This is a genomic window from Cohnella rhizosphaerae, from assembly GCF_029525575.1.
In the GTDB taxonomy this organism is placed as follows: Bacteria; Bacillota; Bacilli; order Paenibacillales; family Paenibacillaceae; genus Cohnella; species Cohnella rhizosphaerae.
The window spans coordinates 1,901,376-1,959,046 of record NZ_JAPDIA010000008.1 but is presented as its reverse complement, the minus strand read 5'-3'; the positions used below and the strand labels follow the sequence as shown (position 1 = coordinate 1,959,046).

The window sequence follows — 57,671 nt, the reverse complement described above, 5'->3', positions numbered from 1 at the left end:
CGATGCTGCGCAACCGGGAGGCTTATCCGGGAACGCAATACCCGTTCGAGCTGTCTCCTGATATCGCCTACGGAGAAGGACTATGTCCGGTGGCGGAAGAGGTGTTGCGGACGTCCGTCCGTCTGACGATCAGCGAGTTCTACGCGGAGGATGACATCGAAGCCATGATCAAAGCGATCCGCAAAGTCGCAGCAAGCCTTATCGGGTGATATAACCTGCGAGACGTCAATCCGGCCATAGCGGAGGTCGTTCGTTTTATAGATAAGGGATCAAGACGGGCATGCCGTTTAGCCTGCGCCTGGTCGAGAGGTGCATAAGTCCGACGGAAAAAGGTACAGTCACTCCGCAAACGGAGGAGACTGTACCTTTTTTATCTGATGCAGCAAGTGCGACTGTCCAAATGAGCAGGGGTGTCGACTTGTCTAAGCGGGCGGTTCAGGATTCGTCCAAATAGCGGGCATACGCCAGGGTGCGCAGGAGGAGCGCCGCCGCCTCGGCGCGGCTTGCCGAATCGGACAGTCTGAGCCGGCTGCGGTCGTCGCCCTTGAGGATGCCCGATGCCGTGAGCGCAGCGACGCTGGGGGATGCCCAGTGCGATGCGTCGTAATCGGTGAAGCGGCCCATGTCGACGAGCGTCTCCGGCAGCTTGGAATCGGTCAGCGTCAAGGCTCGCACCAGCATGGCCGCGAGTTCTTGCCGGGTGACGATATCATCCGGACGGAAGCTGCCCGCATCGTCGCCTTCGATGACGCCGGCGCGCGCTGCGGCTGCGACACTCGCGGCATACGGCGAATCGGCAGGAACATCGCTGAAAGTTTTATCCGCTGCTGCAGAACCTAACAAATCCAGGGGGAAGCTTCGGGCGAGCAAGGCGGCGAATTCGCCGCGACTGACAGAAGCTTCAGGGTCGAAGGTCCGGGCGCTTCTTCCGTTGACCAGTCCTTTGGCCGCAAGCCGCTCTACGGCAGATTGGGCCCAGTGCTGCTTCATATCGGCAAAATGTGTATCGATGTCAGATACAAGCGCGTAGTAGCCTTCGGCAACGAACGGCGCCGGGATCTGTGTCGTGCCGTCCTCCCGGACGACAGACGGGATAAAGCGAAGCTGGCCGGAAGCATCCGGCAGCATAACCGCATGATGTGCCGCCTCCGGATTGCCGCTCTTCAGGATCAGCTTCAGATCAAACCGCTGGGGCGAGAGCGGCTTGTCCTGATCGTCGCGGATATCGACGCCGACGGGCGTCGTCAGCAAGCGCGCGCCGCCAGACGTTGCGAGCCGGCGAGCCGAATCCGCGAGGGAAGCGGGGGCTTCCTGCAGGCGAAGCGTGATGCGCTGGCCGTCGGCACGTTCTTCGACGAGCTGTGCGACCGGTATTTCCAGCGATGCCTCTTCGGATTGCAGGACGAGGATCAACTGGTCGTTGCGTTCCGCAAGCTTCAGCAGTTCATTGATTCGCAGCGCCGCCTCGGACCCGGGCAGGATGAGCTTGCCGCGCTTGATCTGCTCCTCGGTAATGGTGTAAGCGACTGTCCCGGCAGTCAGCGTCAGCGGTGCAGGGATCGTCGACGGCACAGGCGTTGGTGTCGGTGTCGTCGAAGGTGCAGGCGTTGGCGTCGGCTCGTCATCGGCACTGACCACGATCTCGACCGTGGCCGTCTTGCCGCCGTAGCTGGCGCTGACGAGGCTGCGGCCCGCGCCCAGGGCGCTGACTGCACCGGACGCTCCGACGGCGGCGACAGCCTCCGAGCTGCTGGCGTATTTGGCTTGAACCGTCACATCAACCTTGGTACCCAGGTCGGTCCGCGCATAGACCTTTGCCTGGCCCTGCTCTCCCTGCGACCAGGTTCCGTTGAGGACGAGCTCGACGGACGCCACCGCGGACGGCAGCGCGACGTCTTTGAGCGCCATACGGTACATATTGGCGCCTTTGGCGTAATAAAGCGTACCGTCATCAGCGCGGTCCATCAGCGATATCGTGCCTGAATCGAGTACTTTCCACGCCAGAGTTGACGGCTGAATGGCCACAAGCTGACGATTCAGCGTCGTATACAGCGTGCCGTCGTCTCCCCAGCGTATGTAGTACGGTCTCCAGGTGCTGTTGCTGACATAGTTGCTGGGGAATATCACTTTGCTCTTGACGACTTCCAGCGTATTCGGGTCGAGTGCAAAAACGGTGCCGGATGCGATCGTCCACAGCAGGCCGTCGGGACCGAAGGACAGGTCGCCGATCATTTTGGGGGCGACATCGATCCCCGGAATGACGGGCGCGGCTTCCTTTACCACCCGCTCGGACTGAACATCCCAGACGAATATTTTGGCTTTTTCCTCCGTCGGGGTTGAACCTCCGCCGCCCCAGACCGAAGTGCCTCCGTATATTTTTCCGTCCTTGTAGGCCATGCCGATGATGCTTTGATTATGGATGACATCGTTGAATTCCTTCCATTCGCCGGTCGTGTCATCGTAGACGGTCAGCGATCCGCCCAGATAGCCATAGGTAGGGATCGTGCCGACAAACAGCTTGTCGCCGCCGCTCTCCAGCGCGAAAGGGCGGTCCTGCGCGTTGCCGATGTCGTAGGCAAGTCCGGGGTTGGAATCGGAAGTATAGCCGAACTGGAACGGCTGCGCGGGATCGTACCGGTACATGACGGCTCCGCCGTACGTTCCGAAATACGTTTTGCCGTTCAGAAACCCGATGCCCTCCGGCTGCGGGAAGTTGGCGGCATTGTGCTCCACTGCGCCCGTGACCGGGTTATAAATGCTCATCGCGGTCACGTAGCCGCCGGTATAAACCCGGCCGTCGTCGCCGATTTCAATCGACTGGATCTCAATGCCGGTCGTATCGATATCCATCGCAATCGACTGCGTCCATCCGTCATCCGGATCGATCAGGATGTATTCGGTATATTCCAGCAGCATCGCCAGTACCGGCTTGCCGGCCTTCGGCCCGCTGTCCGGCGTCACCCATCCGATCTGGGAAGGAACGGACATCGGCAGCGTCGGAATGCCGTCGACTTTTTCCGTTTGCTTGCCGGAGAGACTGTAGCGGTACAAGCTGCCGTCATTTTTGTAATAGATGAAGTCCGGGTTCGTCGGGGAAGGGGGAGATACTTTTTGCTTGAAGACGAGGTTGGCCTCCACTTCCAGACTTTGTTCGTCGATCACGATCAGCGAAGAGCGCTCATCGCGGATCAGCACCTTCCCGCCGTAGACCCAGACGTCTGCGCCCATACGCGCCTGGCCGCTGTACGGGGTGACGATTTCCTGCTGCGCGCCGCTCTCCCGGTCGACCCTGACGACGGCGTCGGGGAGGCCCAGCGCAACATACACATAGCGGTCGGTAACGGCGATGCCGCGCGCATAGGTTTGCGCGTCATTCACCCGGATCGGGCCCAGGTCCGTGAACGCGCCGCTTGCGATATCGTATTCGAATACTTTGGCGCTGCCGGTCGTGGCGCCATATATTTTGCCATCGGCGGATGCGGCCAAATCCCAGACCCATTTGTCGGATGGATTGGCGCCCAGATTCGTCATTTTTTTCTCCTGCGGGTCATAGCGGTACAGGATGCCGTCGTTCGTGCCGGAGAAATAAATGCGACCGTCCGAGCCCTGTACGATCGCGTACAGGTGCGTAATTCCCGGCACTTTTTGCGTAAACAAAATGTCGCCGTTCGTGGCATTGACCGCATAGAAGGAGGCCGGGTTGTCGGTGGAGCCGGATACGGCGAAGTACAGCTCTCCGCCTTGGCTGGCATAGGCCTTGAATTCGCCGCCTACCGTAGGCGAAGCTTGGACGACCGGACCGAGAAGCTCCGGTGCCTTGAATTCCGAACCGAAGCCGGCCGCCTGTTCAAGAGCGATATCGTCATAGTAGGCTTCGCCGACGCTGCCGTAGCCGGTGTAGATAAAAACGGCGGCAGCGCTCGATCCTTGCGGCGCCACGGAAGCATGCTCGACAAGCTGCCATTCCGCACCGGAAGCCGGCGCGATCGTTTCTCCGCTATAGGAAATGACGGCTCCTTCGGCATCGAAATAGGCGATATTTAACGTAACGGAACCGCTCAAGGCGTGGACGTAGCCGGACAGCGCGTAGCTTTTTCCGGGTTCAGCCGTTATTTTCGAGCTGTACAGCCAATAGGACAGATCCGTTCGCGTATCTATGACATGCAGGCTCTGGCTTCCGCTGCGCTTGACATCGGCGGATAGATTGAAGCCTTCCGTACCGTAAACTTGCGTCCATCCGGGAATGCCGGCTTCGGCTGCTGCTTCGAAGCCCGGATTCAGCAGAGAGGGGGGAAGCGGTTCTCCAGGTTCTTCATAAGCCGATACATCGTCAAGCCAGGCGCTTCCGGTCTGGCTGCCAGCGAGGTAGATCAGCGCCGAAGCGGCATTGGGGGGAGCGACATCGGTCGAGGAGATGTGTTGCCACGCTCCCTCGCTTCCGGAGACGGCAACCGTCTTGTGTCCGTCGATCGGGTCGCCGTTGTAGTCGATAAAGCGGAGGTTAAACTCAAACTGCGCGTTGTCTTGCAAGTAGGCGTAGCCTTCAATCGTGTAGGATTTTCCGGGGGTCACAGGGAAATGGCTGCCTGTACATTTTGATGCCGGAATCGTTCAGCAACAGGCTGTAGTCGCCCGAGTGCGCCGATGATGATGAGACGCTTGCAGGGTTTCCTTCGAATTGCCACCAGTTGCCGTCCGGAACCCCGTTTGCGTCGCTTGTCTCGAAACCGGGGTTATCGATGGATAGCGGTATTCGCGTATCGGGCGTGTCCGCACTGTAAACCGCCGGTGCCAGCAGAGAGATCAGCAAAGCGCTTACAAGTACGATGGAAAGCGGCAGACGGATTGTGTATCCCACGGACGATTCCCCTCCTATTATTGAAGAGCGATTTGGCGGTCCTTTCTTTGATGCCTGACAACAACGACATCCTTTACAGTCATTAAGCCTCACCCCCTCTCCATCTTCAGCAGTCAATGGACCGCAATCGGCTCCATCAAGTCGGATATGCGTTCCAGCATGGCTTCGGCCGTTTCCATGCCGGACCAGTAATGCTTCATTCGGCCGTACAGCTCATGAACCGCTTCCGGATCGGGCAGCAGATCGTGAATGTACAAGCTTTGATCGAGCGTGCGGTCATCGGCCCCGATCGCTTCCATCCGTTCTTCGCCCCGAATCGATTGATTGACGCCGGACAGCGGCGAGAGCAATCCCGACGTTTCCGACACTCGCAGCTGAACCTCGCGATCCAGCAGCAGTTCCAGGAATAGCTTGGCTTCTTTCTTTTTGCGGCTGGCCCGTGTCACCAGCATCCCGTTGGCAATCAGAAGGCCGGAGTTGCTTCCGGGTATTGAAGTGAGCGGATAGTCCCAGGCATCGTCAAATCCAAGCAAGGTCGTCATGTTCATCCCGACTTTGCCTTCCACGAACAGCTCCAGCGCCAGCATCTCATCGTTTAGAGCAAATACCGGAGCGAGACGATCACGGTAGATCCAGGCTCGAATTTCGTCAAATCTGCGGATCAGGCTGAGGCGGTCTTCGGGGCTGCGCGTCTGACGGAACTGCCGCCACTCCGGCAGCACAAGCGCAGGCCAGCGCGTAATCAAGGAATGGATGGCCGCGCCATACAGATCAATGATTCCGTCCTGATCCAGATCGCGGGTCAGCGCTATGGCGGACCGGGCAAATTGCTCGCGGGACCAGTCACGTGCCGGGGGGGTCAACCCGTAGCGTTCGAACAGCTCCGGATTGTGCATCATCACCACGGGGGAGAAGGTCAGCGGCACGCCCAATTGACGCCCGTCGACCTGGAAGCAGCGCAGAAGCGTCGGATGAATGGCGGGGAGCTCGATTCCCATGTCTATCACATTTTCAAAATCGTCCAATTGCTTCAGATGCTGAAAATCGCGGTCTTGGACGACGATCAGATCGGGATGAACGCCGACGGAAACAAACTGCCGGCTGTAGACATCTTTGTTCATGTCGCTTGGAATCGAAATAACCTTGACCCGAATATCGGGATGCCTCTCATGAAAGGAACGGATCAGAAGAGGCAGGCTGCGTCTCGTAAAGCTAGAAGGGTACGGAGATGCGATGATCAACGTGCTGGAGTCGTCCTCCAGATCAAGCGCAGTCGATACCATCGTGCCTCGGCCCTGGATTTTCGTAATCAATCCTTCCAGCGCGAGCTGCTTCAACGCGTTGCGCACGGGCGTTCTGCTCATCATATACTTGTTGCACATGTCATGCTCGGACATCAGGAACTCGCCCGGCTTGATGACCCCCGATAAGATCTGGGTTCGAATCATAGCGGCCAATTCCATATACATAAATTCCGAATCTCTCTTACTCATAACGAAATCCCTCGCTTCTACAAAAACTTTTTTTTATCTCTCATTATATACGGGTATTGACTGAATTTTCTTTTCCCTGCATACTTATCATCAACTTGTACTTATCATTAACTTATTATTGTAACTAACTTGTTATCATTCTAGTACAGGGCCGTTTGGATTGTCAAACCCATTAGGCCACCAGCTTTTTTTGACAAGCCTGTTATTGCTGCGCAACGTTCAGCCCGACTCTTGTTCCATTCAGGCAGAGCGAAAAAATAGAAACGGCTAAACCGGACTGCGCACACGATGTTGATCGGAAGGGGGACGAGCGACAATAGCAAAATGAGTCGGGTAACCAGAGCGTTTGCAGACACGTAATTGGCATGAACGCGGGTGCCGATGACAAATCGACAGCCAGTCGCGTATTAAAACGAAAGGCTCGTCCGGGACTGAGCTTCGGCCGATCACAGGCTGGGCTCGGGTGACGGATGGGGAGAAACCGCACGGAGAAAAGATCATATAGAAAAGATCGGGAGGGTTCAGCTTGAATCTGAAAATCCGTAGAACTTTCAAATGCGTGTCAACAGTGGTAATGGCGGCAATGGTACCTGCGTTTTTGCTTAGCGCATGTTCCGGCTCGTCCGGCAATGCAATCGGTACATCGTCGACATCGCCAGCATCTGCAGACGCCAGCGTTTCCAAGCCAACCGAGCTTTCTTTATGGATCCCGCTTACCGCCGATTTTAAAGGCAAGAACTACAATGAAAAACCATCCTTTCAAAAAATGGAAAAAGAAACGAATGTTCATATCAACTTCGAACATGTAAGCGATGCGGATGTTGAAAATCTGTTCAACCTGCTGATGGCCTCCGGCGACCTGCCGGATATGATCTACTACTACAATTGGGATGCGCAGGCTACCAAATACGGCAATAGCGGCGCACTGCTGCCTCTAGAAGATCTCATTCGCGAGAAAGCGCCCAATCTCGAACGGGTATTAAATGAAAATCCGGAAATCCGGGGTCAAATTACATCGCCTGAAGGCCATATTTATTACATCCCCAATATGGCTCTCGATTCCACGCTGCTCGTTCAAATGTTCCCGCAAGTGAGACAGGACTGGTTGGACAAGCTAGGTCTTGAAGCCCCGAAGACGACAGACGACTGGTACACGGTGCTTAAAGCATTTCGCGAAAGGGATGCGAACGGAAACGGAAAAGCGGACGAGTCTCCTTTTGTTTCCATCGGTCTTGACAGCGGCATGAACGGCGCCAGCGGAGCCGCCGGTCTGTTCGCCCCGGCATTCGGCATCGAGTTTGGCTTTTTTTGTGGAAGACGGAAAAGTCAAGTACGGTCCGTACGATCCGCGATTCAAGGATTTGATGGCCTTCATGCACAAGCTGGATGCCGAAAATCTGCTGGATACGTCACCTAAAGATTTTGCCGCGCTGCGCGAGAAAGTGCTATCCGGTCAAGCCGGCGCCTGGTTCGGCTGGGCCGGCTCGTATATGGGCACCTTTACCGCGTTGATGAAAGAAAAGGACGCCGCGACTTCTTTTGAAGTCACTCCGGTGCTGCCGCCAGTCGGTCCGAACGGGGATCAGCGGCATACTTCCCATCGCTGGCCCGCGTCCTCCTTCGGCATTGCGGTCTCTTCCAAAACGGATAAGCCGGAGGAGATCATCAAGTGGCTGGACTATCAGTTCTCCGAAGAAGGCGTTATTTTGAACAATTTCGGCGTTGAAGGGGAAGGGTACACCATGCAGGACGGCAAACCGGTGTACACGGATAAAATTGTCAAGCCGGCGGACGGAACGCCGCCTTCGGTCGCGATTCTTAGCCAAACGATCGGCGGAGGCGCGTGGCCGACCATCACGAATGTAGACGGAGCGCTGCAAATGAACGCGGCGAATGGACAGGCGACAAGTCCGACGGCGCAGTTCGCCCCTTACATCGATCTCAAGAAAAAACTGCCGCCTCTGCAGTTTACAAAGGACGAAACGGATATCATAGCGCCGATCATGGCGGATTTGAGCTCCTTTATCAAAGAAGCGAGCACCAACTTCGTCAATGGCCAGCTCCCGCTGGACAACTTCGATAAATACTTGAAAAACGTAGAAAAAATGAAGTTGCCGGTAGTTCTGGAGCAGTACCAAAAGGCGTATGACCGTTTTATTCAACAGTAAACATCTGGTTTGACCAGCGATTGCAAAAAGCTGCCGCAACGCATTGCGGCAGCCGGCAATCGCAGGAGAAACAGCGCAGAGTCGCGATTTTTCTGACAAGAAGGTGGAACGGTGAACAATGTTGCCGGCGAAAAACAGGCGGACCGGAGTTTTTTCCGGATTTGGAAGCAAGCTCGCGCCAATCGATATTTGTATCTCATGCTCATTCCAGTCGTCGGTTATTTTCTTATCTTTTCCTATAAGCCGATGTACGGGGCGATTATTGCCTTCAAAGATTTTAATCCGTATGCGGGCATTAACGGAAGCGATTGGGTAGGGCTCAAGCATTTCCGGCAGTTTTTCGAAAGCTTTTATTTCGGAAGGCTGTTGCGCAACACCATTTTGCTCAGCGTCTACTCCCTGGCCGTCATCTTTCCGGCCTCGATTATTCTTGCGCTTCTGTTAAATGAAGTTCGGAACAAGTGGTTTAAGTCGGTCGTACAGACGTTATCCTATTTGCCGTATTTTATTTCACTGATTGTTATTTGCGGAATGATCGTCAACTTCAGCGGTCCCGACGGCATTCTCAGCAAGCTGTTAGTATCGTTGGGCATCATTGACGCGCCTGTCGATTTCCTCTCTCTGTCGAGCTGGTACCGCACGATCCATGTCGGTTCTTCCTTGTGGCAGTACGTCGGATGGAATTCGATCATCTATCTGGCCGCTCTATCCGGCATCAGTCCGTCGCTCTACGAAGCGGCTGTCATGGATGGCGCCAATCGCAGGCATCAACTGATCCATATTACGCTGCCGGGTATTAAAAATACGATTGTCATTCTCTTGATTTTGAATATCGGATCGCTGATGGACAGCAACTGGGAAAAAATATTGCTTCTGTATTCGCCGTCGACGTATGAGACCGCGGATGTCATCTCGACCTATGTCTACCGACGCGGTGTTCAGGAAGCCAACTACAGCTTCTCGGCGGCGATCGGGTTGTTCAATTCGATCATCAATTTCAGCTTGCTTGTGGCCGCCAATTTCTGGAGCCGGCGCTTGACGTCCAACAGCTTGTGGTAGAAGGGAAGGCGAGAGCATGGTAGGCAAACGATCGGTTGGAGATCACGCATTCGATATCGTAAATGTCCTGTTTTTGACAGCAGCATCTTTTCTGTTTCTGTTCCCCGTTTGGTTTGTGGCCGTATCCTCCTTGAGCTCGCCTGCGGCTGTAGCCTCCGGAGACGTTGCGCTCTGGCCGAAAGGGTTCACCTGGCAAGCCTACGAACTCGTTCTGAAAGACAGCCGAATCTGGGAGGCGTACGCCAATACCCTGTTTTATGTCGGCGCGGGAACATTATTGAATCTGATCATGACGACGCTGGGCGCCTATCCGTTGTCACGCCGGCAATTGTTCGGAGGCAGCGCGATTATGGCGATGATCGTGTTCACGATGTTTTTCAGCGGAGGGCTTATTCCGTCGTATCTCAACATCAGGGACCTGGGGCTTTACAACACCAGATGGGTTCTGATTGTGCCGGCCGCCGTCAGCGCATTCAATTTGATTGTGCTCAGAACCTTTTTCCAGACGATTCCCGAGAGTCTGATCGAGTCGGCCAAAATAGACGGCGCACAAGATATAAGGGTGCTTTGGTCGGTCGTGTTGCCGCTTTCCAAGCCGGGACTGGCGGTCATGCTGCTGTTTTACGCCGTTGCCCACTGGAATTCCTGGTTTTCCGCGATGGTATATTTGCAGGACCGTTCCTTGTACCCGCTGCAGCTGGTGCTCAGAGAAATCTTGATTCATGCCCAGACGAGCGAGTTGACGGCCAACGTTCCGCAGCAGGATGTGACGCAGGTCAGCGCAACGATCCGTTATGCCACGATTATGATCGCCACGCTTCCGATCTTGCTGCTTTATCCGTTTTTACAAAAGCATTTTGTCAAAGGTGTCATGATCGGCGCGCTCAAAGAATAATGAAGGACGTGTTGAATGGTGTATAGATTGGCCAGGCTAGGCGTGCTCTTCGAGCAAACGACAGCTGCAAGAAGATGGGCAAACGGCATTCAGGTGTTCGAAGGTTATGTAAGGGAGCTGCTGGAGCAGCGTTCGATCCCCTACAGCTGGCTGGAGCGTGTAGAGGAGGCCGTGTCGGGCCAGTATGATCTGGTGCTGGCGGTTCTGGTCGATGACATGCCTCGACGCACGCAGGAGGCGCTGCTCGACTATATGGACCGGGGCGGCATCGTGGTCAGCTACGGTTCTTTGAACAGTCTTGCCCGCGACCTGGGCTTCCGTCCGGTGCGGCATGCGCAGACCGGATACGCCTTCGTGGATGGAGGAGAGCCGGCCCAATCCGGCCTTCGGTTCACGCAGGGGCGCGCATGGATCAAAGCTTCCGGCGAAGGATACCGTTCGCAAATCGAATATGCCGCAGCAGGGCGTCTGGAGCCGGAAGCCGATTCGGGAGCCGGCGAGCTGCCGGCTCTCGTCTCGATCCGGGTGGGCAAAGGGAAGCTCGAACGCTGGGCGGTCGACATCCCGAATACGATCGTTCGGCTGCAGCAGGGGGACGGCCCCGTCTTGTCGGATGGCATTCCGGCTGCGGACGGCACGGCCGAGGTGAATGACGGCTTGCTGAAAGCCGACGACGGCTGCGTGATGGACTGGGACAAGGATCGCCTGCAGACGCCGAACGGAACGCCGTACATGGCGTATCCTTACGCGGACTACTGGCGCGAGCGGTGGCTGTCTCATCTCGTTTCCGTTTGCGCCGGCATCGGCCTGACGCTTCCCTTTGCCGATTTGCTGCCGGACGGCGTGGAAGGGATCGCGGCCATTTCCTTCGATAGCGATATGAATGACAATGACAGCGCGGAGACGGCTCTGCGGATATTGTCGGAGCATCAGGTCCGCTCCAGCTGGTGCATCCTTGAGCCGGGATATCGTCCTTCCATATACGATGCGGCGCGGAAGGACGGGCATGAGATCGGACTGCACTTCAATGCGATGGAGTCCCAGGGAGGCCGGTGGAGCCGGGAGGCGTTCGCCGAACAATGCCGCTGGTTCAAGAGCGCGGCGGGCGAGCAGCGGATCGGTTTCAACAAAAACCATTACACGAGATTTGAAGGCTGGGACGATTTGTTTTTGTGGTGCGAACAAAACGGCATTCAGCTGGATCAGTCTCGCGGTCCAAGCAAGCGGGGGAATGTCGGGTTTCTTTTCGGAACCGCGCAGCCCTACCGGCCTATCGCCTCGCTTCGCGAATCGAACCGGTTGTTCCAGGTGTTGGAGGTCGGGTTTCTATCCCAGGATATGGGGCTTGACGGATGGGGAGATCGCTCCGCCATCGGGCTTTTTCTGGACACCGTTCAATCCGTCCGGGGCGTCGCTCACTTTTTGTTCCATCAAATCTATCTGCTGACAGACCCGGCGGTTCGAGAGGGATTCCGCGACGTAGTGGAGCAAGCGAAAGCAAAAGGCTTCGAGTTCTGGACAAGCGGACAGCTGGCAGCTTGGGAGAATACGAGAAGAAGCTTGAAGTGGTCGCAGCCCGGACCCGGCCGCTTGTCCGTTGAGCGCGCTGCGGACGGTCCAGGCGTCGTGGTGTACATTCCGGTTCCGGACGGGGCTCAGGCGGATGGGCCGGTTGAATACCGCTACGGTCATCCTTGCCGACGCACGGTCGTCCATTCGGAGCAAAAGCTCGGCACGGCTCAACCGAATCCGGAGGAGGAGAAAAGCGATTGCGCCAACTCATTGATCTGACGGGCACGATCAGCAATGGGATGTGGGGCTACGGCCATCCCTTCCCGGAGCCCCTTGTTCAGCCTTTGGCAACCGTAGAGCAGAATGGATTCGCGGCTCATCGGATGCACCTGCACTCGCTGACGGGGACGTATCTGGAGACGGCCGGTCATTTGTATCCCGATCGGGAGCTTCTGGGCGATGTGCCGCTTGAGCGCTGCGTGCTGCGCGCCTGGGTAGCCCAACTGCCGGAAAAGCAGGAGCTGGAAACGATCCTTCCGGAAGAGCTGGAGGCAGCCGTCGGCGGCTGTCTGCAGCCCGGCGATGCGCTGCTGATCGCGACGGGATGGGACCGGAACTGGAATCGGGCAGGGTATGCGGATCGCTGCCCTTACTTCGGAGAGGGAACGATCGAATGGATCATCGACCGGGGCGTCGCGATGCTCGGAGTGGATGTGCCGTCGGTGCAGGACCCGCGCTCCGAGGGCGAGCTGAGCGTATTGAACGCTTATTACAAGGAAAACCGACTGCTGCTCGCTCCTCTCGTTAATCTGCGGGCGGCCGAAGGCGCCGTTCCCTGGCAACTTGTCGTGCTGCCCTTGGCTATCCCGGAGCTCTGCGCATCTCCTTGTCGCGCGATTGTTATGCGCGAGTAACCTGTGAACCTGCGGCAGCAAGCCATAAAAGGATCGTCCGCCGCCCACCCAAGGCCTCTCTGGGCCGGGTGGAGGACGATCCTTTTTTGTTTTTCTTGTAATATGATGTGCCAGGAGGAAATCAAGCGCAACTGGGCTTAATCTTGACACGGATAAGCCGGGAGCTGGGAGTTGGGGGCGACCGGGTCAAAACGCTCGAAAGTGGGAATTTAATTGCGCTTCAACACTTATTTGCCCCAATAATATCGTGGTCAAAAGAAATAAATGCGTTTCAACAGCTATTGCTAGTCGGTGAGCGTAAGCCCGCCAAGCCCGCAGATCTTGCGTTGTTCAAGGTTAAATATGTCGGCATAACGGCCCCTCTCGCATCGTCGCGCAATGCGAGAGGGGGGGATAAAAAATCACATTCGCACCGGCTTTTCTGTCGATTGGACAAGCTGAAGAGGAAGTTGCTGCAAATCAGCATCCATTTTGCTGAGGTGTTAGCATGACTCAAAGAAATCCTAATCCTTCACGTATTCTGATCGCGCACAGACGCCATTCAATCGAACCTCGCTGGCGGCGGCTGTGGAGGCGTTGGAGCGGTTGGTTGTGCGTTCAGGAGGTTGCGGGCTGCCCGCCGATCGTGCACGCGCTTGATGCTAGGACCGTCAGGGCGACCTTCTCTGACGGTTTCTTATTGTACGACCCGGCATGGGTTTGTACGTACATCGTTTTTTTCCGGCAGAAGATATTCCGCTTCCCATGTAATGCGTTAACAAAGTTAACAAATGATGTTGACGGAATAACAAAAAATGTTCAATAATGGTATTGGTACTAAACCTATACCTAAAATTGAAAGGAGGAGAGAAGAAAGAGCAATTAAGAAAGCGTTCTCGTAAAAAAGCCACTTGATCAAATCTGACTATTGATGTGAAGGAGATGACAACGTCAAAATGAATAAAAGAAGCGCTAACTACTTGTGTAGGGCTCTCGTATTTTATTTAATGCTCTCTCTTTTCGCGCCTGCAGGGCGGTTTGAAGCGGCAGCGGCCGGGACCGGGGATACCGGCACTTCGGTTGCAGGCAGCGTTTATTACTTAGCTGCGAACGGCAATGACCAAAACGCCGGTACGCAAAGCGAGCCGTTCGGCACCATTACGTATGCCAGCGGCAAGCTTCGGCCCGGCGATACGCTCATCGTCGGACCGGGTACGTATCCGGGGTACTTGCTGATTAATGGACAAGGCAAAGCCGATCCGTCAAGCCCGGCTATCGAGGTGCGCGGAGACGGCACCGGGGAGGCGATCATTCAGGGAGGCGAGCGTTCGTATGCCGCCTACATTTTGTCCAGCCGCAACATTCATCTTAGCGATTTGACATTTACATATGCCAACAGCGGCACGACAGGCGTAGCGCTGTATATGCACGATTCGATCGACGTCGGCGTGAACGACAGCGTGTTCAGCGACGCTTCAGTCGGCGTCTACGTCCGGGAGGGAACGGACCGATTCACGATATCGAACTCCAGCTTCTCCAACATCCGTTCGGATAATGGCGCGATTACGCTGTACAATGCCAAGAACGGCCAAGTCTACAACAATACGATGACGGGCAATTACTACGGTATTCAGCTCATCGCGCAGACGACTGCCGGCAATACGCTCTACAACAATTCACTCTACAACAACGATTACGATATGTATGTGCGGGGCGACCTTAACGGTACGCCGACGTCGAACCGGTTCGTCAACAACATCTTCGGCGCGGCGATCAAGGAGCCCGGCACCTTCCTCGATCAGAATACACTCGATTACAACCTCTACAATACACAATCCCCGACGCTGACCCGCATATTGGCGGATTCGCCGACGCTGAGCCTGGCCCCTCTGCAGGCCAAAAACCAGGAGCGTCACGGCATCATCGGCGAGGCGCAGCTTGCAAATCCCGGAGCGGGCGACTTCCGCATTCAGGAGGGGGAGCGCAGCGATCGGAGCGGGCACCGATTCCTATTATTCCATCGCCGATAAAGACGGGACAACCCGCTCGCTGCCAATCGATATCGGCGCTTACAAGTACGATGCCGGTCAGGGCGGCGGAACGCAGGGCAAGCAATATTTCCTTGCGCCGAACGGCAGCGATGACAATCCCGGCACGCTCGACCGGCCGTTCGGGACGATCGCCTATGCCAGCGGCAAGCTGCAGCCCGGCGATTCGCTGTACATCCGGGGCGGCACGTATCCGGGCTACATGCTGATCGAAGGCAAAGGCAAGGGCGATCCGTCAAGCCCGGCCATTTACGTCAGCAATTATATGGGCGAGAAGGCCGTCATTCAGGGCGGCGAACGCAGCTACGCCGGCTACGTGCTGTCGAGCAGCAACGTGAAGATCAAGGGACTGTCGTTCACGTTCGAGAATAGCGGCACGAGCGGCGTCGGGCTGTATGTGCACGACTCCTTGAACGTCAAGGTCCAGCGCAGCGAATTCCACGATGCGACGGTCGGCGTCTATGTGCGCGAAGGCTCGGCCGGCTTCGAATTATCGGGGTCCAGGCTGTACAACATCAGCTCCGACAACGGGGCGCTGACGCTGTACAACGCTTCGGGCGGCCATGTGTTCAACAACCTGATCTATAACAGCTATTACGGAATACAGCTCATCGATCAGCGGACACAGGGCAATACGCTTGCGAACAACACGATGCACGGCAATTCCTACGATCTGTATGTCCGCAGCGACCTGAACGGCGTCCCGAAGGACAACCGGCTCGTCAACCATATTTTCGGCGCGAAGCTGAAGGGTGTCGATGTATCGGCTGCAGAGCCGGCGGGAACATTTCTGACGCTGAACGTGCTGGACTACAACGTCTACAATACGCAATCGCCGAATCTGGACAGCATCGTCGAAGGGCAAGGCCTGACCCTCGACCCGCTGCGCGCCGCCGGTCAGGAACGGCACGGCGTCATCGGCAACGCGCGTCTGCAATCGCCGGACAGCGCTGATTTTCACCTGCTGGAACGAAGCGTCGCCATCGGCAGCGGGACGCCGGACGGCGCGCCGTCAGAGGACCTGGACGCTGTCGCGAGGCAGGAACCGATCGACGTCGGCGCTTATGCGTATGTGAAATCGGCGACTGGCGGAATCACTTATTATTTGGCGCCGAACGGCGACGACAACAATCCCGGCACGATCGACAAGCCGCTGGGCACGATCGTGTATGCGAGCGGCAAGCTGCAGCCGGGCGACACGCTTATTATCCGCGGCGGCACCTACAACGGATACTTGCTCATTAATACGAAGGGGCAAAACAAGCCGGACAGCCCGCTCATCCATGTGCGCAACTATGCCGGCGAGAAGGTGGTCATCAAAAACGACCTGGCCCAAACCGCTTATGTCGGGTATGTCTTGTTCAGCAGCAACGTGCTGATCGAGGGGGCTCGGATTCACCTATCGCGGCACGAGCAAGAGCGGCACGGCCATGATCGTGCACGATTCGCAAAACGTCACGCTGCGTAACAACGAAATGTATGACGCGGAGTGCGGCATCATGATCCGTCAGGGTTCCAAAAATGTGACGGCGTACAACAATGTCATTCACGGCAACAACGGCTATTACGGCGGCTTGTTTTTGTACGATGGCGCTCACGACAACCGCATCTTCAACAATGTTGTGTACGACAACGTATACGGTCTCGGCATGGCGGCTTCCGCCACGGCTAACAACCAAATCGACAACAACACGTTCTACGGCAATAAATTCGATGTATGGGCAAGGAATCTGTCCGGTATTCCGCAAGACAATTCATTCATGAACAACGCATTCAGCTCGGTGCTGCAAAATCCCGAGTCGTTCCTGTCCTTGAATGCGTTCGACTACAACAGCTACAATCTGGACGCTCCCGGCCTGACGAAGGAAATCATCGAAGGAGACGGACGGTTGACGCTGGAAGGCATGCTTTCACTCGGACTGGAGGAGCACGGGACGATCGGAGGGGCTGCGTTCCGCGATCCGGCTGCGCTGGACTTCCATCTGACGGCTGCCAGCGCGACCTTGATCGGCAAAGCGAACCCGGAGCGGCTGCCCGCCGAGGACAAGGACGGAAAGAGCAGAGCGGACAGCAGCGACATCGGCGCGTTTGCCTATGACGGCAGCGCTGTCCGGTATGTGTCGCCGAATGGCTCGGACGACAATCCGGGGACGAGGGAGCTGCCGTTCCGTACGATTGAAGCCGCGCTCTCGCACGCGGGAGACGGCGATACGATCGAGCTGGCGGACGGCGTCTATCCGGAGGCGCTGTCGATAGACGGCAAGGACAAGCTTACGATCCGCGGGGCTTCGTCAGGCGCTGTCCTGAACGGCGCGACGACGGTGACGGACAGCCGTCAGATCGTATTGAATCACGTACAGCTCGGGGATGTGACGATACAGGACACATCCGAAGCGACAGTGCGCGGCTCGGTCATCGACGGCCGCCTCGTGCTGTCGGGCAGCGCCGGCTTCGTGCTGGACGCGAATACGTTCAGCTACGACGAAGACGGCGCAGCCGTGACGCTCGAAGGCGCTTCGGGCGGCCAGGCGACGAACAACTTGTTCCTCGGCAACGATACGGCGCTTGCGCTTGCCGGCGCGGGTGCCGACGGGAACACCATCTCCAACAACGACTTCTATGGCGGGAAGCGTGCGTCGGTGCGCTTCGGGCATGCGGGCGGGTCGCCCGCGAACAACGTCGTGCAGAACAATATATTCGCGACACGATGGATCGCGGAGCAGGCCGACAGCTTGACGGCCAACACCTTCGACTTCAATCTGTACGACAGTCGCAGCCTGACATCGGGAGTCGCTGCCGTCGAGTCTCCCGCGCAGGCGCGGACGCTGTCGCAGTTGCAGCAAAGCGGCCTGGAAGCATCCGGCTTGCTCGACGAGCCCGGATATTTGAATGAAGCGGGGGAGCGACTTCCGCCTGTATCGCTACAGCGCGGCACGAGGAACCGGGACGGATCGTGGCGCACCGAGCGCCGATCGCAACGGGACGCCCCGCACGCTGCCTTACGATATCGGGGCGTTCGCGTATACCGGCGATGTGAATACGTATTATGTGTCGACGTCGGGAGACGATACCAATCCCGGTTCGGCGCAGGCGCCCTTCCGCTCGATCCGGCAGGCTATCGCGCTGGTGAAGCCGGGCGAGACGATTGAGGTGGCCGGCGGCGTCTATGAGGAGCCGATCGTCATTCACAACAAGGAAGGACGCAAGGGAGATCCTTATCAATTAAAGGCGGCGCCGGGGGCCGATGTACTCATCCGGGACGAGGACGGGCTGACGGTGGACGGCTCGACGAGCTATTGGACGATCGCCGGTTTTTCCTTTGAAGGATTCGCCGGTCGGGCGGTGCGCGTCGCTGCGGGGGCCGAGCATGTGTCGCTGGTCGATCTGACGATTCGCGGCAGCGGCGACAGCGGCGTCGAGTTGGACGGCACGCTGGATGTTATATTAAACGGGCTGGAGATCGCTGGCGAGGGCTCGCTGGGGATCGGGGTCAAGGTCGACAACGCTAGGCAGACGACGCTGGACCGCCTGCTTGTCAGCGGGGCGGAGCAGGCAGCCGTATCGATCGGCGGGAGCCGGACGTCGAAGGTTAGAAGCTCGCTGCTGCTGCACAGCGGCATCGGTCTGCGGCTCGGCGCGTCGGCAGACGGCGTCGCCGTTTACAACAACGATTTTTACGGCAACGCTTCGACGGACGTGCAGGTCGCTTCGACAGCGAGCGGCATCAAGCTTAAAAACAATATATTCGCCTCGGCGGGCAAGACGGCGGTCGTCGCGGATCGCGCGGCGGACGTGCTGGCGCTGGACATGGATTATAATGCCTATGCCTCCGGCACGACGCCGGTGGTCCGGCAGGGCGCCGCTGGCAGCGCGTCAGACCTGACGCTTGACGATCTGCGGCAGCAGGGCAAAGAAGCGCACGGCTTGGCAGGGGACCCGCTGTTCGCCGATCCGGCGCAAAACCAGTTCGGCCTGATGTCCGGCAGCCCGTTGCAAGGAGCGGGGATCAAGGAGCTGGATACGCCGACGATGGGCTATGACGGCGTCGCGTTTTTGAATCCGGTCGACATCGGCGCGCTGTTCTCGCCTTACAGCAACAAAACGTATTACGTAGCGACGACTGGCAGCGACAGCAACGATGGCTCGCTCGAATCGCCGTGGCGCACGATCGGCAAAGGCATGAAGTCGCTGCGGCCGACCGATACGCTGCTCATTCGCGGCGGCACGTACAACGAACGGGTCGATATTATAGGAGCCGGCGGCAGTCCGGAGCTGTGGTACACCGTTCGAAACTACCCCGGCGAAGAAGTCATCATGGATACGAAATTCCGCGAGGACGTCGGGATCAAGTTCGTCGAATCGTCTTACTGGCGGATCGAAGGGCTGAAGATGACCGGGTACACCGGAGCGGCAATATGGGTAACGGCCAACAGCCGGCATATCGATATGAACAAGCTCGAGATATGGGGAATTTCCAATAAGGAGTTCGTCCTGTATGGTACCGAGGGCATCTTGGGAGACGGCAGCTTCTCTTCCATCCGCAATTCTTACATTCACGACATCGCCCAAGATCGGATGTCCCAGGCGGATCACGGCATCTATATCGGCTACGGGGCTTACAACTGGACGATCGCGAACAATGTGATCGACAACACGCCTGGCGGCGGACTCCAGATGTACGGGCTCCCGGTAGGCAGCAACGATTCAGTCATCGCGAACAATGTATTCAGCCGCAACAAATACGGCATCATTGCCACGATGGGTGCGCGCAATACAATTACGAACAATACGTTCTACAACAACTGGTACAATGACATTTACTTCGACTACAACTTCACCGACGGATTCATTCAAAATAATGTGTTCTACAACGATATTCCGGTAGGCACGAAGGTTCGCGTAGAGGATGCGGCGAATCAGACGACAAAGGAAGCAACGGTCGATCCGACCGTCTTCGGAATGTATCATTCGGAGGAAGACAAGGAAATCGAAGGCAATGTATTCCGCAACAATACAATCGTGTACAAGACGTATGCGCCGCAAATAAAGAACGCGTCCTACGTCAAGCAAGCGGCTGCCGACTACATGAAGGCGGATCGCGCCAATACGTATGCGGACATCCGCATCGAAGCGGACGCCGGCTTTGTCGATGCGGACAATCGCGACTTCCGATTAAAGAAAGGCAGCATTCTGATCGATGCAGGCGTCGCCGATCGGGCGCCGGCGACCGATCTGACCGGGGCGTCCCGGGTGAATGTGCCGGATATCGGCGCCTATGAAGGCGAATCGCCCGAGACGGAAAACCCTGGCGAGAATCCCGGGAACGAACAGGGGAATCCGCCCGGAAGCGTGCAAGGGAACGGGTCCGGAACGGGAGGCGGTCGTTCGCTCGAGCTCGGTAAGGACGACATGCAAGCGAACGTTCGTCCGGACGGGACGACGTACTGGACCGTTAAGCCGGAGGTTCGGCAGCAAGTGCTGTCCGCGCTGCAGCAGGACGGGAAAGGTGTCGTAACCTTGCATGCGGAGGCCGATGCGGACGGGTCGCCCGCCGACATCGTACTGCCCGGTGAATGGCTCGTTCAGGGGCTGTCGGCGAACAAGACGTTCGCGGTTGATATTCAAACCGGCCCGGGCAGCGTCGAATTGCCCGCGAAGACGCTTGACCAATGGGCGAGCCGGACGAAGCGCGAGCTCGCTGCCGGAGACGTCCGCATTCGAATCGGCACGGCGGACGACGGGCGGCAAGCGGACATTGGGCGGCTGACGGCGGCACTCGGAGCCGAAGCGGCCGGCGAGGCCGTCCAGTTCCAGGTGTCGTATGCGACGGCTGACGGAGATACGATGATGAACGGCTTCGGCCCCGGCAAGCTGATCAAGGAATTGAAGGCGCCGAAAGCCGGCTCAACTGTCGGTCTGACGCTGGCAAAGTACGATGAGGCTGCGGGAAGACTGATCTTCGTGCCGCATACGCTTCGCGACGATGCCGACGGTACGGTTGTCGCTTCGATCGTAGACGGCGCGAACGGCACCTACGTCTTGCTGCGAATCCAGCGGACGTTCCCGGATATACAGGGCCACTGGGCGCAGGCGAGCGTTGAATCGCTGACATCCAAACTGCTGCTGCAGGGAGTGGCCCCGACCCGGTTCGATCCCGATGCTCCGGTGACGCGTGCGGCCTTCGCCGCCATGCTCGTCCGCGCGCTCGGATTGACCGGGGACGGACCGACGTCGTCCGGCATGTTCGGCGATGTCGGCGAGGGAGCTTGGTATGCAGACGCTGTTCATCTGGCATCGCAATGGGGGCTTGTGCAAGGGACTGGCGGGGCGGCCTTCCATCCGGACGCGGCCATCACCCGCGAGCAGATGAGCCAGCTGCTGACCAGGGCGCTGGTCCTGGCCGACGCGCAGGCTGCCGGCGGGGCGGCGACCGCTTCTCTGACTTCCTACAAGGACGCCTCCGACGTTAGCGGATGGGCACAGGATGCCGTGCGTCGGGCGGTGAGCCTTGGGCTCATCAAAGGTATGGCCGACGGCACGCTGGCGCCTCAAAAACAGGCGACCCGCGCAGAGGCGGCCACCGTGCTCATGCGGTTTCTGCAACGGATAAACGGATTGAATTCGTGACCTGAATCCAATTCAATAACGGCAATGATCCTTTAAAAAAAGGCGCCCCCGACCGCAGCAATCGGTCAGGGGCGCCTTCATTCGTCTTCGGGCAAAGATATTCGTATTGAATCGATTGCGCTTAATTGCGTTTGAACATATTCCAGCCGCCCATCGTCGCGGGGTTGCCCTCGTCGCCAACGAGCAGCTCTTTGTAATTCATCGCCGCCTTGCGGAAGGCCAACGCATACCGCTCGATCGCTTGCGGCCGGTAATGCTTGAACCAGGGAATCGCGTATACGAGGGAGGCGATGCCCGCGCTTACCGGCAAGTCCCGATCCATCGTCCGGACGTCGCGCGCGGCGTTCGCGATTCGCGTCGGCCGGCCATGCCCGTATACGTCCGCGCTTTGGAACAGCGGGTGGGTGTGGAGGGGCAGATTGCAGCCCGGCACACAATCCTCGACGCCTTCGGCGCGTACCGCCTCGCAGAAGCGCGAGACGGACAGGCCGCCCAGCTCCTCGGGAACGTAGTGGCCGTGCGCGGCGTACCAGCCGCCCATCAGGCTGTCGGATCCCGGCGCCGTGCGGTGCGCCCGCAGACCGGGCACGTCCTCGAGCAGGTCCCAGAAGTAGTTCATGGCCAGGCGAATCTCCGCCTGTCTCGCTTCGTAATGACGAAGCTGCACGCGTCCGACCGCCGAGCTCAGTTGATGCATCCGGTGTTTGGCTCCGCCAAGCGGAAGTCCGATGTAAGGCTTCAGCGCTTCGGTTTGAATTTCCTGGTTGTAGCGCTCGTAGTGGCCGAAGGAGAGCGCCCGCTCGTAGATCTCCCGGTCGTTCGTGACGAGCATGCCGGCTTCTCCGACCGCGAGCGACTTGCCGGCCATGAGCGACATCGCGCCGACGTGGCCGATCGTTCCAAGCTTGCGTCCCTTGTATACGCCGCCTTGGGCATGGGATACGTCTTCGATGACCTTGAGCTTGTGCTTTTCGGCGATCGCCATGATCGGGTCCATATCGGCAGGATGGCCGAAATAGTGGACGACGACGATCGCCTTCGTCCGCTCCCCGATCAGGCGTTCGAGATCGTTCGGATCGAGGCACAGGTTGACCGGATCGATGTCCGCGAACGCGACCGTCGCGCCAAGCGAATAGGCCGGAGCGCCAGTCGCCCAATACGTGATGCTCGGGCAGATGACTTCGTCGCCGATGCCTACGCCGCAGCCGAACATGGCGGCCTGAAGCGAAGCCGTCCCGTTATTGAAGCCGAGCGCGTAGTCGACCTCCAGCCATTCGCGGAAGTCCCCCTCGAATTGCTTCGTGACATCCGTGCCGGACATCGCGCCTCGGCGCAGCACGTCCAGCGCCGCTTCCTCGTCTTCTTTCGTAACGATGGGCCATGTAAACAGGTCTCCGGGCGCTTCGGTTACCGCCTTGGGTCCCCCGAACAAAGCCAGCTGATGTTCTGTATTGGACAGGTTAATGCACTTCCTCTCATCGATGTTGTCTCGAGGCATACGCAAGACGCCAGAAGTCCAATCTTGCATAAAAATATAATGGTATAGGTATGGAACCAATATTATTATAGCATGACGAAAATGCCTTGCGTCAACCACAATATGCCTGCAAGCGCCTAACGCTTGATTCTTTGGGAGACGTCCGATAGCCCGAGCCCAATGCGATTACGACAGCCGCAACGTGGAGCGCCATTCCGCCCCGGATGCGCAGTTTCGGATAGTCACGCTGTACAGCGCCTCTTGGCTCGGAATACGCCGCAGTCACGACAAGCAACGCTTAAACGCGCCTCTTGGCTCGGAATACGCCGCAGTCCCGACAAGCAACGCTTAAACGCGTCTCTTCGGCTCGAATACGCCGCAGTCCCGACAAGCAACGCTTAACCGCGCTTTAAACCTACTGTCGCATCGTAAGTGAGGAAATCGGACTCAGATGACGCTATTTCGTACAAAACGGTGCAATTGCGATCTTTTCGGACTGGAGAGGCGTTATTCGCTCAGATCAAGGCTACAATAGCTCTCCAAACCCGCGATAGGGGCTCCTGGGTCCGCGAGCGGGCCGCAAATCGCGAAAGGAACACAAATAAGGGCTTCTCAGTCCATACGATGCGCGCCTTTGCGCAAAAAAAAGGCCGCAAGCGGTTTAACTTAAAAATCATAGCAAGTATAAAATCGTCAGGTAACGCCCTTCAGCGCCTCTTAGCCAGGAATGCGCCGCAGTCTCGACAAGAAACACTGTATAGCGCCTTATCGGCCCGGAATACGCCACGGTCACGACAGGCAACGCTGTCCAGCGCCTCTTCGGCTCGGAATGCGCCACGGTCCCGACAAGTAACGCTGTACAACGCTTCTTCCGCCCGGAATACGCCGCGGTTGCGACCAGTTAACGTTGAATAGCGCCTTAAGCCCCTTCTCGTATCGTCGCGCGAGGCGAGAAAGGGGAGCGCGTTGGATCATGCAGGCTTTTAGCCGATTGGACGACAATAGGCGACAAGGTACGCGTGAGATGCGAATGAGAATTGCGGGAGCAACGGAAGGCAAGCCGAACGAAGATACCGGACTCAGATGACGCTATTTCGTTCAAAACGGTGCAATTGCGATCCTTACGGACTGGAGAGGCGTTATTCGCTCAGATCAAGGCTACAACAGCTCACCAAACCCGAGATAGGGGCTCCTGGGTCCGCGAGCGGGCCGCAAATCGCGATAGGAACAAAAATAAGGGCTCCTCAGTCCGTCCGCTGAGCGTCACCGCGCAAACAAAGGCCGCAAGCGGTTTTTCTAATTTTATGAATTAAAAAACGGATATTTCACCCCTATTTTACCGTGCGTCAGTACGATGAATAGAAGAATGTCGGTTTTTGTAAATGGACGGACGCCTTGTTCCGTGAAAACCGGCAGAACGCTTAGCGAAGGGTGGAAGGATCGTGGGGAAAATAAAGGGGAATATCGTGAACGGAGGGGCGAAACGAATCGTGGCTTGCATGCTCGTCCTCGCCATGCTTGCGCCATTCTTGCCGGCTCCCGCTCGGTCGAATGTAGCGGCGGCGGTTGCCGCCGCAACGGGATCGTCGGCGGCTGCGCCTGCATCGGATATTTCCGGTCATTGGGCGGAAGGCGCTATTCGAAGCTGGCAGGGGGGAGGGACTGATCCTAGGCTTTCCGGACGGCAGCTTTCGCCCCGAAGGCCGAGTCGTTCGCGCCGAATGGGCCGCGATGGTCAATCGGGTCTTTCATTATTCAAAGACGACCGAAGGGGCCTTCGCGGACGTGCCTGCCGCGAAATGGTACGCCGCTGACGCAGCGCGCGCGCTTGCGGCTGGATACATGCAAGGAGACGGGGCGGGGCTGTTTCATCCGGAATCTCCCGTGACGCGGCAAGAGGCGGCCGTGATGCTCGCCAGACTGCTGAAGCTGGATACGGGCAGCCGGGCGGAAGCCGACCGATTCGCCGATGCGGAGCAGATGGCGGCATGGAGCCGCGGCGCGATCGGCGCGGTTGCCAAAGCCGGAATCATGAAAGGGTATGACGGCGACGTCTTCAATGCGACCCGGCCGCTTACGCGCGCCGAAGCGGTCGTTGTGCTGCAGCGCCTCCGGGAAGCGGCGTCGGAGAACCGTACGGTGCCGTCGTCCATCGACAAGGCGGGTACGTACGGACCGGCCGTCGGGACGGAGACGATCGCAGGCGATGTGGCGATCCTTTCGCCGGACGTCGTCCTGAGGAACGTCACGATCAAGGGCGATCTGCTGCTGGGCGAAGGGATCGGGGAAGGCGACGCCACGCTCGACCGCGTCGTCGTGGAAGGTACGACGACGGTCAAGGGCGGCGGCAAAAACAGCGTGCATATCATGGATTCGACGTTGGCCCGCGTATTCATCACGAAGGTCGACGGTCAGGTCCGCGTGGTGATCGAAGGCGCTACGGCGGTCGAACAGGTAACGGTCGAGTCCGGGGCGACGCTGCAAGTCGCCGGAGGGAGCGGAGCCAGCTACGGCACGGTAAAGGTGTCGACGACCGGAGAGGTGACGCTCGACGGCGATTTCCCGGACGTCGTGCTCGTTGCGCCGGCGCAATTGAACGTGGCGAACGGCAAAGTCGGCAGCTTGACGTTAACCGGGCAGGCGGCCGGCGCAAGCGTGACCCTGCAAAAAAACGCGCAGGTCGTAAACGCGAACGTGGGCGCATCCGCGACGATCAAGGGAGACGGGAAAATCGATACGGCGTCGGTCACGGCGGCGGGCGTGACGATCGCGCAAAAGCCGGCGCAAACCGTCGTCGCGGCAGGCGTGTCGGTCAGCGTCGGAGGGGCGGTCATGCAGGGAACGGGCGCTGCCGGTTCGGGATCTGATTTAGGCTCTGGCTCTGGAACTGGTTCTGGTTCTGGTTCTGGTTCTGGTTCTGGCTCTGGCTCTGGCTCTGGCTCTGGCTCTGGCTCTGGTTCTGGTTCTGGTTCTGGTTCTGGTTCTGGTTCTGGTTCTGGTTCTGGTTCTGGTTCTGGTTCTGGTTCTGGTTCTGGTTCTGGTTCTGGTTCTGGTTCTGGTTCTGGTTCTGGTTCTGGTTCTGGTTCTGGTTCTGGTTCTGGTTCTGGTTCTGGTTCTGGCTCTGGTTCTGGTTCTGGCTCTGGCTCTGGTTCTGGTTCTGGCTCCGGCTCTGGTTCTGGCTCTGGCTCTGGAACTGGTTCAGGTTCTGGATCGGAACCCGGATCGGGTTCGGGAACGGGATCTGAATCTGGCGGCGGGACGTCGGTCATCGAGGTTGCGGTGGCGGTCAGCAATCCGACGGCCGGCGGTTTCGAATTGCGGCTGACGCCTGCGGTTTCGAATTTGGCGAGTGCGAACGTCGTCCTTGTCAACGCCGATGGCATGCCTGCGCTTGTATCCAAGATCAGCGGCGCGGACGGGGGCGCGAGTTACAGGGTGCAAGGCTTCCTGACCGGCGGCGCGACCTACACGTTGACGCTTGCGAAGCCGGGCTATTCGTTCGGCGCAAGCCAGGAGATCGCGATCCCGGACGTGCCGGCGATCACCGGCGCGATGGTCAGCCCCGACCTTAAGGAGCTGACGCTGCTGTTCAACAAAACGCTGGACGGCTTGCCTGCAGCGCCTGCGGGCTTCTCGCTCAAGGACGCCGAGGCTCCGGTTGCGATCGCAAGCGCGACGCTGTCGGAATCGGCAACGCGAATCGAGCTTGCGCTCGCCGCACCGGTCCATCCGTCAACGCTGACATTGTCCTACGAACCGGGCGCGATCCGCTCCGTCGACGACAAGGCGCTTCCCGCCTTGACCTGGAGGGATTTTACCGACGGCAGCTCGCCGGGCGGCAGAGCCGCCTACGACCGGATGCTGGGGATGACCGCCGAGCAGACGGCTGCGGATCTGAAGGATCAAGCAGGCTTGAACGCAGGCGATGCGGCGAGGGCGCTCATCGAGGGCGGCTACAATACGAACGATCTGATCAAAGCGTTGAATACGGTCTATCTCGTAACCAACGAGAATATGCCCGATTTGCTCTTGCCGCGAGGGATCGGCGTTTATCGCTTGCTGGTCGGGATGAAAGAAGCGGGCATCCTGAACGTACAAAACCTGGGTAAAAACTTCAGTTACCTGAACGGCGAATCCGACGACTGGGTCAGGGCGCTTTACCAGACGGGTTATACCGACGAACAGGTGGTCGCCAACAGCTGGTTTTACCCGAACGTAAAGCTGGCGGCATCGATGCGTACCTACTACGGTACGAACAATGAACGCGCGGCGCAGTTGTTCGCCCTGCGCAACTATAACGGCTTCAGCAACGATGTCGGACGCGTGCTGAAGGAGGTCTATCGGAACGACGATTGGCAAGCCGTATCGGCGTTAAAAGCGGCTGGCATCGATGCGGGCAAGGCGGGCATGGCGCTTAAAGAGATTTACGAAGCGGCGCCGGAGCGCACGGCGAGCTTGCTGAAAGAGGGCGGCTACGCCGCGGCGGACATCGGGCGGATGTTCTTGCAAGATTATGGCGCTTCGCCGCAGGAAACGGTATCGGCCATGCACTTCGCGGGCTTCGCGATCGGGGAGATCTGGCCCGGTCTCGCCTATGCGGATACGCAGGCCGAGGCGTTGGCCGCCTTGAAGGGTTCGTTTACGGCGCTGGAAGTCTTTAACTTGTTGTATGCCCTCGACCACCGGACGGATACCGTCGTCTCCAGCATGAAATTCGGCGGCTACACCGCGCTGGAGACGGCCGGGGCACTGATGGCGACGAATCCGGAGATCCGCACGCGGGAAGATCTGATGGCGCAGCTGATGCAGACGGACCCCGCTTCCGCGGCTTCTTATCGCTACGATGCGGCCCAATCCGCGGACGCTGCCCGCAAGAAGTTCGGCGGCAAGCTTTCGGAGATCGCGGCTTTGCTGGCCCAGTTCGGCGCGACCAAGGTTACGACGATGCTGCCGGGCCAGACGACGGTTGTCGACGGCCTTGTCCAAGCCGGGTTCAACTCGGGCGACATCGTACAGTGGCTCGCGCCTTCGAACACGCTGACGGAGCCGCAGGCGACCAATGTCGTACTGGAGCTGCGCCATGCGGGTTACCCGCTATCCAGCTTGGGGAACGTGATGAAAACCTTGTCGCTTAAAGTTTATTCGTCCTCCAGCAGTCCCAATCTGATCAGACTGCTGGCGGCGAGCGGGTTGAACACGACGACGAGCGAACCGATTCCGGGCTATTCCGCGACGGACATCGCCAGATTTTGGGTCGGAGCGGGTTATGCGAACTACGATACGACGGCCATAAACTTACAGCTCGTGTTCAGCAAATTCGAAACGGCGCGCGCGATCGCGGAAGCCAGCGGATATTCCGTCGTCGATATGCTTGCCTTTATGGGCGCAAGCGCGAATCAGTCCCGGCTGTTCCGCGGCGCTGCCGACGTCCCGCTGCTCGGACAGGTGCTTAAGGACGTATACGGCCTGACCTCCGACGAAGCTGTCCGCGCACTAAAAGGATCGAGCGTTTCCGGCATGTCCGAATTCGTAACGATCAAAAATGTGTTGGAGCAAACCTATAACCATACCGATACGACGACGCTGATCGCGGATTTTGCATCCGGCGGATTCACGATGAACCAGATCGGCGACGGGCTGAACCTGAACGCGACCGCGTTCAAGTCGGCAGGCTACGATTCAACGGAAGTGGCCAAATATTTGTTGAACAAGCAGACCCCCCATGAACGATATGGCGTTTGCGCTGCACAACCTCGGCTACGGCTTAAATGAAGTCGCCACTGCGCTCTACAATTTGTATAGCGGCGTTCAGGATCAAGTCGTGCCGCAGGTGACCGATTGGTTAAGCGACTCGCGTCTCGGCTATCGCACCGAGGACGTCACGGCTGCCGTGACCGCCATATTTAACGTCGACCCGTTCTCCGCGATGGCCCAGTCGCTGATCCGCGGCGGCTATTCGGCGACGCAGGCGGCTGTGGCGCTGAAGACGACGTTCGCAAGCTCGGATGCCATCGAGATGGCGCAAGGGCTGGCCGCTGCCGGTTATTCCCGGGAAAACGTGCTCGCAGCCATTTTTCAAGTGTATTGCGACGGTTACATTTATAAAGAAGGCGCGTTGTCGACGATGGACGCCGTCATGGCCGTCGTGTATCCGGAAGTGACCGACCGATTCGAGGCTACCTTGAAGGCATCCGACGTTCGCACGGCCAAATACGCGATCAGCGTCATGAAGTCGCTGGGCAAGACGCTCGAAGAAACGATCGGCGTGCTTGCGCGGGTGTACGGCTTGGACGTGTCGGCCATGCTGGAGGTCACGTTGGCCAATCGCCAATTTGGTTTGAGCGAGAGCGGGATCGTCGACAGGATCGGCGCCTATTACCATCGCGATCCCGCTGCGCTGTATGTCGGCTGGATGGCTGCGCATCAATACAAGGCTTACGACGTGCTGGCTATCGTGCAGTACACCTATTCGAATCTCGATAGCGTAGCGGCCGCCAGATTGCTGACCGAAGCGGGTTATTCGAAAGAGAGCATCCTGTTTGCCTTCAATTACGCGGGCTTCCACGGCGACGCGGCCGATGCGATGGCGCTTGTGCTGGTACAGCTGTTCGGCCACGATGACGCGCAGAGCGTGGCGGCGGAACTGCTGCGGTGGGCCTATCAGGGATCGGTCGCATATCTCGCGCTTAAGGGGGCTTTTCCGGACAAATCGCAAGGCGACCTTCTCATGGCCATGAAGCAAGCTGGCTTTACGGATCTGTATGATGCGATGCGCTTCAGTATCGCGAGCGGTGATGCGACGGCGATCATGCAGTTCCGCAACCTGGGCCTAAGCTTGTCGAATGCCCACTATTTACTGGCGTTATGGCAGTACAGCATGCGCGACACCGTTCGCTATTTGATCGAAGTCGGCTACCCTTTAGCCGATATCGGTCGAAAATTGCAAGAGCCGGATAAACTCGTCCAGCATTTGCGAGCCTTGAAGTATCCGTTTGAGACGGTCGTCACGGTCGTTTACGGCGCGGACCCGCGTCCGTCGCTGATGGTCAAATATTTGTACGACAACGGCTATAGGAATATCGACGATCTGGTCAAGGCGCTTCAACTGGTGAACAGCAACCCCTACGAATACGCCATCAGCTTGTGGTTCGGGCCGGGAGGTCCGTGGACCTTGCCGACGATCGCCCAGGCGATCGCGAGAAACTCGAATTTGACGCTCCTGCAGCTTGGACAATCGTTGATGCAGTCTTATAACGATCGCAGATATTTTACGGATATGCAGGTGTACGAGGCGCTGAAGTCGGTGTCGAATATCGGGGTGAGCTTCATCCAATCGGATCTGGATGCCGCGATCAGCGCGATGCTGACCGATCTCTCCGAGGGCGTGCCGTTCGCGATCATGCGCGAAGCGGGACTCGGCTCCAACGACGCCGCCCGCGTCATGAAAAAGCTCGGGTGGGGCTGGATTCCGGCGTGCATTCAGCTGGTGCAGGCCGGATACGGCGCCGGCGATACGTGGGGCACGCTGTGGGATGTGTACCACAACGAGCTTGGCTTCCAGGTGCTGAACATCATGTCCGCGGTCGCGCCGCTGGCTTCGCTCGGATTGGCGGATAACCTGACCACGCTCCAGAGCGTCACGAGAGCCGCTTTAAGAAAAGCGATGATGGATTATTTCTTAAGGAAATAAGCGGGTTTGAAGTAGGGCGGCGTTCCCCGGGGGGACGCCGCTTTACTTTCGCTATCCGCGTCCTCACTTCACTTTTTTTATAACGCCTTGCGGAATTATTGGTATAATTCATGTGAAAGACTTGGATAAAGCGGGGGGAGACGTCTTGACGGCAAAAATATTGGTGATCGACGACGATCCCGGGCTGCACGAGATTCTCGGCCTTTTTCTGGAGGCGGAGGGCTATCGCGTGCATAGCGCATTCAGCGGAGGCGAGGGGCTGGCCATGGTGAACAGCGTGGATCCCGATTTGATCGTTCTGGACTTGCACATCCCCGGCACCGACGGCACGGAGTTATGCCGACAAATTCGGCTCGCCTATCACCAGCCGATCTTGTTCCTCTCGGGCGACACGAAGACCGATGCCATGCTGAGATCGCTTTATTCAGGCGGCAACGATTATATTACCAAGCCATTCCGATCGGACGAAATAAAAGCGAGAATCAAAGCCAACTTAAGCTGGGGCATGCGGCTCGCGGCTTCAAGGAAGCCGGGACGCGAATTGAACTTTCCCGGCTTGCGGATCGACCTGGACCGTCTGGCCGTTTCCGTTAACGGACAAGCCGTCGAACTGCGCGCGAAAGAGCTGCGGCTGCTCATCGCGCTGGTCTCCCGCCCTGAAGAAGGTGCTTCATGCCGAGAGACTGTACGTTCAGGTCTGGGGCGACGCCGCCCAGTATTCCCCTGACATCGTGAAGGCGCATATTTATCAAATTCGCAAGGCGATCGAGTCCCGCTCCGAAGGACGAAAATACATCCATACCGTAAAAGGCTTCGGGTACAAATTCGATGCCGATTGAAGTTGAAAGGAATGGCTCGACGGTGAGAATGGGCAGGTTACTCGCGGCTTTGATTTACCTGTTCGTCAGTATGCTGTCGACCTGGCCGTCCGAAGCCGACGCCGCCGAGGCGCCATACGGACTTCTTGAATTGCGCGATTCGCAGCAAGCGTTATCCCTGAACGACCGAATGGAGCTGCTGCCGGACGATGCCGGGCATTTGTCGTACGCGGACATGTCGTCTCCGGACATTGCCCGTCAATTCAGCCCGATTCGCGGCCGGATCGCTTTCGGCTATGCGTCTTCGGTTTATTGGTTTCGATTTGCCGTGCGCAACGATACGCCGAACGACAAGTGGATCGTGCAGATGGACAATCCGCTTATCGAGCGTATTCAAATGTATGCTTCCGTCGAAGCGACGCCGCTGCGAGGCAACTATCCGGCTTACGAGCTTAAGCTTCCTCCCGGAGAGACGACCTTCGTTTATTTCCGGTTGGCGACGGACGGAGAGATGACGACCCCCCTTCAAGCTGTTCGATCCATGGACGTATCAAAGCACGCAAACGAAATATTATTTCTTTTTCGGCTTGTATTATGGCTTGATCGCCATCGTGATCGTATTCGTCCTCATTCTTTTGTACTTCACCCGCGACACCGCCTTTCTTTACTACCTGATCGGAGTCGTCAGCTTCGGCGCTTCCAATTTCATCTGGAACGGGCTTGAACGAACGCTGTTCGGGAGCGAACATCTTCAAAGCGCAGCCTATCATCTTCTCGTGGCGATCACGATCTGGACGTTCTTTCCCTTTTTTCGAAAAATATTGGACACGCAGCGGCGTTTCAAGGCGGCCGATATCGTCCTGCGGACGTTTATGGCGCTGTGTCCCGCGGGAGCGGCGGCTTGGGCTCTCTTTTACCGGCACGGCGTCGGTCCTTACGTATCTTTGTTCGAGCTGACGGCGGTCGTCGCGACTGCGGCCGTCATTATTTGGTGCGCCGTACGCGGCAGCAAAGTCGCCTTGTTTTTTTCGATCGCCATGCTGACGACGATCGTATTCGGGCTGCCCAAGATTTTGATGTCCTACGGCCTGATGCCCGACAATACGTTCGCTTATTTCGGCATGCAGTTCGGATCCGTCGTCGATTTTCTGCTGCTGTGCTTCGTTTTGTACCATCGGCTGCTGTTCATGCAGCGGGAGAAGGATCGCGCCCGCATGGAGCTCGAAGTTCGGACGAAGCTGCTTCAGAATATATCCCACGATATTCGGGCTCCGCTCGCATACGTACTGGGCGGCGTCGAAGCATTGCAGCAGCGATTGGTGCAGGATCCGGAGCGTCAGCAAAGCATGCTTGGCCGCATCCATCAAAAAACGCTTGACGTCTACACGTATATCCGGGAGTTGAGCCGACTCGGGCAGCTTGAAGCTTCGGCGGTAGCTGAACCGCGCGCGCGCATTCGATTCGGTGACTGGATGGAGGGCTTGTTCGTTGAATTTTCGTCCGACATCGAACAGGCCGGCTTGCGATGCGAATATCGAGTCGACCCCGGCGGCGAAGCGGTCGACGTTTTTGTTCAGGCGCATGCGATCAAGCGCGTGTTGGCCAATCTGATCGACAATGCCTGCAAATATAGTCCGCCAAACGGGACGATCAGGCTGGAGGCGTCCGCGGACGATCGCGAAGCGCGCGTGACGGTAGGGGACGATGGACCGGGCATCGAAGCCGGACATTTGTCGTTGATTTTCCATCGGCGTACCCGGTTGGAACAAACGGCAGGCAAGGACGGGCAAGGCATCGGACTTTCCATCGCCAAAGAAATCGTGGAGCGTCATGGCGGGGCGGTCTGGGCGGAGAGCGAGCCCGGAGAAGGCTGCCGGTTTCGTTTTACGATTCCCGTAGTTAAGCGGGGCTAGATGCGCGACGAAGAAGCGTCATAGGCGATATAGGATCGCATTGCGCCGAGGTAATGTACGTCTGCGGCATTTTGTCTGTTTGTATAGGAGCGATTTAGTGAAAAGAAACAAGTTGTACAGCAGAATGCTTTACTTCAATGTTGTTTTCGTTTAAATTTAAGGAAAATGCTTTGGCTTTTTATTCATTAACGATGCGACTGGAGAGGTAGTGGCTCTTATGGAGGATCGCAATAAATCGGGTCGCAATAAATTTCGTTCGCGTTTGAAATTTATGATCGAGCAGCTGCGCGATCATATTATAGCCGGCACTTATAAACCCGGAGAATTTCTTCCCTCGGAGTCCGAGCTCGTCCAGCAGTACGGACTTAGCAACAAGTCCGTCAGGAAAGGGCTCGACGAGCTGGTCGCCGAAGGGTTGATCGTCAAAGTGAACCGGGTGGGCAGCAAGGTGACGGAGAAGGGCCACGAGGCGACCGTCGTTACGCTCGGGGTCAGCTCTTCGATCGAGAAGGATTTGCTTCTTTCGCGACTGCTCGACGATTTTAACGTGCTCTACCCGCATATTCGGGTGAAGATTCTGACGATTACGATGACTGATTATACGAGTCAGATCGAGAGTTATCTGGAAAATGGCTTGATCGACGTCTTTACGTTGAACAGTCTTCATTTTCAGGAGCTGGCGGAGCGCGGAGCGCTCGATATGCTTGAACCGCTGAAGACGGACAGGGAGATCTATCCGTTTCTGAACGAAGTCTTTCGCCTCGGACCGCTGCAATATGCCGCGCCCGTCGTATTTTCTCCCATCGTGCTGGCATACAACCGGGCCCATTTCAGCGAAGCGCAAGTGCCCGAGCCGGACGGCAGCTGGACCTGGGAAGATGCGCTCGAGCACGCCGAGACGCTGTCCAAGTCGGCAAGCGGAAGGCTCGGGCTGTACTTCATAATGGTGTCCGCCTTGCGCTGGCCGGTGTTCCTCATGCAGAGCGGACAAGATATCGGTCCGGACCCTAGCGGCAAGTTCAGTCTCGAAGGCAGCAAGCTGCTGGAGAGCATGCGTTTGTGCAAGCGAATCATCAAGGCGCAGGACAACTATCTCGGATTTTTGATCGAGGACAACAAAGATGTCATGGATCTGTTTAGCCAAGGGAAAGTATCGATGATGCTGGCCAGCTACATGTCTTTGAACGAGCTGAAGGAATCGCCGCTGGACTTCGATCTGTCGCCGGCCCCGTTCGTCCAGTCGCCCGCTTCGATGCTCCATGCGATCGGGGTATCGATGCGCAAGACGGATCATGTCGCTGCCAGGCTGCTGGTCGAATATATGGCTTCGCCCAGGGCGCAGGGCATCATTCGCAGAGGATCGAACAGCCTTCCGGCGGTCAGGTCGCTGAACGAATCCCGCCTCGAGGTGCCCGATTCGATCAATCGGCCGTCCCGCTATCCGCTCTACCGGGAGATTATGGCGACGTACAGCACGCGAAGCCGGTTGAACTTGTCGGCGGAGGCGTTCGACGTACTGGGCAGGCTGCTAAAAAAGATATTGGTCGGACCTGATCACCGAGCAAGAGCTGTGCGAAAAGGTCGACGAACTGCTTTCCAAAACGTAAGGAGGGAGCGATCCCTCCTTTTTTTATCGTGCCAGAACGTCGCCCCGCCGCCGAAGTCCCGGTTAGGAACAAACTGGCCTTCCTCCGCCATGGTGCGGTCGTTGAAGTCTCGGTTTGAGAGCCGCGAGCCGGATGCCGGAGGGGCGCTAAGTGTTGAAAGGCAATGAATCGGCGCGTTGATCGGGGTCGGGGAGGAAATAAGTGTCCAACCGCAGTTGTTTTGTCCAAGACATGGTCAAATCGCTCGAAAGTGGGAATTTAATTGCGCTTCAACACTTATTTGGCCCAATGAAGCCGTGATCAAAGGAAATAAATGCGTTTCAACAGCTATTTGTATCGGCCGCGATTGCGAGAACGTCAAGCCCGTCTAGACCGCAGGCCTGGCGTTGTTCAAGGTTAATTGGACAAGCCCAAGAGAAAGTTTCTGCAATTCCGCATCCACTTTGCTGAGGCTGAGGTGTTAGAAGGGCGCTAAGAAATCCTAATCCGTCGCGTATGCCGATCGCGCACAAGCGTCACTCAATCGCGCCTCGCTGGCGGGCGGCCGTGGAGGCTTTGGCGCGGCTGGTTGTGCGTTCAGGCGGTCGCGGGGCTGTCCGCCGATCGCGCACGCGCTTGTTGTAAAGACCGTCAGGGAGAGCTGCGATCTCCCCTGATGGTCTTTATTACTTTACATTTTATTCATAAAACTTGTATCTTATATAAAACTGCTGTACATAAGGAGAAATATTATTTGACAACCGGGCAAAGCGTGGGTAGAATTGGTTCATAGAAAGTAAATTAAATATACAGCAGTTTGCGCGGGTCTCGGCCATTCCGTTCAGATGGAGCGTATGCAGGAGGTGGAGAGCTCGACTGATCGCGTTTAAAACGATGCGATTGTACGAAGGCTATGTCAGTGAAATTCGTGTTACTTACTTCCAAGGAGGGTCTATATGAAATCGATTCTGAAAGCGGCTTCAGCTTCACTTGCATCGGTCGTCGTCCTTACTTCTCTTGCAGCCTGCGGCGGCAACAACACGAACGAAAATGCAGCAAGTCCGTCCGCATCGGCCGGCGCATCCGCCGGCGCTTCGGCCAGCGCCTCGGACGCCGGCAGCCAGGTTTACGAAGAGAACGGTCTGCCGAAGGACGAGAAGGTCACGCTCAAGGTCGGCTTTTTCGAAGGCGGCATGGGTCGCGCGTGGTTCGATACGGCGATGGCGTCCTTCAAAGAGAAGTTCCCGAACGTTTCCTTCGACGTGACCTATTCTCCGACGATCTCCCAGGTTACGCAGACGAAAATCGCGGCGAACGACGATAAAGATATGTTCGATCTGTTCTCGGGCAGCATACCGGGAGGCATCTCCAGCTACGTAGAAGCAGGCAAGCTGGAATCCCAGGAAGATCTGTGGGACCACAAAGCTTACGATGCCAGCGGAAAGACGCTGAAGGAAATCGCATTCGAAGGCAGCTTCGATTCGTCTCCCCGAACAAAAGGAAATACGTACGCTTTCCCGATCTCGGGCAGCGGCTCCGGTCTGATGTATAACAAATCCTTATTTGAGAAAAATGGCTGGAATGAGAACCCGAAAACGTGGAGCGAGTTTTTGAAGCTGTGCGAGGATATTAAAGCGGCCGGCCTCTTCCCGATCACGTTCCCCGGCGTTTATCCGGATTACATCACCAATGCGTTCGGCACGCCCAAGGTATATGAGCTGGCAGAGGAGAAGGGCACGCTCGACAAGGTCTACGAGGACTACCACAAGTTCAACCAGCCTTACTACCTCGCTCCCGAGAACATCGAACGCTGGAACCGGATTTACGACATGGGCAAAAAAGGGCTACTTCCCGAGCGGTCTTGCCGCGCTGAATCACACGCAGTCGCAAATGCAGGTCGTACAGGGCAAAGCGGCGATGGTGGCGACAGGCACGTGGGTCGAGAACGAAATGAAACAGTCGACGCCCGCGGACTTCAAGTGGGGCTATATGTCGGTCCCCATGGCCGAGAATGCCGACAATACGAAGTGGATCACGTTCACGCCGGGCTCGGGCTTCCTGATCTGGGCGGCCAAACCCGACCTGAACAAGAAATGGTCCAAAGAATTTATCGTATCGTTGTGGAATCTGGATAACCAAATGGAAATCGCGGAGAAGGGCGGCATGCTTCCGTTGAGAGCGGACTTTGCCGACGATGCGTCCCGACTGGCCAAGCTTCAGAGCTTGCCGAGCGCATTCCTGGCTTATATGAAGGATAACAAAGTGAAAATGGACTCCGGCGCTGCCGACGTTACGTTGACGGACCCCGCATTCGAGCAATCGACCAAGGTTATTTCCGAAGCGATAACGCAGATCGCGACCGGCAAGCAGGAGCCTCAGAAGAAGCTGCAGGAAGCTGAAGACTACCTCAAGAAGGCGATCGAGGCACAGAGCAAGTAAAAAGCATTATCCGCCGAGGAGGGGGGTCTCCCCCTCCTTTTTTATCGGCCGACCTCAAGAAAGGAGCGCTGAACCTTGACTACGCTTCGAACGGATCGTGACGGAAAAGGTCAAAAGCGAAGGAGTTTGCTGCAAAAGGCGAATGTTCAAAAATGGATCTTTTTTGACCTTTGCCATCGTGCCGACCTTTGGCGGTTACCTGCTGTTTGCGCTGTATCCCAATCTGTTGTCGATCTATTACTCGCTTCTTGATTGGAACGGCATAACGAAGCCGAAATTCATTTACTTTGAAAATTACGTTCGCCTGTTCAACGATCGCTACGTATGGCGGGCGCTCGGTCACAATTTGTTCTATATGGCTACCGTACCGATTTGCGTCATCTTGATTTCCCTGGTGCTGTCCTATCTTCTGACGAACAAAGGGTACAAGGGAACTTCCGTATTCAAAGTGCTCTTCTTCTTCCCGAACGTTCTGTCCACCGTGGTCGTCTCCTTGCTGTGGGCATTTATCTACGACGGCAGCTTCGGCCTGCTGAATGCGCTGCTGAAGGTGTTCGGCATCGACATGAACGGCTTTTATTGGCTGGGGGACACGCGGACGGCGATGTATGCGGTGCTGCCTCCGTACGTATGGGCGGGCGTCGGGCTTTATATCGTCATTTTCATGAACGCCATGACCACGATTCCCAAGTCGCTGTACGAGTCCGCCATCCTGGAAGGGGCCAGTCATATGACCCGGTTGTTCCGCATCACGATCCCGCTCATTACGCCGCTGATCCGGGTGAGCGCCATCTTCCTCGTGCTCGGAACGCTGAAAAGCCTCGATCTGGTCCTGATCCTCACGCGCGGCGGTCCGGCAGGCTCCACCGACGTCATCGGGCTGTATATGTTCAACATGGCCTTCGGGGAGCAGGTACAAAACTACGGCTACGCCTCGGCGATCGGCATGTTCCTGTTCTTCATCCTGGTCAGCGCCAAGCTGGTGGTAGACAAGCTTTTGCCGGACCGCGGCTACGAATATTAAAGGTGGTGGACCATGAAGGAACGGCGCAATATGATCGACCTGTTCTGGTGGCTGGTGCTCATCGTCTGGTCGTTAACCATTCTGTTTCCAATCGTATGGGATCTGTATGAATCGCTTAAAACGAACCCTGAGTTTTTCCAAAACGTATGGGCGTTCCCGGAAAAGCTCCAATGGGCCAATTACAAGAAGGCATGGCTTAACTACAACCTGCTGAACGCAATGCTGAACACGCTGTATTACGTCGGCGCGAGTCTGCTGATCGGCACGTTCCTGACCGCATTGAACGCCTATGCGCTCACCCGCATCGAATTCAAGGGCAGGAAATTCATCTGGGCCATGATCATGCTCTCTTTGTTCCTGCCGGGCATCAATGCGCTGATCCCGCAGTATATCCTCATGCGCGACCTGCATTTGACCAACAGTCTGACCGGCCTGATCGTGCTCAATTGCCTCGGCGAGAGCGTCTTTTTCCTCATGCTGCTCGGCGGATTCATGCGGTCGCTGCCGCGGGAGCTGGAGGAGAGCGGGACGATCGACGGCGCGTCGATCTTCAAAATGTTTATTCGCATCATTATGCCGCTCGCCATGCCGGGCATCGTCACGGTCGCCATATTCAAGTTTATCGGGCTGTACAATTCCTTTCTGGAGCCTTTCATCTATTTGAGCGATTCGGACAAATACACGATCGGCGTCAACATTTATCATGCCAATATGCTGATGCAGTACACCAACGACTGGGTGACGCTGTTCGCCGGCGTCATCATCACGATGATCCCTTCGGTATTGATCTTTATGTTTTTCCAGAGATGGATTATGGAAGGAGCCACGCTGGGCTCCGTCAAGGGGTAAGCGGACAGGAGGAATCCCGATGCTCGAAAATCAGGCAGACGCGCGCTCCGGTCATGGAAGCGGACATCGTTTCCGCGAGAGAACGCGCTTGTTCACGACGAAGGTTGTCGAAGCCGCCGGCGAATGGTACGACCGAGAAGGCACATGGACGGCCGACACCACGCCGCCTCATACGAGGGAACGATATTGGCTCGCAGGCGCGTTATATGCGGCGGGAGAAGCCGAATGGGCGAATGCGATCGCAGGCAAAGGCGAGACGGAAAGCTACGGGGACATACGGTTCAATATTTTCAATACCAACATCGCCGCCAGCCTGTTAATCGCGCACCGCGATAAGATGTCGGCTGTCGTGCGCGACGAGCTCGCGTCTCTGGTGCGGGACGGCTTTTCCTTCAAGCCGGGCAACCGCCAGCCGGACTTTCAGTTCCACGGCTACAACGACAATATGCCGGCCAAAGCGACGGCCGGTCTCATTCTGGGCGGACAACTTCTGGGCAACCGCGAAGCGGTGGACTACGGCATCTGGAATCTCAGGCAGTTCAGGGCGATGCTCGTCCGCAGCGGCATCAACAGCGAGTTCAACTCGCCTACGTATACCGGACTGACGATTCGCGCCATGGGCGAGATCGCCGAGCACGCCGAGGACGAGGAAGCGCGCGCGCTGGCGCTCGGGATCGAGCGGCGGCTTTGGATCGATCTGGCCGCCCGGTTCCATCCGGAGATGGGCGTGCTTGCAGGGCCTTATTCCCGCGCCTATACGGTAGACAACGCTGCGCACGCCAGCTGCATCTCCGGCCTGCTGTGGTTCTGTCTCGGCGACCGTGTCCATCCGTCGCCGATGCTGCTGTTCGACAAGCCGGACGACCTCGTCCTTCACCATATGGGCGACGTTCCGTTTAACGTCGCGCAGTTCTGCTGGTTCGCCGGCGGCGAGTACCATATCCCCGACACGGCCTTGCGGCTGTTCGAGGCCAAGCCGTATCCCTTCAGGGCGGTCGCTTCTTGCGAATTGGGCGCCGGCGAAGGAACGGACTTTCTGGCGCGGTCGAGCCGGATCGAGACGGCGCTGTTCCCCGATTATGCGCTCGGGACGTCCAGCGCGCCGTTCGGCAGCATGGAGCAGAACAACAGCTACTTCGTTACCTATAAGCGTAAGGAGATTGTCGACGCCTACCGGGATATCGGCACGATCTTCACGAAGCTGGTCGTCAATGACGAGGTGCCGGGGACGATCGTCCGGGCGAAGGATGGGGACCGCGAATATGCGAACGCGGGGGGAAGCCGATATTGTCCGCTCCTGCGCCAATACGTTTACGATTCAGTCCGGGTCTACGGCGCTCGTGCTCACGCATCCGCATCCCTCGTTCGACGAGACCGCGGCCCGCAAGCCGCTGTCGGCGATCAGCGAGCTGATCGTCCTGTCCGGGCACGGCGGGGGCGTAGACGAGCTGATCGTCGGCGGCGTGCCGCGGCAGGAGTGGTCCGGCGAAGTGGCGCATGGGCAGTGGATCGTATGCCGTACCGGCAGGCTGCTCTCCGCCTTCCGGCCGATGGCCTACACCCGGGACCGGCAGCCGGTGGCGATCCGTCTGGAATCGAACGGAAAGTATCAATTTATCCGCACTCATTTATATGAAGGGGAAGCGCGCAGCTTCACACGGGAAGAGCTTCGTATGATGTTCGGGGGCTTCGCGGCCGAGCATGCGAGCGTGTCGGAATACGACTCGCCGGCCGCGTTCGCGGCGGAGCTTGAGGCCGTTCAATTTACCGACTACTTCTGGACGACGCGCCGGGTCAGGTACAGACGACCTGCCGGATCGCGAAGGCAGCCGCTTGAGCTCGAGACGTCCTGGAGCCCGGGAGCCATGACCAGCCGCTTCGCCGCGATCGACGGCGCTCGCGTCGAACAGCCCGTGGCGGCCATCGATGGCGTGCCGGCCGAGGCGCTGCCGTTTTTGAACGAGCCCTTTGAGTCGATTCCTTCCTTCTTTCCCTGGGCGGATCTGACGGTGGCATGGGGAGACGTGCCGAGCGCGATCGGAGACCGCGAGCAATGAAGCAGCCCCCTTATAAGGCCTGCCATCATCGGGGCCGGCGCGATCAGCGCTCTGCATCTGCAGGCGCTGGCGGGTATGGATGAGATCGAGGCGGTCGCGATCGCCGACATCGACGGGGATCGGGCCGGGGAAGCCGCGCGCCAGCATACGATTCGCGCCTATACCGATTACCGTCTCATGGTGGAGAAGGAGAAGCCGGATATCGTCGTTATTACGCTGCCGCATCATTTGCATCGGGACTGCGCCATCTGGTGCGCGCAGAGCGGCTGCCATATTTTGTTGGAAAAGCCGATGGCGATCCGCGCCGAAGATTGCGACGAAATCATCGGCGTCGTGAACGACCGCAAGGTGAAGCTCATGGTCGGCCATACGCAGCATTATTTTGCCGAAAATATCAAAGCCAGGGAAATGATCGAAAGCGGGCAGCTCGGAAAATTGGTGATGATCAATGACGTGCGCCATGTCGATTATTATGCCGACAGCCGGCCCGGCTGGTTTTTCGAGACCGCCAAGTCAGGCGGCGGGATCGCGATGAATCTCGGCTCGCACGCCATCGACCGGATCCAATGGCTGACGGACAGCAAGATCGCGCAAGTCAAAGCGTCGGTCAGCTTTTACGGCACCCGGGGAGACATTGAAGGCAGCTTGACGGCGTTTGTCCGGACGGACAGGGGATTGCCTTGCGTCATCAGCCAGAGCGGATACGGCGGCGTGAACAGAGACGAGACGGAATTGGTTTTCACGGAGGGCATGCTGAAGCTGCGAACCGGCGCCGGGCTCTGGGTCGGCCGCTCCGGCGAATACCGTCAAGTGGAGACGATTCAGAACGAGCCGCCGTTCGTCCTTCAGTATCGCGATCTGCTGGACTGCATCCGCGCAGACGCAGTTCCCGAATGCTCGGGCGAATACAGCAAGAGCGTCGTTAGCGCGGTGCAGGCGATATACGCCTCGCACCGCAGCGGACAGGAAGTAGCTTTAAACCAGCAGCAGGGGGGGACTTTAGCGTGCTCAACAGCGACTTGATCGCCTATTTGCAGCCTTCGCCGAGCCGGTTCGACGGGACGGAATGGCGCGACGTGACCGGAAGGCTGACGGATATCGAAGCGGACGACGCACGGATTCGACTGAGGGTTTCTTTGCCTCCGGGGTTATATCGATGCAAGCTGCAGACGCTGAACGGCGCTTTTGATATGGATACGGCGATGATCCCGATGGTGCGGGTGCCCGACGGCAAGCTCGATCCTGTCGGTCCGTGGGATTTCGACCATCTGACCGGCGTCATGGCGATGCCGATGGCCAGAACGTTCGTGAACGGCAGGCGGATAGGCGGCATGTGGTTCGACATGCCCGGTCCGGAAGATATCGAGAACAGCAGGCTGAATGCCGATTTTGGCTTTGAAGCCGAAGACGGCGAGACCGAGCTCGTGCTTGAATTCGTCGAGCGCGACCGTTCTCGGATCGATTGGCGGCGCATCAAGTTCATCGAGATCCGAAAGGACGACCGCGCGCCGCGCGAGCTGGCCCCTGCGGAAAAGGGGCATCCGCGCGTTTTCGTGAATTCGGACGAAGCGGAGCGGCTGCGTGATCGATTGGCGGACAGCCCTTCATTTCGCGCGATCGTCGACCGGATTAAGTACGGAGCGCCCGGCAGCTCCGAGTTCGACCTTGTCTGCCTGGCCTATCTGGTGACGAAGGACCGGGACATCGGCGAGATCGTCCGATCCAAAGTTAACGAGCTGTGCCGGATGGCAACCTGGTCGGGAAAAGCGGACCCGCTCGTCATGGGCGGAGAGAACGACCGCGGCATCGCTCTGAAGCTGTATGCGATCGGACTCGCGCGGGACTGGTGCGCCGAGCTGTTCGACGCGGAAGAGCGGTCGCGCATGAAGGAAAAGGTCGGGACTTATATTCGCAAATTGTACGACTTTACCGTTCTGCAGCGCGCCTATATGGGCTGTCCGACGCCGGAGCCGCATTCGCTCGGCACGTGGAACGGCACGGCGATCGCGTGCATGGCTTTCTATGACGACCTTGAAGAAGCCCGGAAGGCCCTTCCGTTTTTCCACGGGCTGTTTACCGAGAGCCTTCGCTTATTCCCGCAAGACGGTAAAAACGTTTGGGTCACCTACTTCCCCTTCCATTTGATCCGTTATTTGGCTGCCGCGCATACGTTCGGCGGACAGCGTCCTGAGCTTGACCGGAGCTCCTTCCTGGATCGTCTCGGCCACGCGATGCTGGCCTGCTTCAATGCGCCCAACAGCCAGGAGATGCAGCGGGGCCTGCGAACGAGGGAGCATCGCTTTCTGTCGGCGTATTTGAGCCGGTTCCATCCGACGCCGGAGATCGATTCGATCTATCGGACCTTCGTGGACCAGGAGCGGAAAACGGCGGGAGACGTCGACCTGGGCCTGTTCGATCTGCTGTACGCGCCTCGGCAGGAAGGCCCGGCTGCGTCGTATCCGAAGCGGCCTTTTTTATGCCAAGGACATCGGCATGATCACGTTCGCATCCGGGGGGGCCGATCGCCGGTTCGTTTACCGCCGGACTTAAAGCGGGCCGTTCCGTAAGCTTTAACATCCAGTCGCACAATCGCGAATTTCCGCCGTCCATGGGAGGCATCCAACTGACCGTCGACGGCAGTCCGGTTCTGGTGGACATCGGTTCCTACGGACTGGACAGCTCGCTATGCAACGCAATGTGCTTCGACGACGGAGGCTGCTATACGCAAGGCCAGTATTTGAACGGAAATGTCGGACCGGAGAAAAGCTCTTATATCCGCCGAAGCCTGATCGGCGAACGGTTCATTTATGCGCATGCCGTCATTACGAGCGAGATTCATCCCAAGCATGAGGTGAAGCAGGCCGAGCGGATCGTCGTCGCGGACCGGCATACGGGCGCCATCCTTGTATCCGATTCGTTCGAAGGCCATCGTCCCCTTCGTTTCGCGACGCATCTGCATTGCTCGGGTTCCGTTACAGATCTCGGCGCGGGCAGCTACCGGCTTACGGGCGGGCAAGCCAACCTTATCGCCGGCATCAAGGACGGGGACAAAGGTCTCAGCGACGACGAGAAAGGCGAAATATTCGTCGCCGTACTGGGCGGGAATAATGAGCTTGACGTTAAAATCGAGGAGCCGGTATGGCATCCGACTTATATATACGGCTTGAACGGCAATCCCGACGAACAGGACATTCGCTTCGGCCGGTTTCCGCATTACAAACGCTGGCGCCTGGCATATCCCTCGCAGGTCGAGCGGGGCGCCTTCCTCTTCGCCATTACGTCGACGCCGGGCGAGATCTCGGCGGAAGCAGGCCGGGAGGGCCGGGAAGGCGCCGTTTCGTTTGCGGGCGGAGCCAGCGTGGTGTTCGGAAGCGGGGGGGATCGTGAAGCTGCAGGATTGCGAAGTTCTGGCGGAAGCGATCGTCTCGGACCCGGAAAGTCGTCGACTGACGGCGATCGGCTTGCGGCAATTGAGGGCGAGGGAATGCGAAGCGGTTTTTAATCGACCGGTGGACATCGAACTGAAGCTTGACGAAAACGGGCTTCAGGGGACGGTTTTTGCGTCAACGAACGATTGCATGGCGTCGGCTGCGGGTTTGGATATCGGCGACTGGACGCACGATCCGTTGAACCCCGTCAGCCACAGTCCATGGCAAGCCTTCCTTCGAAGCGTCTGATCCGTCTCGGGGATTTCGCGGACGAACCGCCGCAGAATATTACATGCTCTGTAAAATGGGAGAGATCAACGTTGCGAAATTTGAGAGCCGGACTGATCGGTTGCGGTCAAAACGGTAAAATTCATGCGGAATGCATCCGTCAGCTCGACGGTATGGATATGGTCGCGTATTGCGACGTCAACGAGGCTAACGCCCGCAGCTTGCTTGCGGAATTCGGCGGCGACTATGCGACGGCGGACGCCGACCGGCTGTTCGCCGACGAATCGATCGATGCGATCTATATATCGACCATGCACAATTCGCATGCCGATTATTGCATCAGAGCGCTCGCGGCGGGCAAGCATGTGTTCGTGGAGAAGCCGCTGGCAATGAACGTTGAAGACTGCCTGCGCATCGACGAGGCCGTCAGACGAAGCGGGAAAAAGGTCATGACGGCGTTCAAAATGCGTTATTATGATATGCTGTTAAAAGCGAAAGAGCTGATCCCGGAGCCGCTGCTCGTCAGCATGCAGATGATGGACGACAAGTGGCCTGCGGACATATGGGCGAACGATCCGACGTTCGGGGGCGGCAATGTGCTGTCGCAAGGCTGTCATTCGGCCGACATCATGCGGTTTATGGTCGGCAAGGACCCGATCGACGTATACGCGTCCGGGGCGAATTTTTACCAGCCGAACGCGGTGGTGGACAATATCGCCGCGATATTCCGCTTCGACGGCCATGTGACCGGCAATTTGATCCAGGGCGATTCCAACTGTCCGCCCTTCGTCAGCAAGTTTTATATGCAGCTGTTCGCGGAGAACAAATCCATTACGATATCCGACCGCTTGACGACGCTGACTTACAGCGAGGAAGGCAAGGAGACGATCGTGTATCGCGGCAAGGAAACCGGCATTCTCGAGGAGAACAAAGCGTTCATCGAAAGTCTGAGACAGGATGCGGAGCCGCCGATCAACCATATGGACGGACTGTACGCGACGCTGATGATCCTGCAGGCGGTAAAGTCCGTAAAAAAGCGGCATGCCGGAGCCGATTCGCGCGCTGATTCAAAGCGGGCAGGCCGCCCTGCGGTAAGCGATCGCGCCGGCCGCTTGAAGCTTGGGGGCGAAGGGAGCTCAAACGATGAGCAATTATGTAAAGATCAGCACGATCGGCGGCCGGGAGTTCAACGTTGACGAGCGGCTGGCGCCGCAGGAGATCGTCGAACGCATGATTCGTTATTGGCAGGAAAAGCTGGATCGGGTGCTGCCCGACCGCCCGGATTTGATCGTGCTGCCTGAATTTTGCGACATTCCCTTTAACGTGTTTTTGTCGCCTGCCCGCACGCATGAATATTGCGAAGTCCGGGGGGGACCGGATTTTGCGCTTTTTTTCCGATATCGCCCGGGAGCGCCGCTGTTATATCGCGTATCCGACGCTGCGGCTGCAGGAAGACCGATCGTGGCGGAATTCGGTCGCGCTGATCGATCGGAACGGCGATCTCGCGGGCGAATACGCCAAAAACCATCTGACGCTCGGGGAGATCGAGGATTACGGCGTCGCTTGCGGCACCGAGGCGCCGGTATTCGACTGCGACTTCGGGAAGGTCGCGTGCGCGATCTGCTTCGATCTTAATTTTGACCGGCTGCGCCTGCAATACGTGGAAGCGAAGCCCGATCTTATTCTTTTTCCTTCGATGTATCATGGCGGCCTGATGCAGCCGTATTGGGCGTATTCCTGCCGGTCCCATTTTGTAGGCGCCATCGGAGGCGGCCAGCCGAGCGCCGTGCTGTCCCCGGTCGGGGAGGTGCTGGCATCGAGCACCAACTATTTCGATTATGCCACGACGACCGTCAATCTCGACTGCGCGGTCGTGCATCTCGATTACAACATGGCCAAGCTCGCGCCGCTCAAGGCGAAATACGGATCAAAAGTAAAAATCGCCGATCCCGGTTACTTGGGCTCCGTCCTCATATCCTGCGAAACGGACGAATGTACGGTTTTGGACATGATCGAAGCATTCCATATTGAGCGTCTCGACGACTATCTGGAGCGCGCTTTGAACGGGCGGCATCCCGGCGGTGCAAAATAGGGGCGATCGTTAAGTTTCGGAATAGAGGTGTATCGGTCAGTTTTTTTGAGCAGTCCGGTGAATGGCGCGCGAAGGCGGGTCGGGCTATCATGAAGGAACGACGCATGGACATTTCCTTGGAAAGGTCGTGAACTTCATGAGCGCAAACAGGGCGGAAGCCTGCAAAGGCTGCACGTCGAGCGTACAGGTGACGGACGCGCAGATCGAGCGCCTGCTGTCCAGGATCAAGCCGGAAGACCGTATCGACGACGACCGCTATAAAATGAGGCTGGAAGCGTGCGCAAGCTGCGAAAGTCTGGCCTACGGCACGACCTGCATGCATTGCGGATGCCTGGTGCGCTTGCGGGCCAGTCTAAAAGCGGAGCGTTGCCCGCATCCGTTGTCCCAAGTCCGTCCGAAGTGGCCCGCGTAGCGGTTTGAACAAAAGGCTCCATGCGCCTCTGCGGCGCATGGAGCCTTTTGTTGTTTATGGACGAGGCTTGAAGCTGATCGTCGCCACCGATGCGGCGGGCAGGGGAACCAGGTAGGCTTGGCCGTCCTGCTTGACGCCCGTCAGCGGCTTCGTCTCGACGCGATCCGGCGCATCGAACGTATTGTGCGCGTTCATGCCTTCTCCGGTGAGCACAAGGGCTTCAAGGTCGAACCCGCCGTCGGACCCGCGAAGTTCAAGTCTGAGCTCTGCCGCCTCCGAAGGATGCATATTGAAGAGGCTGACGTGCACGACGCCGTCCTTCCTGGATGCCGTCGCGCCTACATGCGGCAGCGGTTTGCCGTCACCCGAGCCGAAGCTTCCGAATTCGCCGTGCAGGGCGAGCGCTTCCGCATCCTGATGGACCGCGTACATTTTCAGCACATGATAGGTCGGCGTTCGCAGCATCCGGTCGCCTTCGGTCAGCACGACGGCCTGGAGGACGTTGACGAGCTGCGCGATGTTCGCCATCTGGACGCGCTGACAGTGCTTGTGGAAAATATGGAGATGCGTTGCCGCGACGAGCGCGTCCCGCATCGTGTTTTGCTGGTACAAAAAAGCCCGGATTCGTTCCCGGCTCGACGTCGAGCCAGGTGCCCCACTCGTCGACGATCAGGCCGACGCGGCGCTCGGGATCGTATTGATCCATGATCGTCCCGTGCCGGGTGAGCAGTTCGTCCGCATGTTGCGCCTTGCGCATCGTATTCACCCAGTCGGACGTATCGAATGCCGTCGCCGAGCCTTTTTCCTGCCAGCTGCCGGGCACCGTGTAGTAGTGCACGCTCAGCCCGTCCATTTGACCGGCCGCCTTCTGCATCAGCACTTCCGTCCAGCGGTAATCGTCCGAGTTGGCGCCGCCGGCGATCTTGTACAGCTTGTTGTCCCCGTATTGCCTGCAGTACGTCTGGAACTGCCGGTACAGATCGGCGTAATATTCGGGCAGCATATTGCCGCCGCAGCCCCAATTTTCATTGCCGACGCCGAAGTACTTGAGCTTCCAGGGCTTATCGCGCCCGTTCTGCCTGCGAAGATTGGCGAGCGGCGACTCGCCTTCGAACGTCATATACTCGAGCCATTCGGACATCTCTTGCGCGCTGCCGCTGCCCACGTTGCCGCAAATATAAGGCTCGGCGCCGATCAGCTCGCAAAGGCGGAAAAACTCGTGCGTGCCGAAATGGTTGTTTTCCACGACGCCGCCCCAATGCGTATTGATCATACGCTTGCGGGTCTCGCGCGGACCGATGCCGTCGCGCCAGTGATATTCGTCGGCGAAGCAGCCGCCCGGCCAGCGCAGAACGGGAACCTTGAGCTCGCGCAGCGCCTCGAGCACGTCGTTGCGGATGCCGTCCGTATTCGGAATCGATGCGTCTTCTCCGACCCACAAGCCTTCGTAAATGCATCGTCCGAGATGCTCCGAAAAGTGACCGTAAATATTTTTGTTGATCGTACCCGTTGTCCAGTCGGTATGCACGATAGCCTTAAGCATGCGAATTCTCCCTCCAAAATGACGATTGCATGAGCGATGAACGCGTTTTCAGCTTCATTATAGAGGCTTGAGAAGGTTCGAACCATCCATTATAATATTCAAAAAACTGACTGATCGTGCTCCGGGAGGGATCGCTTTGCTGGAACTGGTAAGCTGCGGCTATCATCATGTTCATCCGGACGGGATCACGATCGACAGGCCGAGAGGCGCGGGGAACTACGCCTTCGTTTTTTTCAAGAGCCGTTCCGAGGTCATCGTCCGCGGCCGTTCGGCGGTCGTCGAACCGGGCGCCCATATCATCTTCGGGCCGGATACGCCGCATCTGTACCGGGAGCTTGAGCGTCCGTTCGCGAACGATTGGTTCCACTGCGTCGGCGAAGAGATGGGCGCGCTGCTGGACGAGCTCGGCTATCCGTTGGACGAGCCGGTCAAGGCCGTCGACGCGCTGCAGATCTCGCGGGGCGTCATCGAGCTGCGGCGCGTTCAGAGCAACGGGGGCCGATTGGCAGGCCGGATTCTGGATCTGGAGCTTCGCGGATTCCTGATGAAGCTGGCGAACGCGACGCAGGCTGCGCCGCTTCCGGACAAGGTCAGCGGCTATTACGGCGCTTTCGTGGACCTGCGGAGCTCGCTTTATAACGCGCCGCACGAGCGGACGACCGTCGAGGCGCTGGCTGCCCGGGTCAATTTGAGCAAATCGTATTTTCAGCACTCGTACAAGCAGTTTTTCGGCGTGCCCGTCATGACGGACATGATCGCGGCCCGGCTCGAATACGCCAAATATTTGTTGAAAAACAGCAGGCTGTCCGTCTCCGAGGTATCGGGTCTGTGCGGCTACGACAACGATACGCACTTTATGCGCCAATTCAAAAAATACGTCCGCGTCACGCCCAAGCGCTATCGCGATGCGCGCGATTCCGACCGCGGTCCAGGTCAGATCACGACCTGAGCAGGGCAACCGTTCACGACGCGAGACGATGGGAGAGCCTCCTTGCCGCGGCTACAATGATAGAGACAGAGCCAAGGCAAAGGGAGGAATCGGGATGATAGGCAGTTCGCGGCTCCGGGCGGCCGCCCCCGTCGGCGAGGCTGAAGCGGGCGCGCGGTTTACGGTTCGGCAGAAGGCATGGCTGATTTGGGAAAAGGTCGTCTGGGTAGGCATGGAGTGGCGCAGCGAGGGCAAGCTGGACTACGGGATATGCAAGCTGCTGATCAAGCGGCATGCCGGGGAAGCGATCGTCTGCGCGGACGGCACGCGGATCGAAGCCGGCGACCGGGTCGGCGAACTGCACCTGGACAACCGTCGGATGCTGGAGATGTCCGGCACGGTAGGCGCGGACCGGGCCGCGCTGAAGACCGCCCGTCTGGCTCGCGCATCGTTAAGAAGAATCGCCGAAGCGATGGAGGGAGACCCGAGACTGGCAGAGGTGAAGGGCCTGCTCGGCACGACGCTGCTTCATCGCGGACTCGTGCACGGACTGGGATTCGAGTGCAGGCCGCTGCCCTCGCGTTCGCTGGAGCGGTGGACCGCCGTCTATTTGCAGACGCTGCTCAGGTTCCTTCATCCTGCGGGCCGGCTCCGAACGCAAGGAAGCAAAGCCAAGCTGGTTCCGATGCAGCTCATTCATTCGCGGCAATCGCTCAAGCGTTCGATGGGGGGGATTCAAGCCCGCCGCTTCGTGAACGAGCGATCCGACCACGTCCGTAATGTTCCATGAACCTCTGCTTCCGCAGCCTGACCGCGCCTCTTGCGTCGTCAGGTTTTTTTTACATAAATATTTGAATCCGTCGGAAGGGGGGCGCGGGAAAAATGTCGAACTATGTAATGTTCGTTGTATGGCAACTAGACCCGGTAAGCGTGGTGTAAAATGAAAAGCAAGCTCAATCGTTTTTTTTCAGACCCCTCATTCGCGGCCATCGAAAGGCGGCGCCAGTACAAGTACGCGCGCGGATTCGTCTGGACCTACTGGTCGGTCATCGGCGCACATTTCCTGGCCCAGCTTTTCGCGTTTCATTTCCTCCCTTACGAGGCCGCCGCGCATGATTTTTATTTGCGCATATTGCTCTATCCCACTTTGCTCATGTGCGGCATTACCGCCGCTGCCCATGCGATACTCGTCAAAGCCGAACGCTTCTCGTTTTTTTCCATTTTCGCGGCCGGCACGATGATCTCGATGATCATCGTTCATTTAAACATGGACGTTCGGATTATCGCGGCGGTCATGCTGCTGCCGATTTTTGCCTCTACGCTCTTCTTTCGGCTGAGCTTGACGTGGTTTACCGCGGCGCTGCAAATCGTCGGCTTTTGCGTCCTGTACCGGTGGGATTTCTGGTTTCGCTCGTACATGAGCGATTTCGATCTGCTTGCGATCGTGCTGTTTTTCGCGCTCAGCACCGTCGCCGCCAGCTTTATCATCGTCAGCGGGCGCGACCTCGCGTTCGATCTCGAAGCGGCGATGCTCGCCCAGCAGCAGCTGCTGGTCGAAAAAACGGTCATGTCCCAGCGCTCCAAAACGGATGCGTTGACGAATTTGTACAACCATATGTCCTTCCACGAATTTTACGACAAGGCGATCGAATTCGCGGACCGGGGCGCGCCCTTTCATCTCGCCTTGATCGACATCGACAACTTCAAGTCGGTCAACGATACGTTCGGCCACCGCGTGGGCGACACGATATTGGCGACCGTCGCGCGCGTCATCAAGGATCGGATATCCCCCCGCCGACATCGCTTCCCGATACGGCGGCGAGGAATTCGCCTTGCTGCTGTTCGAGCAATCGTTCGAAGAAGCCTATGCGCTGGTCGACGGCATCCGGGCGGAGCTGGCCAAGTCGCCTCATCCCGAATTGGACGGCAGAGCCGTGACCGTGAGCGTCGGGCTTAAGAGCTATTCGAACGCGTTTTCCAAGGAAAAGCTGTTCGAGGACGCGGATGCGCTGCTGTATGAAGCGAAGCGGACCGGGAAAAACAAAGTCGCGTCCGGGACGTTAACCGTCTGACCGGGCGCGCCGTCGTCTTCAGTTATTCGTCTTCAACAGTCCTTCGTCCTGGATAATGACATGGACCTTGAACTCGAATTTCATGAAGGGGTAATATTTCGTTCTCCATTGCCGCAAGTCGTCCCTGGAGAGCTTGTCGCGAAAATACTGCCCCAGGCCCAAAATGTCGGCCTCTTTGGCTTGGGCGGCCTCGAGCATCGCTTCAAAATGCGCCGATAGCTGCTCATCGATTTCCGACTTGATTTGCGCCTCGGTGGGGGAGCCGACGGTCTCGAGCACGGTCACCTTCAAACGCAGCTTGCCTTTCATGATCGCTCGGCCTTTCTGCATCGCGCTGCTTCGGTTCAGCCGATCCGCTACGATTTTAACCGTCGCGTGATCCATCACCTCGATCTTGCCTTGCGTTCCCGCGCCTTTGAACAGATTGTAGAGCAGCGACTCTTCCGAATCGATGACGCCGACCATTTTGCCGTTTCTGATCACAGCAGAGCCGGCGCTCTCGATGGTCGTCGAAAGGCCGGGCTTGACGATCGGGATCACGTCGTCCCGCGTAAACGAGTTCATGCTTCTGAATACTTCCCAGATCCGGGTTTGCACGACTTCAGGCGACCAGCCCGCGTTTTTTTCGAAATAATCGTAAGTTTCCGTGCCGCTGCTCTCGGAGGCCGACTGCAGCTTGTCGAACAGCGGTTCCAGCGGGCCGTCGCTGATCGCGGCGAACGTCTTGTCGGAGATGTCCCTCGCTCGCATGAAGCTCTCGATGCTTTGGCTCAAACCTTTCTCGGCGACGGACCGTTCGAAGATGATGACCTTCAAATGGAGCAAGTCAACTTTTTTTTCCATGTTTCTGTCGATCTTGTCCAAAATTTCGTTGATCGTGATTCCCGATTGGGTGATGATATTGACGTTCGTCTGTCCGGGATTGGGATTCGGAACGACCAGCAGCACCTTATAAGTCCCCCCCGGCCCGTTTAACCCCCATGACGACCGGCAACGACCGGTGATTGATATCCTTGATATCCCAGCATCCGCTAAGCGTCATCGTACCGGCGAGCAGGACGGCGAGGAAGATCGGATTGCGCAAGCTTCTTATCATGCCCGGACGGGCTCCTTTCGACGGTGCCGCATGCCGAGCGCATAGACGACCAGGGGAATGACGAACGCCGCGTAATAGCGCGGGAACGTGTTCCACCACATCAATCGCTCGACGGCGCTCCAGTTCGGCACGAGCAAGCAGACGCTATAGACGATCGCGATCAACAGCAAGCTTGCCGACGGATCGTTCAAAGCGGGAATGCCGCGTTTGAGCAGAAGCAAGGCCATCCACATCGCGAGCGACAAAAACAAGATGACGAAGCACAGCATGCTGATCATGAAAAACATCGTGACGCGGTCGAACATGAGCCAGCTGACATCGACCGTATCCACCGCCGCAATATAGGGGAAAGGAAACTTGGACGCCGTGTTTTCGCCGAAGGTCAGCAGCGGCACATATACCGAAACGAGAAAAAACGGGATCAATCCCAGGCTGGACAAGACGATTTTGCGGCCTTGGAAGGAGATGCGGGACGGGATAAAACCCAAAAACAAAAAGCCGCCGATGAACGCGAACATGCTTTTCAAAAACGGACGGCGAAGCACATACGCAAACGTAGCGGTATCGCGATCCATCAACGGAAGCATGTAATGCCAGTCCGCGTTTTGAAAGGACAGGACGACGACCAGAATGAGAAACGGGAAAAACAAAAGCATGACCAGCATGCCCGTTCTGAAAAGAGATTCAATGCCCAACAGGCAAATAAAGGCGCTTACCGCGAGAAAAAGCAGCATGATCGTCCAGAGCGGGGTATTGCCCAAAAAGACGACGGTTACGATCTCGGCGTAGGCGCGAACGGTGATGATCATGAGCAGGAACAAGTAAAGCGTCAGCGGAAGCAGCATCGCAAAGGCGAAGACGCGGCCGACGCTTTGAAAGAGGTCGATCACATTTTGCGGCGCGCAGTAGCTTAACCCTTTCGTATACACGGCCACAAGTGCGATGTGAATGGAAAAACCCAACAGCACGGCGCACCAGTGACCGACGGAAAGGCTGTCGATGATGTCGGCCGGGTACAGAAAAAAGATCAGGCCGATGTGGGTGATCCAAAACATCACGATCGTTTGCCGGCTTTTATCCATATTTGCGCCCCGCCTTCCAGCGCGATAAGTAAGGAACGCCGAACGTGCTGACGTGCCCGAAATAAGCGCAAATGACGACGATGCCTAAAAATAATCCGAGCACCCCGAACATCGCCGACAGTACGAGCAGTAAATATTTGCAGAGGCGAAGCGCGGTTGCGTTCTGAAATCCGATGACCGTAAAGTTCGCGATCGTCGAAGCGGCCAAAATAATGATGAGCACGTTGCTGACGAGCTTCGCCTGGACGACCGCTTGTCCGAGAATGATGCCGCCGACCATCGTGACGGTCGGTCCGATCGTCGTGGGCATTCGAATCGCGGATTCGAGCGTCAATTCAAGGATCAACAGCAGCAGCAGCGTCTCGACCAGGGCCGGATACGGCACGCCTTCGCGGCTGCCGGCGATCGACAGCGCGATCTCGATCCGCAGTACCTCGGGATTCACCGATACCAGCGCGACGTACAAGCCAGGCAGCAGCACGTTGACCAATACGCCGATCACGCGCAAAATTCGAAATGTAAACATAAATATCACAGGGAAATTGCGATCGTTTTGCGAGACGAACAAATCGGACAGCAAACTTGGCAGCACGAGGGCGAACGGAAACCGGTCCAGGAGGATGACCGCTTTGCCCTGTTCCAGCGCGAAGGCGGCTTCCTGCGGCAGCTCGGACGTGTTGAATCGGGTGATCAGCGCCCATTTTGAAAAGCCCAAAAGAACGGACAACGCTTGCAGATCGGGGATATCCGTGTCGGGAAGCTTCTCGATTTTTTCCATGATCGATTGCAGGAGCTGCGCGTGAATTTTCCCTTCCGCGTATAAAAGGACGGTCTTTCTGCGTTGGCGCTGGCCGAGCGAGTACGATCGTACGCGCAGCATATCCGAAGACAGATGCTTTTTTGACGAGTCCGATATTCGTATCGAGGTCTTCGTTAAATGCGCTGATCGCGCCTCGAAGCACGTTTTCCGTGGTCGGCGCTTCCAAAGCGCGGGTTAGTGCCCGACTTACGGAAAGAAGCCTGCTGCATCGATCGCCCGAATCGGAACAAAGGAGCGCGTCTCCCGCGGAGAGCGCTTCGAGTATTTCTTGCTCGCTTGGTTCGGACAATGGCGTTCCGACGCCGCTGTCGGGAGCGAACAACGGTTTGCCGGCGTCGGCGGCATTCAGGGCAAGCTGCCTGAGCATAACGATCGTCTGCGGCAGATCGATGAGAGAGGTGTAACCGGCCAATAGAACCGGTTCCTCGGCCAGGAAGAGGTGGTGCACAAACAGATCCGAATCTGTGGCTTGTCTCGACTTCAGGAAGGCAAGCAGTTTCATGAGTCACGCCCCTCGCGATAATTTTCCATTATCCCCCCCAGCGAAGGCCGGTAAACGTTCGCGGACCATAAAGGGCGAAAATGGCGAGGGGCGCGCCGAGTCGATCAGGGCGAAGCGGGTTGGCGAGGAGGGGAGGACGTCGTTTCGCGATGCCGGAGCAGCGCGATGCCGACGTAAAGCCACGCCGCGAAGGAGGCGGCTGCTGCGGCCAAGGATCCGATGGCGACGCGCTTGTACGCCGGCGCGCGGTCGAAGTGCGCATGGCCGAGCCGCTGCTTCGCCTGCTTCATGAGCGCGAGCTGCAGCTCGGGGTTGTTGCTCATGCCGCCCGCGTTTAACCGGAAGCCGTTCGTCTGTCCCGGCTTGTTCAAGCCGCTCTTGACGGTCAGCGTCACGTCGATGCCGTTGCGTTTGCAGATCCGCAGCAGCGGCTCCGAGAAGGCGCCGTAAGGAAAGGCGAGCACGTGATTGTCTTCGCCGAGCTCCCTTTTCAGCACGGCATTGGCCTGCCGCAGATCTGCGTCCACGCGGGCTTCGTATTCCTTTTCCGTCTCCCTGCGTCCCTTGTCTTTCAGATACAGCCGGCTTGAGAGCGCAGGCTCCGGATGCTTGCCGTGCGCGTCCGTCGGACCATAATAATGAGAATCGTACGTATGGTTGAAGAAGTCGATGCCCTTGCCGTGCATTTCTTTGACCTGGTCCCAATTGAGCTTCTCCACGCCGGGCATCCGCGAATTGCCGATCGTGTCTACGATCAGGAAGCTGGCGGCCGGCGCTCGATATTTCTCGAGCAGCGGATAGGCATACTTATAGAAGGATTCGTAGCCGTCGTCGAACGTCAGCAGAACCGCGTTTTCAGGCACGTGCCGGCCGTGAAGGATGAAGTCCCGGTATTGGCGCATGGAGATCCAGTGGAAATTGTTGTCCTTCATCAGCCGAAGCTGGCGTTCGAAGTTCGCCGCGGACAGCGAACGGACGTCCGTAGGCTTCGCGGTGACGTCATGGTACATAAGCACGAGCACGCGATCGCGATAGTAGTGCCCGTTCGGCTCGTCCGCGCCCGTCTTAAGGCCGGATAAAGACGGGGCGGGGGCGCCCGCCGGCCCGTCCGCGCCGCCGCCTGCAGAAGCGCTGTAAAAGAGGCGCTGCAAAACAGGGAACCGGCTATGGTAAGCTAGCACGAAGCTTACGCTGAACGCGGCGGTCGCCATGACCAGAACGATCGACAAAGCGGCAAATCGCGTTTTTAATCGCATGGTGCATCTCCTCTTGCAGCCGGCCGCTTAAGCTTGCCACGCCGTTGATTTGGGTTACCCGTATAAGACGACGCAGCCGGAGGAATGGTTACCGAAAAAAAAAGCTTTACATTTCGCTGAGGAATCTATATAATCTGATTTATCGTCTTGCGAGAGCAATTGAACAAGATGAATACGCGGTCGTGGCGGAATTGGCAGACGCGCTGGATTCAGGTTCCAGTGGGCTAACCCCCCCGTGGAGGTTCGAGTCCTCTCGACCGCACCACTTTAACATGAATGAGCCCCTGAATTCGTCCTTGAGACGATTCGGGGGCTTTTTTGCATATTGGAGATTTAGGAGATTTGCAAGGTGTCGCTCATGACCTGTGCCGAAGAAATCTTTGCACTGTAGTCAAGATGAGCATAAATGTTAGCCCTCGTGGAGAAATATCATCCGACAAATAATAAAAATCTGATGTTTGATAAAGGCATATTGAAGATTTATCATAACATCATACAACATGTTGTTTGATAATAAAAAAGAAAACGTTTTTAAAATTGGGGTGAATTTGATGTCAGTAAAACAAAATCGAATTTTAATTTTTGGCGCAGGCGTTATAGGGAGCATATACGCAATGAAATTTATGGAAGCAGGGCTGGACGTTACGATGTTTGCGCGTTCCAATCGATATCAAGCATTGAAAGATAATGGCTTGCAATATCATGAAAAAGGTGCGGTTAAATCTGTAAAAGTAAATGTCATTGATACGCTTGAAAATGACGATGTATATGATTTTATTTTGGTTGCCGTTCGTTATGATCGATCC

General features: G+C 57.5%; 43 protein-coding genes, 1 tRNA gene and 3 pseudogenes (2 of these 47 cut by a window edge). 36 read left to right on the top strand and 11 right to left on the bottom strand.

Annotation, left to right across the window (positions count from 1 at the left end; all coding sequences use genetic code 11):
* Positions 1–61: the 3' end of a DegT/DnrJ/EryC1/StrS family aminotransferase gene (locus OMP40_RS32805; RefSeq protein WP_277537549.1), read on the top strand. It extends 1,040 nt beyond the left edge of the window; the window shows 61 of its 1,101 coding nt (coding positions 1,041–1,101); the start codon falls outside the window, past its left edge; it ends in the stop codon at positions 59–61.
* 374 nt (positions 62–435) lie between these two features.
* Here OMP40_RS32805 and OMP40_RS32800 read toward each other — a convergent pair whose 3' ends face one another.
* Positions 436–4,572: an S-layer homology domain-containing protein gene (locus OMP40_RS32800; protein ID WP_277537547.1), complete on the bottom strand. Its 4,137-nt coding sequence runs from the start codon at positions 4,570–4,572 to the stop codon at positions 436–438.
* 399 nt (positions 4,573–4,971) lie between these two features.
* Positions 4,972–6,351, bottom strand: coding sequence for an extracellular solute-binding protein (locus OMP40_RS32795; protein WP_277537545.1), 1,380 nt, complete (start codon positions 6,349–6,351; stop codon positions 4,972–4,974).
* A 526-nt stretch (positions 6,352–6,877) separates the two neighbouring features.
* On the opposite strand from OMP40_RS32795, the gene OMP40_RS32790 reads away from it, so the two are divergent.
* The 10 genes from OMP40_RS32790 (at position 6,878) to OMP40_RS32745 (ending at position 21,553) form a co-directional block, all read left to right on the top strand.
* The gene (locus OMP40_RS32790; protein WP_277537544.1) at positions 6,878–7,768 is read left to right on the top strand and encodes an extracellular solute-binding protein; all 891 of its coding nucleotides are present in this window, start codon (positions 6,878–6,880) and stop codon (positions 7,766–7,768) included.
* The gene (locus OMP40_RS32785; protein WP_277537543.1) at positions 7,725–8,519 is read left to right on the top strand and encodes an extracellular solute-binding protein; all 795 of its coding nucleotides are present in this window, start codon (positions 7,725–7,727) and stop codon (positions 8,517–8,519) included. Before OMP40_RS32790 ends, OMP40_RS32785 begins: the two co-directional genes overlap by 44 nt.
* Before the next feature lie 111 nt (positions 8,520–8,630).
* The gene (locus OMP40_RS32780) at positions 8,631–9,578 is read left to right on the top strand and encodes an ABC transporter permease (RefSeq protein WP_277537542.1); all 948 of its coding nucleotides are present in this window, start codon (positions 8,631–8,633) and stop codon (positions 9,576–9,578) included.
* Between the two features lie 16 nt (positions 9,579–9,594).
* Positions 9,595–10,473: a carbohydrate ABC transporter permease gene (locus OMP40_RS32775; protein ID WP_277537540.1), complete on the top strand. Its 879-nt coding sequence runs from the start codon at positions 9,595–9,597 to the stop codon at positions 10,471–10,473.
* A gap of 15 nt (positions 10,474–10,488) precedes the next feature.
* Positions 10,489–12,264: a polysaccharide deacetylase family protein gene (locus tag OMP40_RS32770; protein WP_277537538.1), complete on the top strand. Its 1,776-nt coding sequence runs from the start codon at positions 10,489–10,491 to the stop codon at positions 12,262–12,264.
* Complete coding sequence (locus OMP40_RS32765) at positions 12,243–12,899, top strand: cyclase family protein (RefSeq protein WP_277537536.1); 657 nt, start codon at positions 12,243–12,245, stop codon at positions 12,897–12,899. The genes OMP40_RS32770 and OMP40_RS32765 overlap by 22 nt, the downstream gene beginning before the upstream one ends.
* A gap of 935 nt (positions 12,900–13,834) precedes the next feature.
* Positions 13,835–14,908 (top strand): NosD domain-containing protein, encoded by a 1,074-nt coding sequence (locus OMP40_RS32760; RefSeq protein WP_277537533.1) that lies wholly within the window; start codon positions 13,835–13,837, stop codon positions 14,906–14,908.
* Entirely contained in the window at positions 14,817–16,394 is a 1,578-nt protein-coding gene (locus OMP40_RS32755; RefSeq protein WP_277537531.1) for a right-handed parallel beta-helix repeat-containing protein, read from the top strand. The genes OMP40_RS32760 and OMP40_RS32755 overlap by 92 nt, the downstream gene beginning before the upstream one ends.
* On the top strand, positions 16,357–18,075 hold the full coding sequence (locus OMP40_RS32750) for a right-handed parallel beta-helix repeat-containing protein (RefSeq protein WP_277537530.1): 1,719 nt from the start codon (positions 16,357–16,359) through the stop codon (positions 18,073–18,075). The genes OMP40_RS32755 and OMP40_RS32750 overlap by 38 nt, the downstream gene beginning before the upstream one ends.
* Complete coding sequence (locus OMP40_RS32745) at positions 17,960–21,553, top strand: S-layer homology domain-containing protein (protein ID WP_277538192.1); 3,594 nt, start codon at positions 17,960–17,962, stop codon at positions 21,551–21,553. The genes OMP40_RS32750 and OMP40_RS32745 overlap by 116 nt, the downstream gene beginning before the upstream one ends.
* A gap of 121 nt (positions 21,554–21,674) precedes the next feature.
* Here OMP40_RS32745 and OMP40_RS32740 read toward each other — a convergent pair whose 3' ends face one another.
* Complete coding sequence (locus OMP40_RS32740) at positions 21,675–23,051, bottom strand: DegT/DnrJ/EryC1/StrS family aminotransferase (RefSeq protein ID WP_277537528.1); 1,377 nt, start codon at positions 23,049–23,051, stop codon at positions 21,675–21,677.
* A 1,710-nt stretch (positions 23,052–24,761) separates the two neighbouring features.
* Between OMP40_RS32740 and OMP40_RS32735 the strand changes: the two genes are divergently transcribed.
* The 20 genes from OMP40_RS32735 to OMP40_RS32645 all read left to right on the top strand — a co-directional run bounded on the left by OMP40_RS32735 (position 24,762) and on the right by OMP40_RS32645 (position 47,566).
* On the top strand, positions 24,762–28,802 hold the full coding sequence (locus OMP40_RS32735) for an S-layer homology domain-containing protein (protein WP_277537526.1): 4,041 nt from the start codon (positions 24,762–24,764) through the stop codon (positions 28,800–28,802).
* Positions 28,753–30,720, top strand: a complete 1,968-nt coding sequence (locus OMP40_RS32730; RefSeq protein ID WP_277537524.1) for a hypothetical protein — start codon at positions 28,753–28,755, stop codon at positions 30,718–30,720. Before OMP40_RS32735 ends, OMP40_RS32730 begins: the two co-directional genes overlap by 50 nt.
* 145 nt (positions 30,721–30,865) lie before the next feature.
* On the top strand, positions 30,866–31,447 hold the full coding sequence (locus OMP40_RS32725; RefSeq protein WP_277537521.1) for a response regulator transcription factor: 582 nt from the start codon (positions 30,866–30,868) through the stop codon (positions 31,445–31,447).
* Positions 31,386–31,559, top strand: coding sequence for a winged helix-turn-helix domain-containing protein (locus OMP40_RS42625; protein ID WP_420872066.1), 174 nt, complete (start codon positions 31,386–31,388; stop codon positions 31,557–31,559). The genes OMP40_RS32725 and OMP40_RS42625 overlap by 62 nt, the downstream gene beginning before the upstream one ends.
* A 28-nt stretch (positions 31,560–31,587) precedes the next feature.
* Positions 31,588–32,262, top strand: a complete 675-nt coding sequence (locus tag OMP40_RS32720; protein WP_277538191.1) for a 7TMR-DISMED2 domain-containing protein — start codon at positions 31,588–31,590, stop codon at positions 32,260–32,262.
* Entirely contained in the window at positions 32,147–33,451 is a 1,305-nt protein-coding gene (locus tag OMP40_RS32715) for a sensor histidine kinase (RefSeq protein WP_277538187.1), read from the top strand. Before OMP40_RS32720 ends, OMP40_RS32715 begins: the two co-directional genes overlap by 116 nt.
* 271 nt (positions 33,452–33,722) lie before the next feature.
* Positions 33,723–35,225: an extracellular solute-binding protein gene (locus OMP40_RS32710; protein WP_277537519.1), complete on the top strand. Its 1,503-nt coding sequence runs from the start codon at positions 33,723–33,725 to the stop codon at positions 35,223–35,225.
* Between the two features lie 768 nt (positions 35,226–35,993).
* Entirely contained in the window at positions 35,994–37,172 is a 1,179-nt protein-coding gene (locus tag OMP40_RS32705; RefSeq protein ID WP_277537518.1) for an extracellular solute-binding protein, read from the top strand.
* Between the two features lie 28 nt (positions 37,173–37,200).
* Positions 37,201–37,476 (top strand): hypothetical protein, encoded by a 276-nt coding sequence (locus tag OMP40_RS32700; RefSeq protein WP_277537517.1) that lies wholly within the window; start codon positions 37,201–37,203, stop codon positions 37,474–37,476.
* A 163-nt stretch (positions 37,477–37,639) separates the two neighbouring features.
* On the top strand, positions 37,640–38,500 hold the full coding sequence (locus OMP40_RS32695; RefSeq protein ID WP_277537516.1) for a carbohydrate ABC transporter permease: 861 nt from the start codon (positions 37,640–37,642) through the stop codon (positions 38,498–38,500).
* Positions 38,501–38,512: 12 nt separating this feature from the next.
* The gene (locus OMP40_RS32690) at positions 38,513–39,349 is read left to right on the top strand and encodes a carbohydrate ABC transporter permease (RefSeq protein WP_277537515.1); all 837 of its coding nucleotides are present in this window, start codon (positions 38,513–38,515) and stop codon (positions 39,347–39,349) included.
* A gap of 19 nt (positions 39,350–39,368) precedes the next feature.
* Entirely contained in the window at positions 39,369–40,985 is a 1,617-nt protein-coding gene (locus OMP40_RS32685) for a hypothetical protein (RefSeq protein WP_277537514.1), read from the top strand.
* Between the two features lie 37 nt (positions 40,986–41,022).
* Complete coding sequence (locus OMP40_RS32680; RefSeq protein ID WP_277537513.1) at positions 41,023–41,406, top strand: hypothetical protein; 384 nt, start codon at positions 41,023–41,025, stop codon at positions 41,404–41,406.
* A gap of 12 nt (positions 41,407–41,418) precedes the next feature.
* Complete coding sequence (locus OMP40_RS32675) at positions 41,419–42,429, top strand: Gfo/Idh/MocA family protein (RefSeq protein WP_277538185.1); 1,011 nt, start codon at positions 41,419–41,421, stop codon at positions 42,427–42,429.
* Positions 42,411–43,973 carry a hypothetical protein gene (locus OMP40_RS32670; RefSeq protein ID WP_277537512.1) on the top strand — a complete coding sequence of 521 codons (1,563 nt, stop codon included), beginning with the start codon at positions 42,411–42,413 and terminating at the stop codon, positions 43,971–43,973. Before OMP40_RS32675 ends, OMP40_RS32670 begins: the two co-directional genes overlap by 19 nt.
* 41 nt (positions 43,974–44,014) lie before the next feature.
* The gene (locus tag OMP40_RS32665; RefSeq protein WP_277537511.1) at positions 44,015–44,908 is read left to right on the top strand and encodes a hypothetical protein; all 894 of its coding nucleotides are present in this window, start codon (positions 44,015–44,017) and stop codon (positions 44,906–44,908) included.
* Between the two features lie 7 nt (positions 44,909–44,915).
* Positions 44,916–45,083: a hypothetical protein gene (locus OMP40_RS32660; RefSeq protein WP_277537510.1), complete on the top strand. Its 168-nt coding sequence runs from the start codon at positions 44,916–44,918 to the stop codon at positions 45,081–45,083.
* A gap of 71 nt (positions 45,084–45,154) precedes the next feature.
* Positions 45,155–46,258 carry a Gfo/Idh/MocA family protein gene (locus OMP40_RS32655; RefSeq protein ID WP_277537509.1) on the top strand — a complete coding sequence of 368 codons (1,104 nt, stop codon included), beginning with the start codon at positions 45,155–45,157 and terminating at the stop codon, positions 46,256–46,258.
* A 185-nt stretch (positions 46,259–46,443) separates the two neighbouring features.
* Positions 46,444–47,154 carry a carbon-nitrogen hydrolase family protein gene (locus OMP40_RS32650; protein ID WP_277537508.1) on the top strand — a complete coding sequence of 237 codons (711 nt, stop codon included), beginning with the start codon at positions 46,444–46,446 and terminating at the stop codon, positions 47,152–47,154.
* Positions 47,155–47,290: 136 nt separating this feature from the next.
* Positions 47,291–47,566: a DUF6171 family protein gene (locus tag OMP40_RS32645; RefSeq protein WP_277537506.1), complete on the top strand. Its 276-nt coding sequence runs from the start codon at positions 47,291–47,293 to the stop codon at positions 47,564–47,566.
* A 54-nt stretch (positions 47,567–47,620) separates the two neighbouring features.
* Here the strand turns inward: OMP40_RS32645 and OMP40_RS32640 are convergent.
* A pseudogene (locus OMP40_RS32640) lies at positions 47,621–49,109 on the bottom strand (alpha-N-arabinofuranosidase).
* A 136-nt stretch (positions 49,110–49,245) separates the two neighbouring features.
* Here OMP40_RS32640 and OMP40_RS32635 point away from each other — a divergent pair.
* Positions 49,246–50,058, top strand: a complete 813-nt coding sequence (locus tag OMP40_RS32635) for a helix-turn-helix domain-containing protein (protein WP_277537503.1) — start codon at positions 49,246–49,248, stop codon at positions 50,056–50,058.
* A 94-nt stretch (positions 50,059–50,152) separates the two neighbouring features.
* A complete protein-coding gene (locus OMP40_RS32630; RefSeq protein ID WP_277537501.1) occupies positions 50,153–50,827 on the top strand; it encodes a YkoP family protein in 675 nt (224 codons plus the stop codon).
* Positions 50,828–51,013: 186 nt separating this feature from the next.
* Here the strand turns inward: OMP40_RS32630 and OMP40_RS32625 are convergent, their stop codons facing one another.
* Complete coding sequence (locus OMP40_RS32625; RefSeq protein ID WP_277538227.1) at positions 51,014–51,298, bottom strand: hypothetical protein; 285 nt, start codon at positions 51,296–51,298, stop codon at positions 51,014–51,016.
* Between OMP40_RS32625 and OMP40_RS40765 the strand changes: the two are divergent.
* A pseudogene (locus tag OMP40_RS40765) lies at positions 51,191–52,109 on the top strand (GGDEF domain-containing protein). The gene OMP40_RS32625 and the pseudogene OMP40_RS40765 overlap by 108 nt on opposite strands.
* Before the next feature lie 18 nt (positions 52,110–52,127).
* On the opposite strand, the gene OMP40_RS32615 reads toward OMP40_RS40765, so the two are convergent.
* The 6 genes and pseudogenes from OMP40_RS32615 to OMP40_RS32595 form a co-directional block, all read right to left on the bottom strand.
* Positions 52,128–53,057, bottom strand: a complete 930-nt coding sequence (locus OMP40_RS32615) for a Ger(x)C family spore germination protein (RefSeq protein WP_277537499.1) — start codon at positions 53,055–53,057, stop codon at positions 52,128–52,130.
* A 1-nt stretch (position 53,058) separates the two neighbouring features.
* The gene (locus OMP40_RS32610; RefSeq protein WP_277537497.1) at positions 53,059–53,205 is read right to left on the bottom strand and encodes a hypothetical protein; all 147 of its coding nucleotides are present in this window, start codon (positions 53,203–53,205) and stop codon (positions 53,059–53,061) included.
* Positions 53,202–54,287 carry a GerAB/ArcD/ProY family transporter gene (locus OMP40_RS32605; protein ID WP_277537495.1) on the bottom strand — a complete coding sequence of 362 codons (1,086 nt, stop codon included), beginning with the start codon at positions 54,285–54,287 and terminating at the stop codon, positions 53,202–53,204. The genes OMP40_RS32610 and OMP40_RS32605 overlap by 4 nt, the downstream gene beginning before the upstream one ends.
* Complete coding sequence (locus OMP40_RS32600; RefSeq protein ID WP_277538183.1) at positions 54,280–55,179, bottom strand: spore germination protein; 900 nt, start codon at positions 55,177–55,179, stop codon at positions 54,280–54,282. The genes OMP40_RS32605 and OMP40_RS32600 overlap by 8 nt, the downstream gene beginning before the upstream one ends.
* Before the next feature lie 22 nt (positions 55,180–55,201).
* Positions 55,202–55,474: pseudogene (locus tag OMP40_RS42620) on the bottom strand (spore germination protein); the annotation flags it as partial.
* A 239-nt stretch (positions 55,475–55,713) separates the two neighbouring features.
* Entirely contained in the window at positions 55,714–56,865 is a 1,152-nt protein-coding gene (locus tag OMP40_RS32595) for a polysaccharide deacetylase family protein (RefSeq protein WP_277537493.1), read from the bottom strand.
* A gap of 176 nt (positions 56,866–57,041) precedes the next feature.
* Here OMP40_RS32595 and OMP40_RS32590 point away from each other — a divergent pair.
* Both OMP40_RS32590 and OMP40_RS32585 read left to right on the top strand, forming a co-directional pair.
* Positions 57,042–57,130, top strand: a tRNA-Leu gene (locus tag OMP40_RS32590).
* Positions 57,131–57,365: 235 nt separating this feature from the next.
* Positions 57,366–57,671 carry the beginning of a ketopantoate reductase family protein gene (locus OMP40_RS32585; RefSeq protein ID WP_338131299.1) on the top strand. It continues 639 nt past the right edge of the window, so the window shows 306 of its 945 coding nt (coding positions 1–306); it begins with the start codon at positions 57,366–57,368; the stop codon falls past the right edge of the window.

What these genes read in the sequence shown, in the direction of transcription:
- OMP40_RS32795 (WP_277537545.1), bottom strand. Translation starts at nt 6,351, where the DNA reads ATGAGTAAGAGAGATTCGGAATTTATGTATATGGAATTGGCCGCTATG.
- OMP40_RS32785 (WP_277537543.1), top strand. Translation starts at nt 7,725, where the DNA reads ATGCACAAGCTGGATGCCGAAAATCTGCTGGATACGTCACCTAAAGAT.
- OMP40_RS32775 (WP_277537540.1), top strand. Translation starts at nt 9,595, where the DNA reads ATGGTAGGCAAACGATCGGTTGGAGATCACGCATTCGATATCGTAAAT.
- OMP40_RS32770 (WP_277537538.1), top strand. Translation starts at nt 10,489, where the DNA reads ATGGTGTATAGATTGGCCAGGCTAGGCGTGCTCTTCGAGCAAACGACA.
- OMP40_RS32760 (WP_277537533.1), top strand. Translation starts at nt 13,835, where the DNA reads ATGAATAAAAGAAGCGCTAACTACTTGTGTAGGGCTCTCGTATTTTAT.
- OMP40_RS32750 (WP_277537530.1), top strand. Translation starts at nt 16,357, where the DNA reads ATGATCGTGCACGATTCGCAAAACGTCACGCTGCGTAACAACGAAATG.
- OMP40_RS32740 (WP_277537528.1), bottom strand. Translation starts at nt 23,051, where the DNA reads ATGCCTCGAGACAACATCGATGAGAGGAAGTGCATTAACCTGTCCAAT.
- OMP40_RS32735 (WP_277537526.1), top strand. Translation starts at nt 24,762, where the DNA reads ATGGTCAATCGGGTCTTTCATTATTCAAAGACGACCGAAGGGGCCTTC.
- OMP40_RS32730 (WP_277537524.1), top strand. Translation starts at nt 28,753, where the DNA reads ATGAACGATATGGCGTTTGCGCTGCACAACCTCGGCTACGGCTTAAAT.
- OMP40_RS32720 (WP_277538191.1), top strand. Translation starts at nt 31,588, where the DNA reads ATGGGCAGGTTACTCGCGGCTTTGATTTACCTGTTCGTCAGTATGCTG.
- OMP40_RS32710 (WP_277537519.1), top strand. Translation starts at nt 33,723, where the DNA reads ATGATCGAGCAGCTGCGCGATCATATTATAGCCGGCACTTATAAACCC.
- OMP40_RS32705 (WP_277537518.1), top strand. Translation starts at nt 35,994, where the DNA reads ATGAAATCGATTCTGAAAGCGGCTTCAGCTTCACTTGCATCGGTCGTC.
- OMP40_RS32700 (WP_277537517.1), top strand. Translation starts at nt 37,201, where the DNA reads ATGCTTCCGTTGAGAGCGGACTTTGCCGACGATGCGTCCCGACTGGCC.
- OMP40_RS32690 (WP_277537515.1), top strand. Translation starts at nt 38,513, where the DNA reads ATGAAGGAACGGCGCAATATGATCGACCTGTTCTGGTGGCTGGTGCTC.
- OMP40_RS32685 (WP_277537514.1), top strand. Translation starts at nt 39,369, where the DNA reads ATGCTCGAAAATCAGGCAGACGCGCGCTCCGGTCATGGAAGCGGACAT.
- OMP40_RS32680 (WP_277537513.1), top strand. Translation starts at nt 41,023, where the DNA reads ATGATGTTCGGGGGCTTCGCGGCCGAGCATGCGAGCGTGTCGGAATAC.
- OMP40_RS32665 (WP_277537511.1), top strand. Translation starts at nt 44,015, where the DNA reads ATGGGAGGCATCCAACTGACCGTCGACGGCAGTCCGGTTCTGGTGGAC.
- OMP40_RS32645 (WP_277537506.1), top strand. Translation starts at nt 47,291, where the DNA reads ATGAGCGCAAACAGGGCGGAAGCCTGCAAAGGCTGCACGTCGAGCGTA.
- OMP40_RS32630 (WP_277537501.1), top strand. Translation starts at nt 50,153, where the DNA reads ATGATAGGCAGTTCGCGGCTCCGGGCGGCCGCCCCCGTCGGCGAGGCT.
- OMP40_RS32625 (WP_277538227.1), bottom strand. Translation starts at nt 51,298, where the DNA reads ATGAACGATGATCATCGAGATCATCGTGCCGGCCGCGAAAATGGAAAA.
- OMP40_RS32610 (WP_277537497.1), bottom strand. Translation starts at nt 53,205, where the DNA reads ATGATAAGAAGCTTGCGCAATCCGATCTTCCTCGCCGTCCTGCTCGCC.
- OMP40_RS32605 (WP_277537495.1), bottom strand. Translation starts at nt 54,287, where the DNA reads ATGGATAAAAGCCGGCAAACGATCGTGATGTTTTGGATCACCCACATC.
- OMP40_RS32595 (WP_277537493.1), bottom strand. Translation starts at nt 56,865, where the DNA reads ATGCGATTAAAAACGCGATTTGCCGCTTTGTCGATCGTTCTGGTCATG.